The organism is Billgrantia hypersalina, assembly GCF_052584175.1.
Map to the genome: position 1 here is coordinate 693,411 of NZ_JBMIQI010000018.1, position 56,034 is coordinate 749,444.

The 56,034-nt window shown below is 65.1% G+C and carries 52 protein-coding genes, 1 tRNA gene and 1 riboswitch (2 of these 54 running past the window's edge); of the genes, 11 read left to right on the plus strand and 42 right to left on the minus strand.

Going from position 1 to position 56,034, the window contains the following annotated elements; all coding sequences use genetic code 11:
• The 4 genes from ACOJCM_RS17735 to ACOJCM_RS17750 form a co-directional block, all read right to left on the minus strand.
• Positions 1–536, minus strand: partial view of an SLC13 family permease gene (locus tag ACOJCM_RS17735; protein WP_445213382.1) — the start only. Its footprint begins 1,366 nt before the window's first position; the window shows 536 of its 1,902 coding nt (coding positions 1–536); its start codon is at positions 534–536; its stop codon lies beyond the left edge, outside the window.
• Between the two features lie 137 nt (positions 537–673).
• Entirely contained in the window at positions 674–1,492 is an 819-nt protein-coding gene (locus tag ACOJCM_RS17740; protein WP_445213383.1) for an enoyl-CoA hydratase-related protein, read from the minus strand.
• A complete protein-coding gene (locus ACOJCM_RS17745; protein ID WP_445213384.1) occupies positions 1,489–3,687 on the minus strand; it encodes an acetate--CoA ligase family protein in 2,199 nt (732 codons plus the stop codon). Before ACOJCM_RS17745 ends, ACOJCM_RS17740 begins: the two co-directional genes overlap by 4 nt.
• Before the next feature lie 20 nt (positions 3,688–3,707).
• On the minus strand, positions 3,708–4,502 hold the full coding sequence (locus ACOJCM_RS17750; RefSeq protein WP_445213385.1) for an enoyl-CoA hydratase/isomerase family protein: 795 nt from the start codon (positions 4,500–4,502) through the stop codon (positions 3,708–3,710).
• Positions 4,503–4,773: 271 nt separating this feature from the next.
• Here ACOJCM_RS17750 and ACOJCM_RS17755 point away from each other — a divergent pair, with 271 nt between their 5' ends.
• Positions 4,774–5,700, plus strand: a complete 927-nt coding sequence (locus tag ACOJCM_RS17755) for a MurR/RpiR family transcriptional regulator (protein WP_445213386.1) — start codon at positions 4,774–4,776, stop codon at positions 5,698–5,700.
• Positions 5,701–5,767: 67 nt separating this feature from the next.
• On the opposite strand, the gene ACOJCM_RS17760 is transcribed toward ACOJCM_RS17755, so the two are convergent.
• A complete protein-coding gene (locus ACOJCM_RS17760; RefSeq protein ID WP_445213387.1) occupies positions 5,768–6,745 on the minus strand; it encodes an NADPH:quinone reductase in 978 nt (325 codons plus the stop codon).
• 89 nt (positions 6,746–6,834) lie between these two features.
• Positions 6,835–7,395, minus strand: a complete 561-nt coding sequence (locus ACOJCM_RS17765; protein ID WP_445213388.1) for a hypothetical protein — start codon at positions 7,393–7,395, stop codon at positions 6,835–6,837.
• Positions 7,396–7,516: 121 nt separating this feature from the next.
• Between ACOJCM_RS17765 and ACOJCM_RS17770 the strand changes: the two genes are divergently transcribed.
• Complete coding sequence (locus ACOJCM_RS17770) at positions 7,517–8,290, plus strand: glycerophosphodiester phosphodiesterase family protein (RefSeq protein WP_445213389.1); 774 nt, start codon at positions 7,517–7,519, stop codon at positions 8,288–8,290.
• 130 nt (positions 8,291–8,420) lie between these two features.
• The gene (gene nadE, locus ACOJCM_RS17775; RefSeq protein ID WP_445213390.1) at positions 8,421–9,764 is read left to right on the plus strand and encodes an ammonia-dependent NAD(+) synthetase; all 1,344 of its coding nucleotides are present in this window, start codon (positions 8,421–8,423) and stop codon (positions 9,762–9,764) included.
• A gap of 61 nt (positions 9,765–9,825) precedes the next feature.
• On the opposite strand, the gene ACOJCM_RS17780 is transcribed toward nadE, so the two are convergent.
• Complete coding sequence (locus tag ACOJCM_RS17780; protein WP_445213391.1) at positions 9,826–11,277, minus strand: cobyric acid synthase; 1,452 nt, start codon at positions 11,275–11,277, stop codon at positions 9,826–9,828.
• 147 nt (positions 11,278–11,424) lie between these two features.
• On the opposite strand from ACOJCM_RS17780, the gene ACOJCM_RS17785 reads away from it, so the two are divergent.
• Positions 11,425–11,643 carry a hypothetical protein gene (locus ACOJCM_RS17785; RefSeq protein ID WP_445213392.1) on the plus strand — a complete coding sequence of 73 codons (219 nt, stop codon included), beginning with the start codon at positions 11,425–11,427 and terminating at the stop codon, positions 11,641–11,643.
• 18 nt (positions 11,644–11,661) lie between these two features.
• Here the strand turns inward: ACOJCM_RS17785 and cobO are convergent, their stop codons facing one another.
• The 18 genes from cobO to ACOJCM_RS17875 form a co-directional block, all read right to left on the minus strand.
• Complete coding sequence (gene cobO / locus ACOJCM_RS17790; RefSeq protein WP_445213393.1) at positions 11,662–12,273, minus strand: cob(I)yrinic acid a,c-diamide adenosyltransferase; 612 nt, start codon at positions 12,271–12,273, stop codon at positions 11,662–11,664.
• Between the two features lie 23 nt (positions 12,274–12,296).
• On the minus strand, positions 12,297–13,157 hold the full coding sequence (locus tag ACOJCM_RS17795) for an MBL fold metallo-hydrolase (protein WP_445213394.1): 861 nt from the start codon (positions 13,155–13,157) through the stop codon (positions 12,297–12,299).
• Positions 13,158–13,278: 121 nt separating this feature from the next.
• Complete coding sequence (locus ACOJCM_RS17800; protein WP_445213395.1) at positions 13,279–14,589, minus strand: cobyrinate a,c-diamide synthase; 1,311 nt, start codon at positions 14,587–14,589, stop codon at positions 13,279–13,281.
• Position 14,590: 1 nt separating this feature from the next.
• Positions 14,591–15,358: an ABC transporter ATP-binding protein gene (locus tag ACOJCM_RS17805; RefSeq protein ID WP_445213396.1), complete on the minus strand. Its 768-nt coding sequence runs from the start codon at positions 15,356–15,358 to the stop codon at positions 14,591–14,593.
• Positions 15,358–16,341, minus strand: coding sequence for a FecCD family ABC transporter permease (locus ACOJCM_RS17810; protein ID WP_445213397.1), 984 nt, complete (start codon positions 16,339–16,341; stop codon positions 15,358–15,360). The genes ACOJCM_RS17805 and ACOJCM_RS17810 overlap by 1 nt, the downstream gene beginning before the upstream one ends.
• 4 nt (positions 16,342–16,345) lie before the next feature.
• The gene (locus tag ACOJCM_RS17815) at positions 16,346–17,209 is read right to left on the minus strand and encodes a cobalamin-binding protein (protein WP_445213505.1); all 864 of its coding nucleotides are present in this window, start codon (positions 17,207–17,209) and stop codon (positions 16,346–16,348) included.
• A gap of 60 nt (positions 17,210–17,269) precedes the next feature.
• Positions 17,270–17,572: a DUF2149 domain-containing protein gene (locus ACOJCM_RS17820; protein WP_445213398.1), complete on the minus strand. Its 303-nt coding sequence runs from the start codon at positions 17,570–17,572 to the stop codon at positions 17,270–17,272.
• Positions 17,569–18,021: a MotA/TolQ/ExbB proton channel family protein gene (locus ACOJCM_RS17825; protein WP_445213399.1), complete on the minus strand. Its 453-nt coding sequence runs from the start codon at positions 18,019–18,021 to the stop codon at positions 17,569–17,571. Before ACOJCM_RS17825 ends, ACOJCM_RS17820 begins: the two co-directional genes overlap by 4 nt.
• Positions 18,018–22,427 (minus strand): cobaltochelatase subunit CobN, encoded by a 4,410-nt coding sequence (locus ACOJCM_RS17830; protein ID WP_445213400.1) that lies wholly within the window; start codon positions 22,425–22,427, stop codon positions 18,018–18,020. The genes ACOJCM_RS17825 and ACOJCM_RS17830 overlap by 4 nt, the downstream gene beginning before the upstream one ends.
• Positions 22,427–24,277, minus strand: a complete 1,851-nt coding sequence (locus tag ACOJCM_RS17835; protein WP_445213401.1) for a TonB-dependent receptor domain-containing protein — start codon at positions 24,275–24,277, stop codon at positions 22,427–22,429. The genes ACOJCM_RS17830 and ACOJCM_RS17835 overlap by 1 nt, the downstream gene beginning before the upstream one ends.
• Before the next feature lie 202 nt (positions 24,278–24,479).
• A riboswitch (cobalamin riboswitch) is annotated at positions 24,480–24,714 on the minus strand.
• A gap of 52 nt (positions 24,715–24,766) precedes the next feature.
• On the minus strand, positions 24,767–25,198 hold the full coding sequence (locus ACOJCM_RS17840; RefSeq protein ID WP_445213402.1) for a bifunctional adenosylcobinamide kinase/adenosylcobinamide-phosphate guanylyltransferase: 432 nt from the start codon (positions 25,196–25,198) through the stop codon (positions 24,767–24,769).
• Positions 25,150–25,794 (minus strand): histidine phosphatase family protein, encoded by a 645-nt coding sequence (locus ACOJCM_RS17845; protein ID WP_445213403.1) that lies wholly within the window; start codon positions 25,792–25,794, stop codon positions 25,150–25,152. The genes ACOJCM_RS17840 and ACOJCM_RS17845 overlap by 49 nt, the downstream gene beginning before the upstream one ends.
• The gene (gene cobS, locus ACOJCM_RS17850) at positions 25,746–26,504 is read right to left on the minus strand and encodes an adenosylcobinamide-GDP ribazoletransferase (RefSeq protein WP_445213404.1); all 759 of its coding nucleotides are present in this window, start codon (positions 26,502–26,504) and stop codon (positions 25,746–25,748) included. Before cobS ends, ACOJCM_RS17845 begins: the two co-directional genes overlap by 49 nt.
• On the minus strand, positions 26,501–27,037 hold the full coding sequence (locus ACOJCM_RS17855; protein WP_445213405.1) for a bifunctional adenosylcobinamide kinase/adenosylcobinamide-phosphate guanylyltransferase: 537 nt from the start codon (positions 27,035–27,037) through the stop codon (positions 26,501–26,503). Before ACOJCM_RS17855 ends, cobS begins: the two co-directional genes overlap by 4 nt.
• A complete protein-coding gene (gene cobD, locus ACOJCM_RS17860) occupies positions 27,034–28,140 on the minus strand; it encodes a threonine-phosphate decarboxylase CobD (protein WP_445213406.1) in 1,107 nt (368 codons plus the stop codon). The genes ACOJCM_RS17855 and cobD overlap by 4 nt, the downstream gene beginning before the upstream one ends.
• The gene (cbiB, locus tag ACOJCM_RS17865) at positions 28,137–29,117 is read right to left on the minus strand and encodes an adenosylcobinamide-phosphate synthase CbiB (RefSeq protein ID WP_445213407.1); all 981 of its coding nucleotides are present in this window, start codon (positions 29,115–29,117) and stop codon (positions 28,137–28,139) included. Before cbiB ends, cobD begins: the two co-directional genes overlap by 4 nt.
• Positions 29,117–30,169, minus strand: coding sequence for a nicotinate-nucleotide--dimethylbenzimidazole phosphoribosyltransferase (gene cobT, locus ACOJCM_RS17870; RefSeq protein ID WP_445213408.1), 1,053 nt, complete (start codon positions 30,167–30,169; stop codon positions 29,117–29,119). Before cobT ends, cbiB begins: the two co-directional genes overlap by 1 nt.
• A 56-nt stretch (positions 30,170–30,225) precedes the next feature.
• On the minus strand, positions 30,226–32,466 hold the full coding sequence (locus ACOJCM_RS17875) for a heavy metal translocating P-type ATPase (RefSeq protein ID WP_445213409.1): 2,241 nt from the start codon (positions 32,464–32,466) through the stop codon (positions 30,226–30,228).
• 96 nt (positions 32,467–32,562) lie between these two features.
• Between ACOJCM_RS17875 and ACOJCM_RS17880 the strand changes: the two genes are divergently transcribed.
• Positions 32,563–33,645 (plus strand): PA0069 family radical SAM protein, encoded by a 1,083-nt coding sequence (locus ACOJCM_RS17880; protein ID WP_445213410.1) that lies wholly within the window; start codon positions 32,563–32,565, stop codon positions 33,643–33,645.
• Between the two features lie 38 nt (positions 33,646–33,683).
• Here ACOJCM_RS17880 and ACOJCM_RS17885 read toward each other — a convergent pair whose 3' ends face one another.
• The 16 genes from ACOJCM_RS17885 to ACOJCM_RS17960 all read right to left on the minus strand — a co-directional run bounded on the left by ACOJCM_RS17885 (position 33,684) and on the right by ACOJCM_RS17960 (position 48,592).
• Complete coding sequence (locus tag ACOJCM_RS17885) at positions 33,684–34,370, minus strand: glutathione S-transferase family protein (RefSeq protein ID WP_445213411.1); 687 nt, start codon at positions 34,368–34,370, stop codon at positions 33,684–33,686.
• Between the two features lie 35 nt (positions 34,371–34,405).
• Complete coding sequence (locus ACOJCM_RS17890) at positions 34,406–35,269, minus strand: DUF2797 domain-containing protein (protein WP_445213412.1); 864 nt, start codon at positions 35,267–35,269, stop codon at positions 34,406–34,408.
• Positions 35,253–35,537 carry a YeaC family protein gene (locus ACOJCM_RS17895; RefSeq protein ID WP_445213413.1) on the minus strand — a complete coding sequence of 95 codons (285 nt, stop codon included), beginning with the start codon at positions 35,535–35,537 and terminating at the stop codon, positions 35,253–35,255. Before ACOJCM_RS17895 ends, ACOJCM_RS17890 begins: the two co-directional genes overlap by 17 nt.
• Before the next feature lie 24 nt (positions 35,538–35,561).
• Entirely contained in the window at positions 35,562–36,410 is an 849-nt protein-coding gene (locus tag ACOJCM_RS17900) for a rhomboid family intramembrane serine protease (RefSeq protein WP_445213414.1), read from the minus strand.
• A 216-nt stretch (positions 36,411–36,626) separates the two neighbouring features.
• Positions 36,627–37,628, minus strand: coding sequence for a metallophosphoesterase (locus tag ACOJCM_RS17905; RefSeq protein WP_445213415.1), 1,002 nt, complete (start codon positions 37,626–37,628; stop codon positions 36,627–36,629).
• A gap of 1 nt (position 37,629) precedes the next feature.
• Positions 37,630–38,523 carry an NAD(+) kinase gene (locus ACOJCM_RS17910; RefSeq protein WP_445213416.1) on the minus strand — a complete coding sequence of 298 codons (894 nt, stop codon included), beginning with the start codon at positions 38,521–38,523 and terminating at the stop codon, positions 37,630–37,632.
• A 64-nt stretch (positions 38,524–38,587) separates the two neighbouring features.
• Positions 38,588–39,457 (minus strand): carboxylate/amino acid/amine transporter, encoded by an 870-nt coding sequence (locus tag ACOJCM_RS17915; protein ID WP_445213417.1) that lies wholly within the window; start codon positions 39,455–39,457, stop codon positions 38,588–38,590.
• A gap of 83 nt (positions 39,458–39,540) precedes the next feature.
• Positions 39,541–41,223 carry a glycerol-3-phosphate dehydrogenase/oxidase gene (locus tag ACOJCM_RS17920; RefSeq protein WP_445213418.1) on the minus strand — a complete coding sequence of 561 codons (1,683 nt, stop codon included), beginning with the start codon at positions 41,221–41,223 and terminating at the stop codon, positions 39,541–39,543.
• Positions 41,224–41,382: 159 nt separating this feature from the next.
• A complete protein-coding gene (locus ACOJCM_RS17925) occupies positions 41,383–43,122 on the minus strand; it encodes an ABC transporter substrate-binding protein (protein ID WP_445213419.1) in 1,740 nt (579 codons plus the stop codon).
• A gap of 63 nt (positions 43,123–43,185) precedes the next feature.
• On the minus strand, positions 43,186–43,458 hold the full coding sequence (locus tag ACOJCM_RS17930; protein WP_445213420.1) for a DUF2160 domain-containing protein: 273 nt from the start codon (positions 43,456–43,458) through the stop codon (positions 43,186–43,188).
• 16 nt (positions 43,459–43,474) lie between these two features.
• Entirely contained in the window at positions 43,475–44,368 is an 894-nt protein-coding gene (locus ACOJCM_RS17935; protein WP_445213421.1) for a carbohydrate ABC transporter permease, read from the minus strand.
• Position 44,369: 1 nt separating this feature from the next.
• Complete coding sequence (locus tag ACOJCM_RS17940; protein WP_445213422.1) at positions 44,370–45,251, minus strand: carbohydrate ABC transporter permease; 882 nt, start codon at positions 45,249–45,251, stop codon at positions 44,370–44,372.
• Positions 45,248–46,345, minus strand: a complete 1,098-nt coding sequence (locus ACOJCM_RS17945; RefSeq protein ID WP_445213423.1) for an ABC transporter ATP-binding protein — start codon at positions 46,343–46,345, stop codon at positions 45,248–45,250. Before ACOJCM_RS17945 ends, ACOJCM_RS17940 begins: the two co-directional genes overlap by 4 nt.
• A complete protein-coding gene (locus tag ACOJCM_RS17950) occupies positions 46,345–47,433 on the minus strand; it encodes an ABC transporter ATP-binding protein (RefSeq protein WP_445213424.1) in 1,089 nt (362 codons plus the stop codon). Before ACOJCM_RS17950 ends, ACOJCM_RS17945 begins: the two co-directional genes overlap by 1 nt.
• Before the next feature lie 19 nt (positions 47,434–47,452).
• Positions 47,453–47,752 carry a hypothetical protein gene (locus tag ACOJCM_RS17955; RefSeq protein WP_445213425.1) on the minus strand — a complete coding sequence of 100 codons (300 nt, stop codon included), beginning with the start codon at positions 47,750–47,752 and terminating at the stop codon, positions 47,453–47,455.
• A gap of 303 nt (positions 47,753–48,055) precedes the next feature.
• Positions 48,056–48,592, minus strand: coding sequence for a YqaE/Pmp3 family membrane protein (locus ACOJCM_RS17960; protein ID WP_445213426.1), 537 nt, complete (start codon positions 48,590–48,592; stop codon positions 48,056–48,058).
• Positions 48,593–48,826: 234 nt separating this feature from the next.
• On the opposite strand from ACOJCM_RS17960, the gene ACOJCM_RS17965 reads away from it, so the two are divergent.
• From ACOJCM_RS17965 to putP, 6 genes are all read left to right on the plus strand, one after another.
• Positions 48,827–49,234, plus strand: coding sequence for a CBS domain-containing protein (locus tag ACOJCM_RS17965; RefSeq protein WP_445213427.1), 408 nt, complete (start codon positions 48,827–48,829; stop codon positions 49,232–49,234).
• 413 nt (positions 49,235–49,647) lie between these two features.
• Positions 49,648–49,721 (plus strand) — tRNA-Gly (locus ACOJCM_RS17970).
• Positions 49,722–49,791: 70 nt separating this feature from the next.
• Positions 49,792–50,166, plus strand: a complete 375-nt coding sequence (locus ACOJCM_RS17975; protein ID WP_445213428.1) for a hypothetical protein — start codon at positions 49,792–49,794, stop codon at positions 50,164–50,166.
• A 60-nt stretch (positions 50,167–50,226) separates the two neighbouring features.
• Positions 50,227–51,039, plus strand: coding sequence for an AraC family transcriptional regulator (locus ACOJCM_RS17980; RefSeq protein ID WP_445213429.1), 813 nt, complete (start codon positions 50,227–50,229; stop codon positions 51,037–51,039).
• Positions 51,040–51,217: 178 nt separating this feature from the next.
• Positions 51,218–54,409, plus strand: coding sequence for a bifunctional proline dehydrogenase/L-glutamate gamma-semialdehyde dehydrogenase PutA (gene putA, locus ACOJCM_RS17985; RefSeq protein WP_445213430.1), 3,192 nt, complete (start codon positions 51,218–51,220; stop codon positions 54,407–54,409).
• A gap of 42 nt (positions 54,410–54,451) precedes the next feature.
• Complete coding sequence (gene putP, locus ACOJCM_RS17990; RefSeq protein ID WP_445213431.1) at positions 54,452–55,930, plus strand: sodium/proline symporter PutP; 1,479 nt, start codon at positions 54,452–54,454, stop codon at positions 55,928–55,930.
• 69 nt (positions 55,931–55,999) lie between these two features.
• Here putP and ACOJCM_RS17995 read toward each other — a convergent pair whose 3' ends face one another.
• Positions 56,000–56,034, minus strand: the 3' portion of a protein-coding gene (locus tag ACOJCM_RS17995; protein WP_445213432.1) for a hypothetical protein. The gene runs 262 nt beyond the window's last position; 35 of the gene's 297 nt are visible here — the last part of the coding sequence; the start codon falls outside the window, past its right edge; its stop codon occupies positions 56,000–56,002.

The window sequence follows — 56,034 nt, forward strand, 5'->3', positions numbered from 1 at the left end:
ACGGGAAAGAACGCGAACATGCCGAACGTTTCGCCGGTCACCGAGCCGCGATAGCTGGCGATAATGATGTTGGGCGGCGTGCCGATCAGCGTCATCAGCCCGCCAAGCAACGAACCGAAGGCCAGCGGCATCAACAGTAGCGAGGGGGAGGTATCGTGCTCGCGGGCAAGGCGCATGGCCACCGGCAAAAGCAACGCCAGGGCACCGACGTTGTTCATGAACCCCGAAAGCAACAAGACCGTGCTGGTCAACGCCACCAGCTGCAGGAACAGCCTGTCGCCTACCTTGAGCACCTGCTCGGCGATGAAGTCGACCACACCGGAGCGCTCGAAGCCGCGGCTGAGAACCAGCACCGCGGCGACAGTGATCACCGCAGGATGGCCGAAGCCGTAGAACGCCTCGTCGGCCGGCACCAGCCCCAGCAGGACCGAGACGAGCAGCGCCGAAAGCGCCACCAGATCGTAGCGAAAGCGCCCCCAGACAAAGGCGGCCAGCGTCAGGCCGAGGACGATCAGAACCAGCGTGTGGTCGGACATTCCATCACTCCGTTTGATGGCTTCAGTCTCAGCACAACAGCCGGTCGGCCAAAGGTCCAGTCCTTTCTATCGCTTATCGCGCATACAGGTGTCCAGGCCCCGACCTGGACCGAACAGATCTTGAAAGGGAATAAAGGCTACTTCGTCATCTTCTCGAGCATGGCGTTCACCGCCTCGAGATGCTCCGGCTCGTTATGGCACATGCCCTGAAAGACTGCACAGACGTCGAGGAAATCCTTGAGTTCGGTGCGCTGGGCCATCTTCATCAAGCGCTTGGTCAGTCGCGTCGCCTTGGGTGGCTGGGCAGCGATGCGCGCCGTCAGCTCGTTCACTCGCTGCATGAGCGATTCCGGATCGGTCACTTCGAGCACGATGCCGACTTCCTTGGCCTCATCGGCATCGATCACCCGGCCCGAGAGCGTCAGTTCGAAGGCACGCTGGTAGCCGATCAGGCGCTGCATGAACCAGGCACCGCCGTCACCGGGGATGATGCCCAGGTTGAGGAAGGTCTCGCCAAACTTTGCCTTGCGCGAGGCGATACGGATATCGGCCATGTTGGCGAGATCGAAGCCCGCGCCGATGGCCGGCCCGTTGACGGCAGCGATCACTGGTACCTCCACCGCCTGCAAGGCCAGCGGAATGCGCTGGATCCCGCGACGATAGCGCCCCGCCACCTCGGCCACGTTGCCGGCGAAGTCGCCGCCGCGATTGGCCATGTCCTTGACGTTGCCGCCAGCCGAGAACGCCGAGCCTGCGCCGGTAATGACCAGTACCGAGACGTCATCGCAGCGGTTGACCCACTCCGCCGTGTCGACGATGTCGTCGGCCAGGGCGGTGCCGGTCAGGGCATTGCGCACGTCGTGGCGATCGAGGGTCAGGGTCGCCACGTGCCCCTCCAGGGTGAGCAGCGAATCCTGCAGGACGGGCTGTGGGGGCTGGGCCTTGCTCTCGCTCATGCGGTTGACTCCTTTGCGTTGGCAGTGGCGGCGGTATCGCGCTCCACGATAACGCGTGCGTCCACCACGGCATAGCCGTCCGCATTGGCGATCACCGGGTTGAGATCGAGCTCGGCCAGCTCCGGGTAGGCATCGGCGATGCGCGAAACCGTCAGCAGCAGTTCGACCAGTGCCTCCTTGTCCACCGCCGGCTCCCCGCGGGCACCCTCGAGGACCTTGCGTGCCTTGATCTGTGCCACCATGCTGCAAGCGTCATGGCGCGACAGGGGAATCGAGCGGAAGGCGACGTCCTCGAGAATCTCGACGAAGATGCCGCCCAGGCCGAACATCAACACCGGCCCGAAGATGGGGTCGCGGATTACGCCGACGATCACTTCGACGCCCTTCCTGGCCATCGGCGCGACCAGCATTCCTTCGATGTCGGCTTGCGCATCGTAAGCGCGGCAGGAGGCGAGAATCTCCTCCCGCGCGCGGCGCAGCGCCGCCTCGCCGACCAGGTTCAACTTGACCCCACCGGCGTCCGACTTGTGCAGGATATCCTTCGATATGACTTTCATCGCCAGCGGCGTGTCGCCGAAGCTGGCGGCGACCTCCCCCAGCTCCGCGTCGCTGCGCACGACGGCATCCCGGGGCACCTCGATGCCGTGCTCGCGAAGCAGTTGCTTGGCCTCATACTCGAGCAGGTCGCGCCCTTCGGCCTGGGCATGCTGGAACATGTCGCTGAGTTCCTGCCTGGGAGCAAGCGCCGGTTCGGAGGGATATTTTTCACGTAGTGCCAGGTAGTCCCCCCGCTCGCCCAGTGCCCGCAGCACGCGTACCGACTGCTCGATGGAGGCGTATATCGGCAAGCCCGCCTCGTGCAGGCGACGCAGGGGCGGCGGCTTGATCGGTGTGTAGAGGCTGTAGATCACGAGCGGCTTGTCGGTGGCTTTCGACAGGTCGACCATCGCCTCGGCCCCACGCATTTCGTCGCCCAGCAGCGATTCGGCGAAGCGGATGCTGTACCCACCGAACATGCCGACAAGAAAGACGCTATCGACGTTGTCGTCGGCGGCGACGATCTCCATGCAAGTGGCCAGCAATGAAGGGTTGGCATCGGTGGAGCCGGCAACGTCCACCGGGTTGACCGTCGAGGCCTGGGGAAAGAGCACGTCGCGCAGTTTTTGGCGCGTCTCGTCGGACAGTTCGGCCAGTTCGAGCCCGGCCTCGGCCAGGCGGTCGGAGGCGATGGTCGCCTGGCCACCGCCGTCCGAGACGACCGCCACCCGCTTGCCGCGCGCCTTCTGCAGCAGCCCGAGCCCCTCGGCCACCGGCAGGATCTCGTCGGAACGATGCACCACGCTGACCCCGGCCTGGCGCAGCAGGTCCACGGTCATGGCGTAGCTGCCGGCCAGCGCCCCGGTATGGGAGCTGGCCGCCTTCTGGCCGGCCTCGGTGGAGCCCGACTTGTAGACCACCACCGGCTTCATGGCGCTGACGTCGCGCGCCACCTCGAGAAAGCGGCGCCCGTCGCGAAAGCCCTCCACGTAGAGGGTGGCCACTCGGGTGTGCTCGTCCTCGCCGAGGTAGCGAAGGTAGTCGTTGAAGCCGATGTCGCTCTGGTTGCCCGGCCCCACATACGTGGAGAAGCCGACCTGGCCGTTGTACTGGGCCTCGAGTGCCAGCGACAGCAGCATGTTGCCTGACTGCGAGACGATGCCAACGTCACCCGGCTTGACGTTGTCCAGCGCCAGCAGGTTGAGCCGGTGATGCAGGTTGAACACCCCCGAGGTGTTGGGGCCGATGACGCGTACGCCATGCGCTTCGGCCTGGCGCATCATCTCGTGCTCGAGATCGGCGCCCTCCTCGCTCATCTCGGCGAAGCCGCTGGCGAGGATTACCGCGCCCTTGATGCCATGCCGGCCACATTCCGCGATCAGCCCTGGCACGCTGGGCGCCGGCGTGCAGATCAGCGCCAGCTCCGGATGACCGGAAATGTCGGCGATCGACGGCCAGGCCTTGATACCCAGGATCATGTCGGCCTTGGGATTGACCGGATAGATGTCGCCACGAAAGCCATCCTTGATCAGGCCGACCATGGCCTTGTAGCCACGCTTGGTCGGGTCGCTGGAGGCGCCGATCACGGCGATGCCGGCAGGCGCCAGGATGTCATGCAGCGGGCTGCGTGTCGGGAGGTGTCCTTCGATCGGGTTCATGTCTCGCATCCTTGAGTCTTTCAGTGGCCCTGGAATCGGGGGGAGCGCTTCTCGGCAAAGGCATCGACCCCCTCCTGCCAGTCATCCGTGGTCGAGCAGGTGAAAACCGCGTCGAGTTCCTGCTGCAACTGGCTCTCCAGCCCGGTATCGCTGCCCTGGTTGACCAGCCGCTTGAGCATGGCGATCGATACCGGTGCCTGAGCGGACAGGACCTCGGCCAGTTGCCGAGCCTCCTCGAGCAACGCCTCCCCGGGATGGTGGGAAGTGGCCAGGCCGATGCGCACTGCCTCGTGGCCGTCGATGCGCCGCCCCGTGTAGAGCAATTGGCGCGCCATGCTCAGCCCCACCAGCTGCGGCAGTAACTTGGAAACGCCGCCGCCGACACAGGTGCCGATGCTGGTCTCGGGGAAGCCGATCTGGGCATCTTCCGCCATCACGATGAAATCGCAGGCCACCGCCATTTCGGCTCCGGCCCCCAGGGCGTAGCCATTGACGGCGGCAATGATCGGTTTGGGATGGCGCAGGATCGCCTCGCAGACGTCGTTGCCGAGCTGCAGGTACTGGCGGCGCTGGAAAGGCGTGCGCTGGGCTCCGCCGTGCTCCTTCATGTCGGCACCGACACAGAAGGCGCGACCCTCTCCCGTGAGGATTACACTTCGCACGTCAGGGTCGGCCTCGGCGACGGTCAGCGCCGAAAGCAGTTCAGTGTAGAAAGCCTCTACCACCGCGTTGAGACGATGCGGCCGGTTGAAGCGGATCTCCATGACCGCGCCCTGGCGGTCGATGATGAGAGTTTCGATGCTGGCTGGATCCATGAGGTGGCGGGTGCTCTCGTCGTTGCGTGGCTTGGCATAACGTTCGGTGCAGAAACACCGGAACGAAACAAACGTGCCGTTATCTATTCATAACAGGCACAGCTGTTTTATCCGGCATCCTAGCCAAGGTCACTGAGAACGTCAATACGCACGTGTCACCTGTAAAATAAAATAGAAACATTTGTTTCGTTCGTTCACCATTGCCATGCGTTACAATGGCTTCGCCCTGCCCTGACACATCGCCGGACCCTGATCCATCGAGGAGAGTGCTGTGCTGGAACAAGAGATGCAGACTGCCGAGCTTCCTGAGGGAGAGCACGCCCCGCCGGCGGGCCTCGATGCCGTCAACCAGCAGCTGGCCGCCGCCTATCCCGAGCTCAGCCCGCAGTTGAAGCTCGCCGCCGGCTATGTGCTGGAACACCCGGTCGAGATAGCCTTCCAGTCGATCCGCAAGTCGGCCGGCGCCGCCCGCGTCACCGCCTCGACCCTGGTGCGCCTGGCCAAGCGACTCGGCTTCGATAGCTACGAGCAGTTTCGTGAGGTATTTCAATCGGCCGTACAGGCCGGCCCGGTGGAACTCTCGGGACGAGCCAACGAATTGCGTACCCTGGCCAGCCAGACCGACGACCAGGTTTTCCTCGACGTGGGCGATGCCGCCTTCGACAACATCGGTCGCCTGTTCACCGCCGACAATCAGGCGCGTGTGCGTGATGCCGCCAGGCTGCTGCTCGGGGCCGAGAAGATCGCCGTGGTGGGCTTCCGCGATACCTTCGCCTGCGCCTACCATTTCGCCTATGTGGGGCGCATCGCCATGCCCAACATCCAGCTGATCCGCGGCCAGGAGGGCGGGTTGCTCACGGAGCTGGCCCCCTTCGACGAGAGCGACGTGGTGGTCGCCTTCGGCTTCGAGCCCTACTGCGCCGAGACCATGCGCGCCCTGGACATCGCGCGTGCCAACGGGGTCAGGGCCATCGTGGTTACCGACACCCTGCGCTCGCCGCTGGTGCCCGGTGCGGCAATGACTTTCACCGTGGCCAATGCCACCCCACACTTCTTTCCTTCGATCCTCTCCGCCATCACGCTGATCGAAGTCCTGCTGGCCGAATGCGTCGCCTACGGCCCCGACGGCCTGGTCGACAACGTGGCGCGCTTTGAATCGCGCATGCGTGCCATGGGCGCCTACGTCAGCAACGAATAGTCGGTGCCAAAACGCCGACGCCCGCCTCGAAGAGGCGGGCGTCGCGTGAGCGAGTCCTCGCTTGCGCTTACGGCAGCAGGATGGTCGAGCCGGTGGTCTTGCGGCCGGCCAGGTCGTCCTGGGCCTTGCCGGCATCGGCCAAGGCGTAGCGTTGACCGATATCGACCTTCACCCGGCCACTGCCCAGCATGTCGAACAAATCGCGGCACATCATTTCCAGCCGCTCGCGGGTGTCGGCATAACCGTTGAGACTGGGGCGCGTGACGAAAAGCGAACCCTTCTGGTTGAGGATGCCGAGATTGACACCTTCGACCGGTCCGGAGGCGTTGCCGAAACTGACCATGAGCGAACGCGGCTTGAGACAGTCCAGCGAAGTGACCCAGGTGTCCTTTCCCACCGAGTCGTAGACCACGTCGCACATTTCACCGTTGGTGAGCTCCCGGACCCGCTCGACCACGTTCTCGCGCGTGTAGTCGATCGTCTCCCAGGCGCCGTTGGCCTTCGCCAGCTTCGCCTTCTCGTCGGAACTGACGGTTCCGATCAGCTTCACGCCCAATGCCTTGGCCCACTGGCAGGCAATGGAGCCCACGCCGCCGGCAGCCGCGTGCCACAGGATCGTCTCGCCACCCTCGAGCGGGCAGGTCTGGCGCAGCAGGTACTGTACGGTCAGGCCCTTGAGCATGCTGGCGGCGGCGGTTTCCGTGGCGATGGCGTCGGGCAGGACCACTACCTTGTCCGCCGGCAGCACATGGTATTCGCCATAGGCACCCAGCGGCCCCTGGGCATAGGCGACCCGATCGCCCTCCTTCAGATGGGTGACGCCCCCGCCCACGGCGTCGACGACGCCCGCACCCTCGGTGCCCAGCCCGGACGGCAGGCCGGGGGCGGGATAGAGGCCGGTGCGGAAATAGATGTCGATGAAATTGAGCCCGATGGCCTCGTTGCGGACCCGGACCTCGCCGGGTGCCGGGTCGGCCGGGGTGACGTCGACGAGCTCCAGCACCTCGGAACCGCCGGTGCGTGCAAACTGGATGCGCTTGGCCATTTCACTTTCCTTCGTTCGCTAACGTGAGTCCTGCTTCATCCAACCGCTGTCGCTGCGTTCGGTCAAGTCCTGGGCCCCTGGTGCGGCACTCAACCGGGAAATGCCGCCAGCCTCTCGACAAAACGGCCTTTCTCCTGCTCGAAGAAGCGGGGGTCATGCTTGAAACGACGCAATATGGCGTCGTCATCGAAGCCCAGCGCCGGCTCCAGATCATCTACGCCACGCGCCGGATGATGGGGCGAGAGGCCGATTCGCCTGCCGCCAGAGGCGGCAAACCAGCGGTTGATGCCGCAACGACGGTAGAAAGCCTCTTCATCCTGGTCCGCCGCATCGACCCTTAGCGGTGCCTTCTGGGCCAGCTCGCGAATCATACGACGCAGGCTCTCCCGGTCGCCCCCGGGCGAGGCATGGTGCCACAGAATCATGCCCGTACCGGCGGTATCGAGAACCAGCAAAGCCAAGGCCCCGGGCCGTCCCTCGGCATCCGCCAGGGCCCACAGCCTGGCCGCCTCCTGGGCAAACAGGACTTGCCGGGTACCGGTGAAGATCACCAACGGCGACAGCCCCGCTTCCCTACCATAAACGTCGGCACATAGCCGAGCGAGCCAGGCGTCGCGCTGGTCGTCACGTTCGGGGGTCATCACCTTCATGCCTTGCCTCGTTGCATCGTCAAAGCCTGCAAGCCTAGCATAATCGCGGCCGATTCCGATGCGGTCGCTATGCTGTCATCAATAGCCTATAGCCTGCCGAGATCCCCAACGGAGCCCTTCCATGCCATCGCACCCCGACGTTGTCCTACCCCGATTGATTGCCCATCGCGGGCTGTCCGCCCATGCCCCCGAAAACACCCTCGCCGCGGTGCGCGCCGCGCACGATGCCGGCTATCAGTGGGTGGAACTGGACGTGCAACTGCTCAGGGACGGCACGCCGGTCATCTGGCACGATGCCACCCTGAAGCGCTGCTCCGACGGCCAGGGCAGGCTCGCCGCGCAGGATCTCGCCACGGTGCGCAAGCTCGATGTCGGCGGCTGGTTCGGCGATGGCTTTCGCGGCGAACGCATGGCGACCCTGAGCGACATGCTGGACCTGCTGGTGGAATTGAACATGGGCGTCAACATGGAGCTCAAGGTGGCCGACCGGCGCAGCGGCACCGAGCTGGCCGAGGTCGCCATTCCCCGGCTGCTCGAGGCGCTACCGCCGGAGCGGTTGATCGTCTCCTCCTTCGACCAGCCCGCCTTGCATCGCGCCCGTTCGCTGGCCGACGCTACTCAATTGCCCATCGGCGTGCTGACCGAGAGCGTGCCCGAACGCTGGCGTTCGCGCTGCGAGTCGCTCGATGCCTATAGCATCCATACCGACTGGACGCGACTCACCTCCCGCCGTGCCCGCGAGATCAAGGCCGCAGGGTATCGCCTGCTGTGCTATACGGCCAACGACCCGGCCGCCTTCGCCAATCGTTGGGCCTGGGGCGTCGACTGCGCCATCAGCGACGACCCGCCTCTGTTCGACAATATCGCCCCGCCCCCCGCTGCCACTCGGGACTGAGCCGCAGCAGGGGAAGCGGCCGATGAACTCGTCACGGCGGCGCAACGCCGACTAGACTGAAGCGGGTAACACGACAGGATTCACTGCCGATGGCGTTTGACGAGTCGGCTACCAGGAGGAGACGCAAGCAATGGAACTGCTCGACAGGGTCACAAACTATCTGATCGACAACGAACTCAAACTCGCCACCGCCGAGTCGTGCACCGCCGGACTGATCGTTTCCGAATTGGCCCGGGTTCCCGGTAGCGGACAAAGTATCGACTGCGGGCTCGCGGTCTATTCGCCCCAGTCGAAGAATCGCTACCTCGGCGTCAGCTTCGACACCATCGAAGCGTACGGCCTCACCAGCGAAGCCGTCGCTTGCGAAATGGCCAGCGGGGCACTGAACAACAACGATGCGCACGTGGCGCTGGCCAACACCGGCATTGCCGGCCCCAGTCCCGGCGATGACGAGACCCCCATCGGCACCGTCTGCTTCGCCTGGGCATTTCGCCACCACGGCCACCATTACCACTTCAGCGAGACCCGTCGCTTCGACGGCGAGCGCAACGAAGTGCGCCTGGCCGCCGCCCACTATGCCCTGGAGCGGCTGCCCCATTACCACCGGCTGTGCACCGATGCTGATTCGGCAGGGGCCGAGACGGAGCGGCCATCTCGCCGGGCAGAACAACGCTCCATCGGCGTGCAGCTGCAGGCAAAGGCGGATATCGACGCCCGGTATGAGTCCGAACGGCGTCGTGATTTCCTGTGCCAGGTCATGCGCGATAGCGGGCAGAAGACGCTGGTATTGGGGATCAGCGGCGGGGTCGACTCCACCGTGGCGGGCCGTATAGCGCAGCTCGCCGTGGAGCGGCTGCGGGAACAGGGGGAGCAGGCCAGGTTCGTCGCCATGCGACTCCCCTACGGCGTGCAGCAGGATGCCGACGATGCCGACAGGGCATTGGCCTTCATCCAGCCTGACGAAACGCTCGATGTGAATATCCAGGGCGGCAGCGATGCCCTGCTGGAAGCGCTGGAGAGCGCCGGGCTGTCATTCCAGGACGCCGCGCAGCGGGACTTCGTGCTGGGTAACATCAAGGCCCGCCAGCGCATGGTGGCCCAATACGCCGTGGCCGGGACTCGCGGCGGGCTGGTCATCGGCACCGACCAGGCCGCCGAGGCGTTGATGGGCTTCTTCACCAAGTACGGCGACGGTGCCTGCGACGTCGCCCCCCTCACCGGCTTGACCAAGGGGCAGGTACGCCTGGTCGGCCAGCACCTCGGCGCCCCCGATGCGCTGGTCAACAAGGCGCCCACCGCCGACCTGGAATCGCTCGCACCGCAGAAGCTCGACGAGGAGGCGCTGGGGGTGACCTACGAGGAGATCGACGCGTTCCTGGAGAACCGGGAGGTGTCCGAGCGCGCCTTCGACACCATCGTGGGCACCTACCGGCGTACTGCGCACAAGCGACAGCTGCCCATCGCACCGGATTGAACCGGCCGCTCTTCCATAGACAACGGGCCGACACTTGCGGTGTCGGCCCGCCTGGGATCGCTCAGACAGCAAGCAACCGATCGATGACAGCCATGTCCAGATGCGCCTCCAGCGTATCGGCAAGCCGGTCGAGTTCGTACTGACGATGCGACATGTAATCCACCGCTTCCCCGCCTGCCTTCAGCCCGCAGCGAGCCAGCAGCGCCTCGCACGCCTCGGGTCGTTCAAACAGGCCATGAAGATAGGTGCCCATGACCTGGCCGTCGTCATCGACGGCGCCATCGGGGCCACCCTCCAAAAGGCAGAGCGGCCGCTCCAACGCTCGCCCCGTGCTGACGCCGTTATGGATCTCATAGCCTGTGATCGACACCTCTTCGGGAAGCAAGCGCCCACTCACGTTGCGCAGCTGCTTGCCCGCGACCATGCGCGTCTCGAATTCGAGCAGCCCCAGGCCGGGAGTCGAACCCGCCGGCCCCTCGAGCCCATCCGGGTCGTGCACCGCGCGACCCAGCATCTGGAAACCGCCGCAAATGCCCAGCACACGGCCGCCGTAGCGCAGATGTCGCCGGATGGCGGTTTCCCAGCCCTGGGCACGCAGCCACGCGAGGTCGCTGCAGGTGCTCTTGCTGCCGGGCAGGATGATGAGATCGGTGGCAGGTATCGCCTGCCCCGGCCCGACGAAGCTGAGTTCGACCCGCGGATGCAGGCGCAGTGGATCGAAGTCGTTGTGGTTGCTGATGCGGGGCAGCCGCGGCACCGCCACCTTGAGCGTTTCCCCTTGCCCCACACGGCCGCCTCGTCCGATGCTGTCCTCGGCGTCGAGCAGGAAGCCCTGCAGATAGGGCAGCGTGCCCAATACCGGTTTGCCGGTACGCTGGGCCAACCACTCGAGCCCCGGCTCGAGCAGGGCGATGTCGCCCCGAAAGCGGTTCACGATGAAGCCACGGGTGCGTGAGCGCTCGCTATCGCTCAGCAGTTCCAGGGTGCCCACCAGCTGGGCGAAAACGCCGCCGCGGTCGATGTCGCCGACCAGGACGACGGGGCAGTCGATCATCTCGGCGAAGCCCATGTTGGCGATGTCGTTGTGGCGCAGGTTGATCTCCGCCGGGCTGCCGGCACCCTCGGCAATGATCACGTCGAAGCGAGACGACAGCGCCTGCCATGCCGCCAGCACGCTCTCTCGCGCGGTGCGCTTGTAGGCGTGGTAGCCAAGTGCATCCATATGACCGTGCACCCGACCGCGCAGGATCACCTGGGCGCCGCGGTCGCTCTCCGGCTTGAGCAGCACCGGATTCATGTCGCTATGGGGCTCGACGCCCGCCGCCAGCGCTTGCAGCGCCGTGGAACGGCCGATCTCGCCGCCATCCACCGTGACCGCGCTGTTGAGCGCCATGTTCTGCGGCTTGAACGGCGCCACCGACACCCCGCGCCGCGCCAGCACCCGGCACAATCCCGCCACCACCGTACTCTTGCCTGCATCCGAGGTGGTGCCCTGAATCATCAGTGTCGTCATGTCAGATGCCTGTCTATCCTTCATCAACGCGGGCCCGTACCAGGGGCTCGCCGTGCGTCATGCGGCTCCACGGCTCATGCAGTCCGAAGTGGAACCTGGACCCAACCGGGGCGGATACCTGCCCCTGCATGCCGACAGGGACGGTCAATGAAACATCACACCAGGGTAAGCATCTTGCTGGGTCTGGTCGCGCTGCTGCTGGCATCCTGCACCACGCGCGGCGTTTACGAGGGCATCAAGCAGAGTCATCTCAACGAGTGCAACCAGTTGCCCGGGGGGGAGCGGCAGGAATGTCTCGAGCACCTGCCTCCCGATTACGAGACATATCGAAGGCAGCACGAGGAGATAACCCGCGATCCGCCATGACGCTACATGCTCCGGACATCAAAGTTCGATGCCCTTCTGGGCCTTGATGCCCTGCTCCTTGAAGGCGTGCTTGACGACCTTCATTTCGGTGACGGTATCGGCCAGTTCGATCAGCGGCTCGGGTGCGTAGCGGCCGGTCACCACGGCATGCTGCATGGCCGGCCGCGCTTGGAGATCGTCTAGCACCCGGTCGAGGTCGAGGTATTCGTAGCGCAAGGCGATGTTGAGTTCGTCGAGCAACACCAGATCGTAGCTGGCATCGGCAAGCATGCCGCGGGCCACCTCCCAGGCGGCCTCGGCCGCCTGGATATCGCGTTCGCGATCCTGGGTGTCCCAGGTGAAGCCCTCCCCCATCACGTGGTACGCCACCCCCGGCTGACGGCGGAAGAAGGCCTCCTCGCCGGTCTCCCGCCGGCCCTTGATGAACTGCACCACGCCGACCGTCATGCCGTGGCCCAGGGCACGGGCGAGCATGCCGAACCCGGAGCTGCTCTTGCCCTTGCCGGGGCCGGTAAGCACCAGCAGCAGCCCCTGCTCCTTCTGGGCGCCGGCAATGCGCTCCTGCATGATCTTCTGCTTGGCGGCCATACGCTGGGCATGGCGTTGGGGGTCCTTGGCATTCTCTCGCATCGGCATGCTCTCCTCGGTTCAGTTCATGGGCCCGTGTCGGGCCCCTGGTCGACGCTCCTGCCGTAGGCCGGTCGCGCCACGCGATCGAAATCGGCGGCCAGGGCGTTGAGGTCGCGGCGCATCGCCTCCCCCTTCATGGGAATGCCGTGACCGGTCATGGCGGTCTCGGGTTCGAGTTCGGCCAGGCGCCTCACGGATTCCCGCGCGGTATCCCAATCGGGGGTGAAGTAACGCGGCGGGCCGCTGAGTTCCTGGCGCTGGGTCAGCACCTGGTAGAGTTCATCCTGACGCACGGTGACAAAAGCATCGCCGACGATCAGGGCCCGGTCCGCATCGCGGAAGAAGGACACATGGCCCGGGCTATGCCCGGGCGTCGGCACCCAGCGCCAGCCCGGCATGGCGGGCACGCTGCGGTCCTCGGGCAGCATTTCGATACGCGGGTTCAGATCGATCGGCCGGGTGGGAAAGAAGCGCGACAGGCTCGCCACCATGCCGCCTTCCACTTGACTGTCGGGTTCGGGATAGTGCGCCTCACCGGTCAGGTAGGGTATCTCGAGGGGATGCGCGTAGACGGGCACGTCCCAGTGCTCGGCCAGTTCCACCGCCGAGCCGACATGATCGAAGTGGCCATGGGTGAGCAGGATCGCCCTGGGGCGCGCGCCCTGGCCGAAGCGACGCACAGCCGCTTCGAGAATGGTGTTCTTCTCGTGCGGTAGACCGGCATCGACGAGCACCCAGTCCTCGTTGCTCCCGGGATCGCCGACGAAATAGACGTTGACGATCTTGACGGTCAGCCCCATGACGTCCGGAAGGATGTCGTAGAGCGTGCCGCTCTTGGTGGACGTCATCGGTACGTGTACGTGGCTCATGGTATCGCGGGTCATGGCAACCTCCCTGGCGTTGGCTTCCATTCAGGCAGGCCACCGCATGGCACGATGCCACAGGCATACCGCCTGCCTGTCAGGCAGTCTAGACGTCTCGGTGCCAGGCTTGGGTATCCGCATGTCAAAGGGGCTCGCCCCGGAAGAGTCCCGCCACCAGCGGCGGCGCCGAGGGAAAGTAGCCGTGGAAGTAGCCGGCCGTCAGGGCGCCCTGACGATAGACAGGCTCGGCCGGGCTGCCGGCCAGTCGCCGGGCACGGGCGATGGGCTCGAGGGGCGTCTCCAGTAGCGAATGATGGTAGGTGTGGCCGCGCAGCTCCCCTTTCGGCGTGGTCAGACTCTGCAGGCCGAGAGCGCTGAGCTTGCCGGCCATGCGTGCGGTACCGGGCAACAGCCCCAGCATCGCATGCGCGCGGCCGTCACCGTCCACCAGCCCCTCCATGCACGCCATCAGCCCGCCGCACTCGGCGAGGATAGCCTTGCCGGCATCGTGATGCGTACGAATCGCGTCCAGCAGTGGCGCATTGGCGGCGAACCTCGCCGCATGCAGTTCCGGGTAGCCACCGGGGAGCCACAAGGCATCGCACCCGGGCAGCTCGCTGTCGGCCAGCGGCGAGAAGAAGGCAAGCTTTGCTCCCATGGCCTCGAGCAGGTCAAGATTGGCGCGGTAAAGGAAGGCGAAGGCGGCATCGCGCGCCACGCCGATGCGCACGCCCTCGAGCAGGCGCGGCGGCGGCTCGGGGGCCTGGGCTTCCAGCGTTATCCGCGCCGGCAGCCGGTCGAGGCCCGCTTCCTCGAGCACTGAGGCGGCGGCATCGAGCTGGGCGTCGAGTCCCTCAAGCTCTCCCGCCTGGACCAGACCCAGGTGACGGTCGGGAACGCTCAACGCTTCATGACGCGGCACGGCGCCCAGCAATGCGATGCCGGGCGGCAAGCTGTCGCGCAGCATGTCGCCATGGCGCGCGCTGCCCACGCGGTTGGCGATCACTTCATGAATGGCAAGTTGGGGGTGATAGCGTGACAGCCCCAGCGCCACGGCACCGAAGGTCTGGGCCATGCCACGGGCGTCGATCACCGGCAGCGCGGGCAACCCGGCGAGTATCGCCAGGTCGGCGCTGGAGGGGTCGCCGTCGAACAAGCCCATGGATCCCTCGACCAGGATCAGGTCGGCGTCCCGGGCCGCCTCGGCCAGGCGCCAGCGGCACTCGTCTTCACCGGTCATCCAGGGGTGGAGCTGATAAACCGGCTGGCCTGAGGCGACCTCCTGCACCATGGGATCGAGGTAGTCGGGGCCATGCTTGAACACCCGTACGCGGCGCCCGGCGTTGCGGTGCAGCCTCGCCAGCGCTGCGGTGACCATGGACTTGCCCTGGCCGGAGCCGGGAGCGGAGATCAGGGCGGCATGAGCCTCGCCGCGAATCGTCGAAGTCGTCATATCACCTCACGGGAACGAAAACGGGGGCACCGTCGATCTCGGCGGTCGCCAGGCGCTGGCCGTAGAGCCGCTCGAGCGCGTGGGGGACCAGCATCCTGCCGGCCGGGCCCCAGCACGCTTCGCCATCGGGGTAGAGCAGCAGCAGGTGGTCGCACCAGCGTGCCGCCAGGTTGAGGTCGTGCAGGCACATCATCACCGCCCTGCCCCGAGCGGCCTGCTCGGTCAGCAGTGCCATCACGGCGGTCTGATGGTGCAGGTCGAGATGGTTGGTCGGCTCGTCGGCAAGCCAGATGCCCGGTGCCTGGGTCAGCACCGTGGCGATCGCCAGGCGCTGCCGCTCGCCCCCCGAAAGCGTGCTGACCAGGCGCTCGGCCAAGTGAACGACATCGAGTCGCTCCAATGCCGCCTCGGCCTGGCGCAAGTCCTCCGCTCCCTCCATCTGCCACGGCGAGAGCCAGGGATGGCGGCCGATCAGTGCCGTCTCGCGCACCGTGGCGGGGAAGCCGTCGTGACGCTCCTGGAACACCAGCCCCAGGGTGCGTGCCACCTGCCGTCGCCCCAGCGCCGCCAAAGGGCGGTCGTCGACGAGCACCTGGCCGCTGCGCGGCGCGCGCAACCCGGCCAGGGTATGCAGCAGCGTGGTCTTGCCGGCGCCGTTGGGACCCAGCACCCCCCAGACCTGCCCCGGCTCGACGCTGAGCGTCAGCGGCCGACCCTCGCGCCGGCCCGGCACGTCGATCACCAGCTCGCGGGTCTCGAGTCGGTTCATCAGCGGCTCCGATAGAGCAGGTAAAGGAAGGTCGGCACGCCAAGCAGCGCGGTGATCACGCCCACCGGCAGCTGCTCCGGGGCGATCAGGGTGCGCGCCAGGGTATCCGCCAGGACCAGTAGCGTGCCGCCAGCCAGGGCACAGGCGGGCAGAATCAGGCGCTGGTCGTTGCCCAGCACCAGGCGCAGCATGTGCGGCACCACCAGGCCGACGAAGCCGATGCTGCCCGCGGTGGTCACGGCTGAAGCCGTCAGCACGCTGGCGGCCAGGTAGATCGTCCACTCCAGCGGGCGTACGTTGACGCCCAGCGCCGCCGCCTGCAGCGGGCCACGGGCCATCACGTTGAGGCTGCGTCCGAGCGGCGCCAGCAACAAGCAGGTCAGCAGCAAGAGTGCCAGCGGCGGCCACGGCGAGCGCGAGTAGGAGAGATCCCCCATCAGCCAGTAGAGCATGCCGGGCAGGCGCTCGGCGGGGCTGATCGCCAGCATCAGGGTGATCACCGCGCCCCAGCCGGCCGCGACCACGACACCGGTGAGCAGCAACCGCGACGGTGTCCAGCTGCCGGTACCATGGGCCAGGCCGAACACCAGCAGCGTCGAGAGGAAGGCCCCGGCAAAAGCCGAGCCGGTTATCACCGCCCCGCCCAGTCCGGCAAGCATCGCGGCCAGTGCCCCCACCGAGGCGCCGCCGGAGAGTCCCAGCACATAGGGGTCGGCCAGGGGGTTGCGCAGCAAGACCTGCATCAGGGCGCCGGCCACGGCGAGCAGGCCGCCCACGGCAAAGGCGGAAAGCGAGCGCGGTATGCGCAGCTCGAGGATCAAGGTGCGCGCCAGCGGGCTGCCCTCGCCCAGCAGAACCGCCCCGACATCGCCAAGCGTCAGCGCGGCACTGCCCAGCGTGACCGACAGCACCAGCGCCGCCAGCCCCAGCAGGGCCAGCACACCCAGCGGCAGCCACAGCGAGCGGCGGCGAGGGAGTGTCATTGCCTCAACGCTTGTCGCGGACATGGTCGAGCTTCTCGCAGAACAGGCGGCTCCCCTCCAGCAGCCTAGGCGTGGGCCGCTGGATCAGCGATGGCGGCACGAAGTAGAGGTTGTCGCGTTCGACTGCGGTCAGGTTCGGGTACTGCTCCCAGTGGGTCAGCCAGTCGCGGTTCTCCTCCCCCATGCCGCCGGCCAGAATCGCCTCGGGGTCGGCGGCGAGCACCGATTCATCGTCGATGCGCGGCACCAGTCGCGCCAGTTCGCCGAAGACGTTGTCACCGCCGCACAGGGTCAGCACCTTGCCGATCAGGTGCTCGTCGTTGACGGTCATCAGCGGTTCGTCCCACACCTGGTAGAACACCGAGACCGGCTCGGCCTCGGCGTAGCGCTCGGCCAGCGCCGCCATGCCGTGGCGAAACTCGGCTGCGGCCCGGTCACCCTTTTCCCGGGTGTCGGCAAGCCGCGCCAGCCGCTCGATGGTACGGGAGACACCCTCGAAATCCCGCGGCTCGATGTAGAACACCGGCAGGCCCAGCGCCTCGAGGGTCTCGAGCTGCTCGGGCGGGTTACCGGTGACCCAGCCGATCACCAGGTCGGGGCGCAGGGAGACGAGGGTTTCCAGGTCCATGCGGGTGTGACTGCCCACCGATGGCACTTCCTTTGCCTCGGGCGGGTAGTCGCTGTAGGCCACCACCGCGACAACCTTCTCTCCCGCTCCAGCGGCGTAGACCAGCTCCGTCGCGCCCGGCGAGAGCGCGGCGATGCGGCTGGCCGGTGCATCGAGGCAGACCTCGCGGTCGCGGTCGTCGATGGCGCAGATCTCGGCCCGTGCCGATGGCGCCTGCGTCAGCAAGAACAGGACGAACATGCCGAGCAGGATACTTGCGATCGTCTGATGCGAATGGATCACCTGTGGCTCCTCATAGGTTCAGTTGTCGTCGATCAGAATCAGTCGCCCACTCTCCGGGTCGCGGTAGACCCGCCCGACGCTCTCGAAACCGCTGCCTGCCTCGCCCATGCCGGCCGGCAGCTCGGGCATCTCGCGCCCGGCTTCGACACGGGTGCCTCCCTGCGGTTCGGCGCCTTCCGGCTTCACCTCGTTGGCCGCGGCCAGTGCCACCATCAGCCCCACGGCGAATACCAGCATGATGTCCGCCAGGTTGGCCAGCGGCCCCATCGGCTCCTCGTCGGCCGCGTCGAAACGGCTGCGCCGGTACTCGGGCACGCTCATGGGGCCTGCTCCAGCCGCGCCATGGCGGCATCGTACCAGCGTCGCCGCAGGCGACCGAGCAAGTAGCCGAGTATGCCGATGAACAGTCCCAGTACGGTGGTATTGAAGGCCACCGTTACCGCCTGGGCCAGGACATCGAGATGGCCGTTGGCCAGCGCGGCGAGCCCGGGCCCGAGCGGAATCAGCGTACCCATCAGTCCCAGCATGGGACCGATGCGCGCCAGCAGGTCGGCGCGGTCGATGGCACGACGTGCTCGACGGGCCACGACCTCGCCGCACCCCGCTTCGACCATCCGGCGAATGCCGCCGCTGCGCTCGCCAATGGCGAGCCCCAGCTCCCAGACCGACAGCGCCGCCAGCACCAGCAGCGCCAGCATCACCGGTGCCAGCAGCCAGCCGACCACGGTATCCATCACCTCCAGCATGGCTGTGGTCAATTCACGATTCATCGCATGCGTCTCCCATGGAAATAGCCGCCCAGCAGGAGCAGTAGCGTGATCAGGGCAAGCAGCCAGGGTAGCAGCAGCGTGCCACCCTCGGCGGTGGCTTCATCTTCGGTGGCCGCCTCGGCTTCATCGGCCTCCTGGCCCTGTGCCGCCGCGCTGCCTGCCTCCCGCTCCGTCGCTTCCGCCTGGGGCTCAGGTTGTGCCTGCTGCGGCCGGGACGGCGGTGGCTGCAGTTCGCGGATGCTCGTCGGGGCGGCCTGCACTTCGTCGCGCTCGAGGCGGGCACGCTCGATCACCGCCTCGAAGGCCTCGCGCAGTTCGTCGTCGAGCCGCTGGCCAATCCACGGCAGCAGCGGATGGTCCGGATGGGCGTGGCCGCTGCCGGGCAGGCCGTTGGCCACCACCAGTTCGGCGAACTCTCGCCCCAGGCGCTCCAGCGTCGCCGCGTCGGTGTTCCAGAAGTCGCGCTGGGCGGCGAGCAGGGCGATGGCCAGCATGTGCGCCTTGACATGGGCGTTGTGCGAGTCGGCCAGGAAGTCGTCGAGGCCGAGGGCGTGGCTGTCCTGGAAGTAGACGGCATCGACTTCGTCCCATACCCAGGAGCGTACCACCTGGGGGCTGGTGACCTGCCAGCCCCACAGGTTGTCGAGGAAGTCACTGGCCATGGTACGCGCCCCGGCGTAGCCGTGGTCCATTAGCGGGCGGATCCACTGCGGGTTGAGGTTACGCGCGCGCAGTTCCCCGAGCAGCGCCCGCTCCAGGCTCTCGACTCGGGGGTTATCGAGGTCGGCGTGCTGCAGCACGCGGTTGTCCGGTGCCTCGCCGCGCAACTGCTCGACGGCGTTGGAGAGCCCGCCCTGGAAGTCGAAGCCATCGTCGTTGTCGAGCAAGCCGTAGAGATGGCTGGCCCGGCCCAGGTAGGTGCGCTCGATCCGCGCCAGGTTGACGTCGAAGGCGGCATGGGCCGGCTCGCCGCCCTGGCGGCTGCCGTAGGCATGGCCCATGCGCCGGCGATAGGCGCGGCCGAGCTCGTCGCGCCCCTCCCAGGCGCTGGAGCGCGAGGCCAGGCGGTTGATACCCGCCCCGTAGGCACCGGGTGCGGTGCCGAACACGCGCAGCGCCGCCTGCTCGCCGGCGCGCTGCTCCGCCATGCCGCCTTCCAGCAGCGCACGGGTGTCGGCCACCCAGCGTGCGGCGATGCGGTTCTCGGCCAGGCTCTCGCTGCCCGGGTCGCGCAAGTCGTGGGGCAGTGGCTCGAGTGCCGCCTCGAGTGACGCGACAAGCTGCGGATGCTCGGCGCGAATCGTTTCGCTGGCGCCTTCCAGTGCCAGGCGCACGGCCAGGTCGAGCCAGGCGAGCTGATCCTCATAGAGGTCGCGGAACAGCCCCGACGTCGTGAAGAGCGTGTCGCGGCGGTTCGAGCGTGTCTCGTCGAGCGGCAGGCGTTCGAGACCCTGGACGATGCCGCGCGAGTTCCACTTGGGTCGCACGCCCAGCATGTCGAGGCCGAAGGCGATCATCACGCCCTCGTCGCGCACGGTATCGGAGGCCCACAGTACCACCGCCTCGCTCCCCTCATCCCCGGCCTCGGCATCTGGGTCGCTGGCGCGTGCGGTGGCGGCCAGCTCGCTGCCCAGCGACCAGGCCACCCGGGTAGGAATCAGGTCGCTGGAGAGCGCGTGGAAGTTGCGCCCGGTAGGCAGCACCTCGGGGGTCCGCAGCGGGTCGTTGCCGGGCCCGGGGGCAACGAAGCGCCCCTCCAGCGCGGCCAGCAGGGCGTCGCGCTCGCGGCCCGGCGAGGCTTCGAGCCCCTCACGCCACTGGGCCGCGTCGCCATCGCCGCCCATCGACGCGAGCAGGGTCTCGACGGCCTCGTCGCTCCAGTCGCGGCCGAACACGTGCAGGCCGAGCGGCATGAAGCGCTCCTGCATGTCGGTTACATAGTGGCCGGCTTCGTGAACCAGCAGCTCCTCCGAGACCTCGGCCAGTGTCACCTCGTCGGCGTTGAGGCCCAGGTCGCCGGCGATCTCGCGCTCGAATTCCTCGACCAGCTCCAGATTCTCGATACGTTCGCGCAGCATTTCCACCGCACGGCGTCGCGTCGGGCTGTCCGGCGAGACCGCTGACTCGAAGGTTTCCACCAGCTGTCGCAGTTCGAGCAGGTCGTCGTAGAGTTCGGTGGCGGCGAGTGGCGGCGTCAGATGACTGATCATCACACCCAGGGCGCGACGCTTGGCCTGGATGCCCTCGCCCACGCCGTCGACGATATAGGGATAGATGAGCGGCAGGTCGCCACCCAAAAGGTCGGGATAGTCGTCATCCGCCAGCCCGGCGCGGCGCCGTGGCAGGAACTCCCGCGTCGAATGGCGACCGAGGTAGACCAGGGCGTCTGCCTCGAAGTGATCTCGCAGCCAGTGGTAGAAGCCCATGTACTGATGGGTCGGCGGAAAGGTCGTGTTGGCGTGCAGCAGCTCCTCGTCGATCTCCCAGCCGCGCGGCGGCTGGGGGCCGATGTAGACGTTGCCGAAGCGCAGTCCGGGGAACAGCATGCGCCCCTCGTGCACCATGGAACGCCCCGGCGCCTCGCCCCAGCCCGAGAGGCCGGGAATGCCGGTAGCTACCAGGGCGTCACGCAAGGCCTCGAGCTCGCCCGGCGCTTTTTCACTCGCCTGGCCCTCGTGCTCGAGCTGCCGCCGCCAGCCCTCGACGTACTGGTCGAGCAGGTCCTGCGCCCGCTCCCGAGCAGGATGCTCGTGCTGCTCAAGCAGATGTCGCAGGTCTTCGGCGCTGCGCTCGAGCAGCTCGCGTACCAGGTCGGGTTCGCCCATGCCATCGGCCTCGCGCAGGCGGGCATGCATGTAGCCCAGCGGACCTTGCTCCAGTTCGGCGCGAACCGTCGACGGCAGGCTGTCGAAATAGGCGCGATACGCGTCACTGCCCAGCGTCGCGACATGTTCGGCCATCTCGTCCAGCGCCCCACGATCCTCCGGCAGGTTGACGCCGCGCTGCTGGATCAGCTCGTGCAGCGCCTCGGGGCTTTCGGGCAGTTCGCCAGTATCGTAACCGGCCGCCTCAAGGCGACGGAGCATCTCGAACAGCGAGGCCGGGACGTCGAGGTTGTCGGCACCGACGTTCTGCCGCCCCGGCGGGTGATTGTAATAAATCAATGCGACCTTCTTGTCGGCGTTGTCGAGCTCGCGCAGACGCTGCCAGCGCGCCAGGCGCTCCGCCACGGCGGAGACCCGCTCGGGCAACGGCTCACTCAGGCGCAAGGCCACGCCGGTTCGCGCATCGATGCGTGTGGGTGTCGCCGCGGCCAGGATCATCGGCTGGCTGGCACCCTGCAGCTCGGGCATGGCCAGCTGATAGTGAACGGCGTCGCGCGGCAGGCCGTCACTCGAGAGGCGCCACTGGGCCTCGCTGCGATCGGCCAGCCTTATGCCCTTGAGCACCGGCACGTCGAGCGCTTCGAGCGCTGCGGTCACGTCGCGCCTGCCCTCGCCGCCGCCGAGGGTGAAATCCTGCAGGGAGAGAATCGCCGTGAGTTGCGCTTCGCCCAGTGTCTCGGGCAGCGCCTCGACGGCAGCAAGCGTCGCCCCGCCCCAGCGCGAGAGCACTGCCGCGCACTGAATCCCCTTGCGTTCCAATGCTTCGCAGGTCGTCTCGATCAACACACGGTCGCCCGGCCGGTCGCCGCTGTCGAGGTCCAGCAGCACCACGGCCGGCCCGTTCTCCAGCCGTAGGTCCGCCGGCTCGGCGCTCGCCTCGTCCATGCGTTCGGGACGCAGGTAGCGGATGGCCTCCCGCGGCGCAGGTTCGGGCACCTCGAGCTCGTGGCCGGCCTCTGCCAGCAGCCAGCGCATCAGACCATCGAGATGCGCCGGGCTGCGTCCCTGGTAGTAGGCGCGGCCGGTCAGCCAATGGCGCTGCCCGGCGAAGCGTTCACGCAGGGCAGCGTAGTGCTCATGTGCCGTCTGGCCGGGCTCGGGACCCGCCGTCAGTTCGCCCAGCGCTTCCTCGCTCAGCCCGGCCAGCGGTCGCTCGCCGTCCAGGCGCGACAGCCGGGTCAGGCGGCGATCGCCGTTGATCGCCAGCACCGGCACCTGAGGCGCCACGGCTTGCTCGATCTGCGCCGCGATACGCCCCACCTGATCGCCGAAAACCGCCGCGAGCAGCACGGCATCGGCCTGGCCGAACAGCGTGGCAAGTTCGCTGTCACCGGCGCTCGCCAACTGCTCCGGCGTGCGCAGGATCACCTCGTGATCAGGATGGGCATCCAGAAAGCGATGCGCCCCGGCGGCGAGTTCGGCTGCCGAACGCTCGGAGACGACGCCCACCACAGTAGCTGCCGACGCCAGCGTCGGCAGCAGGTTGAGAAGAAGCACAAGCCCGGTGAAAACCCGACGCATCACTGCGCCCCGAAGTTAACGCTCAGCATGAGGCTACGCCCGGCGTTGAGGTAGTCTTCACCGTTGAAGAATCTTGCCGTGGCGTACTCCTTGTCGAGCACATTATCTACCGTTAGCCGGGCCGACCACATCGGCGCAAACTGCCAGCCGGCGCGCAGGTTGAGCAAACCATAGCCCGACAGGCGCTGCTCGTTGTCAGCGTCATTGTAACGATGGTTCTGAGCAATCCATGAGCCACCCAGCAACCAGTCGCCCAGCTCACGATCGGCGTCGAGTCGCAGGCTCTGGCTGGCACGATTCTGCAGTTGATTGCCGGTGAGCCGGTTTTCGGGGTCGGTATAGGTGAGCGCTGCAGCTAATGTCCAGTCGTGGATATCCACACCGCTGGAGAGCTCGACGCCGCGAATCCGCGATGTAGGAATATTGGTTCTCAAGTCCTGTCCGGCAATCAAGTTATCAATATCGGTCTGATACAGGGCGGCATCCCAGAACCAGTTTGCATATTGACCACGTATGCCTAACTCCATTGTTTCGGAGGTTTCGGCTTCCAGATCAGGATTGCCAGCGTAATAGCCAACATCGGGATAATAGAGCTCATTGAAGGTAGGCGCTCTAAATGCCGTACCGTAGCTGGCTCGAAGGGTATGGTCTTTATCCAAACCGAAGCCCAACGCTATGTTCCCAGTGAGTTCTTCACCGAAAGCTTCATTATTATCGTGACGAAGGCTTGCCTGAGCTGTGACCGGAGAGAAATCTAACAAGCCTTGCGCGAACAGGGCCACATTATCCCGACTCTCTTCGTCATAACTATCAAAACTTCCGAAAGGAGATGAATCCCTTCCATTCACTCTATCTGCACTGTATTCGGCCCCAGCGATAAGCTCATGCGCGCCGATTTGGATCGTATTTTCCCATCGTGCGGTTTGGGTGCGTGTATCGAATGTAGAGTCACTGCTTTCGTAAAAGTTGTCACTCTCATCTCTCGATTCACTGAGAGTCAAACGGCTATGCCAGATATCGGTAATTGGTATTTCCCCATAGACGCCCGTTACCTGCTGTACGAAATCGGTCTCGCCGCTATCGATCTCGGTGTTGCCCCGCGCACGCAGGGCTAAGACGCCAATTTCGGAACCATTGTCGAAGATATGAGAGAGACGCACCAGCGCACTGGTGTTGTCGTAGCCCTTGTCCTCTCCGCCGCGGCGGATGGGTATACCTTCGGTGGCGAAGTGACTGCCGGCGAAGCTGTAGCGGGTGCCGCCGCTGCTACCGGAAAGCCCGGCACTGTAGCGCTGGGTATCGAAGGAGCCTGTTCCTGCCGAAATAAATGGCTGTGGCGCGCCCTCCTCAGCCTCGTGAGTAAAGAGCTGCACAACGCCCCCCACAGCATCGGCGCCGTAGAGGCTGCCCTTGGGACCCCGCACGATCTCGGCGCGCTGAAACATGCGTGGATCGAGGTACTGCCAAGAAGCACCACCAGTAGTAGCCGAGCGCAACCGAATCCCATCAATCAACAAAACATTCTGATTATTGCTGGTGCCGCGGATATAAACGCTACTGTTCTTACCGTAGGAACCGTTTGTATTTACATCCACCCCCGGCTGGCCGCGAAACAGCTCTTGCAGGCTAGTGGGGTCCTGCCGACGCAGGGTGGCTTCATCGAGCACGGTGACGGAGGAAAGCGTCTCGTCGGCGGTACGCGGCGCCAGGGTGGCGGTGACCACCAGCGGATTGAGCGCGACGCTGTCGGGACTTTCGGTGGCTGTCGTTTGCGCTTGAATAGCCAGAGGGAGAGCTGCCAGGCCGAAGGCGGCCAGGCCCTGCGCGGCCAGGTGATGCTTGGTTTTCATTCTGTTTCCCTTGCTCGCCGTGCCTACCCGCACGGTCTTCTCGCGGAACCGGAGCAGTAAGGAGGGATACGAGGAGAGGGAGAGGTGAATGGCGGTGCCTGCCCTGCCTCGGAGTCGCCCACCGCAACCCGGCATGAAGGAAGCACCGCGCGTTCGGCCGGGCGAGACGCTGCGTTGCGCCATTCGCTCGTCGATTCGTTCGATACTTCTGTTCTCTCGGGCCGGTCTCCGGGCTGACGAGCGAAGCGGCGTCCGACTGGACACGCTTCGGGACCATCGCCTTCCCATGCGAAGCACAGTGGCGTGATGATGGACCCAGACTCGATCACCGTTGCGGGGGCAGCGTCGGAATGTTTTTCTCCACGCAGGAGAGAAAGGTCACCGACTTCCCGTTTAACCTCGAACAGCAATGAGGCACCTGAGAGTGCGCGTAACCTAACAACACGGTCGCTGTGCGTCAACGTATCGCTTCACCTGGTTTGAGCGAGATCAATAAGTTAGCGGTCTAGCCAGACCATTCCAGACATACCAGACCCGCTCGCAGCGGGCCGCGGCGTCCTGGGCGAGCCAACCGTTGAGATCGCGCAGGCGCCGCTTTGCGGGGTCTAGCGGCACGATGCCTCGGCCCATCTCAAGCATGATCAGCACGGCCTCGGCGCCCTTCCGGGCTTCCCACTCACGCAGCGCATCGAGCTCGCCAGCCATGGCGTCGCGCAACCTGTCGTCATCAGGCTGATCGGCCAGGCGTTCCGCCAGCCAGCACTCCCACCCTTCCAGCACCAGGCCGCGAGCCAAGGCGGCGGTTGCCGGCCACGCTTCCAGCCGGCAGCCCATATGGGCGGAATGCCAGCCGGGAGAGTCGAAGCGTTGCCTTACGATGCCGCGCTTGCCGGCGTGGGTACCGCCGATGAAGAGCTGCATTGCCAGCGTTCCCGGTCGTCGAAGGTAAAAGTGAACCGCCGCCCCTCGGCCTGGCTCACACCGCCATCCCAGAAGCCGATGCCCTCGAAGCGCCGACGCAGCTCGCGAATCACACCGCCGTGGGTCACCGTGAGGATGCGTTGCTCCCGGCCAGGCTCACAGCTGGCGATCAGCTCCGCGAACCAGGCCTCGAGCCGCCTGCGCAGCTCGGCGGTGGACTCACCTCCGGGCGGAGGCTGTGCGCCGACGCTGTCGATCCAGGCGCGATAGGCGGGCAGCGATTCGAGCTCGTCGTAGGTGCGCCCCTCGTAGTCGCCAAAGTCGAGTTCGCGCAGACGCGCGTCGAAGCATGTCGGCCACCCACCGGCTCGCCCTTCCGTCACGTGCGCCAGGGTCTGGCGGCAGCGGGTCAGGTCGCTGCAGTGCACGGCATCAAACTCCTGCGTTTCAAGCGCCTCGCGCAACCGATCGAGCCCCGGCACGGCCTCGGGCAGCAGCAACGGGATGTTACGCTGTCCCTGATAGCGGCGTTCGCGGTTCCACTGCGTCAAGCCGTGGCGAACGACCACCAGCTCCAGGCGGCCAGCAGCAGCCATAGCTCTCCTCCCTCGATGACGGTTCCGACGATATCGCCGTTGATTCCCTTGAATGCCCGCAACATGCCCCAGGCGTAGAGCGCCAGGAACGGCGCCAGCGCCAGGCACAGCCACCCTCCGCCTGGAGCCAGCACGACCAGCGGCAGCAAGGGTACTATCGCGAATGAAAGATCGCGCGCCACGAGATCGCGCTTCCAGCTGGCCGCCATCCCTGCCGCGTGGGCTGCCGGCGCCAGCACCAGCAAAGCGGCCCCCGCCAGGCGACCCAGGGCCGGGATGATGACCAGCAGGGCCAGGCTCGCCCCCGAATCGAGCAGCATGAACAGCAGCGTCACCTTCCACAGCAGCAGGAACACCAGCGCCAGGATGCCGAAGCTACCCACATGGGGATCCTTCATGATGACCCAGCGCTTCTCCAGCGGCGCGTTGCTGCCCAGGGCGTCGGCCACGTCCATCAGGCCATCCAGGTGCAGCCCGCCGGTCAGCGCCACCCACAACGTGAGCAGCACCAGCGCCAGCAGCGGCGTAGGCAGGATGCCTTCGAGCAGCCACGTGGCAGCGGCCAGCAAGCTGCCGATGAGCATGCCCACCAAGGGGTAGCAGCGCACCGCCCAGCGACGCGTCTCCGCGCTCCAGGGGCAGGCGAGTGGAAGCGGCAGGCGTGTCAGGAACTGCACGGCCAATACCAGCCCGTAAGTCGCGTTTCTCATGTCTCGCCCCCTTTCCAGACCTGGGGCAGGCCGGCGACGATCTGCACCACCATGTCCGCCTCTTGGGCGACCAGACAATGGACCCGCTGCAGAAAGGCCAGGTAGCGCCACACCTCGTCGCTTTCCGGCGGCATGCCCTCGTTGATGTCGTTGGAGACGATTACCAGCGCGACGTCGCGGCACCTGGCCTCGGCCAGTGTCTGCTCCATCATGCCGATGCCCTGGGCCTCGTTGTACGGGCTCGCATACAATAGCTGGCTGGCCCACAGCGTCAGGCAGTCGAGCAGCAACGTGCTGCCCGACGCTACCTGAGCGAGCGCGGCTGGCAGATCGACCGGCTCCTCGAGGTTGACCCAGCCCTCGCCGCGAACGCGCCGATGACGCTCGATGCGAGCTCGCATCTCCTCGTCGCCTTCGCTCGCCGTCGCCAGGTAGTAGCGTGCCCCGCCCCGCCGTGCCTGCCACCGGCGAGCCAGGGCTTCGGCATGGGCACTCTTGCCGGAACGCGCCCCGCCACTGACGAAGGCAATCATGACGGCCTCCAGCGCGAAATGGCGGCCAGCAGGCGCTCGTTCTCCTCACGAGAACGCACCGCGACACGCAGCCAGGCCCCATCCAGGCCGACGAAGTTATGGGTATGGCGCACCAGGATGCCGCAGCGAGCCAGATGTTCCAGCAGCGCCGACATAGGCCGCGAGCCGGCATCCTGAAGCAGCAGGAAATTGGCCCTCGAAGGCATCACCCTCAGTCCCAGCACCTCCAGCTCACGCTGCAGTCTCGGCCGCTCGGCGTCGAGCCAGGCCAGGGTCCGCTGGAGGTGGTCACGGTCCGCCAGCAGCGGCTCGACCAGCGCCGCCGCCGGAGCGTTGACGCTCCAGGGCAGCTGCAACCCGGCGATGCGGGCAATCGTGGCTTCATCGCCCAGCAGATACCCCAGCCGCAGCCCGGGGATGGCATGCAGCTTGGTCATGGAGCGCAGCAAGAGCAGATTGTCGTAGCGCTTCAGCAGGGGCGTAAGCCGCTCGTCGGGCGTCACGAAATCGATGAAGGCCTCGTCTACCACCAGTGTGGTGTCGCAGCGCTTCCCCGCTGCCAGCATGCGCTCGATCAAAGCTCGCTCGACCAGCGTGCCGGTGGGGTTGTTGGGCCGGCACAGGAACACCGCATCGACGTCGCGCATGGCATGCAGCGCCTGCGACTCGTCCAGTTGAAAGTCGTCGGTGGCGAGCGCCAGGTGTCGTACCGCGATGCCATAGTGGCGGCAAGCGCGCGCGTACTCGCCGAAGGTCGGCTGCACAATGACGGCCTGGCGCTCAGCACGCTGGGCCATCAGCGCCGCGGTCAGGTATATCGCCTCCGCCCCACCATTGGTCAGTCGCACCTGGCCAGGCGCGAGCCCTTCGGCTCGGGCGATGGCTGCCCGGGCAGCGGTGTAGTCGGGGTCGGGATAGGCGTCGATGTCGGCCAGGCCGGCAGCGAGGCGCTCCGGCAGCCAGGCCGGTGGCCCCAGTGGGTTGAGGTTGGCACTGAAGTCGATCACTTGGCCATCGGCGGCGAGGCCAAAACGCGGCAGGACCTGTTCCGGGCGGCCACCATGGCTCGGCCAGTCGTTCATGCCCTCTCCCCGTTCGTTCATGCGAATGCTCTCCACGCCCAGGCCAAGCCTGCCATCAGCAGCGCAAAGGCAATCCAGGCCCCGTGCATATGACGCACGGCGAAGCCGATATGCGCGACTCGCAGCGACTCGAGCGGCTTCCCCAGCACGGCACGCTCGGACACGCGGCCGCCGTAGTGGTTGGTGCCACCCAGCTGCACGCCGAGCAGGTAGGCCATCATCGCCTCGGGCCATCCGGCATTGGGACTGGGATGGCGCGGCGCATCACGCCAGGTACCGGCCAGCGCGCCGCGGGTGCGCGCCGCCGGCAACGTCAAGGCGCCCAGCCACATGGCCAGCGCGGTGAGCCGGGCCGGCATCCAGTTGACCAGGTCGTCGAGCTTCGCCGAGGCAAAACCGAAATCGGTGTAACGTTCGCTGCGGTAACCCACCATGGAATCGAGGGTATTCACTGACTTGTAGGCCAGCGCCAATGGCGCGCCCCCGAGCAGCGCCCAGAACAGCGGCGCGGTGATGCCGTCGACGCTGTTCTCGGCCACGGTTTCCACCGTGGCGCGGGTAATGCCGGCCTCATCGAGACAAGCGGTGTCACGCCCCACAATCATCGACACGGCCCGGCGCGCCGCGTCGAGATCGCCTCGCGCCAGCGGCGTGGCCACCGCCAGGGCGGCATCACGCAGCCCCTTGATGGCAAGAGCGCTGGCCAGCAGCAGCAGCTCGGCCGCGAGCCCCAGCCAGGGGTGCAGCCAGGCAAGCCCGGCCAGCACGCTCCAACTCGACGCGTAGACGAGCACGACCACGCAGGCGGTCAACGCAAGCCCCTTGAGCCGACGCGCGCGTGGCGAGCCTCGGTTCCAACGCCGTTCCAGAAACGCGATCAGTCGCCCCATGGCGATCACCGGATGCGGCAGCCAGCGTGGATCGCCGATCGCCAGGTCCAGCAGGATGGCCCCGAGCAGCAGTCCTAGCAGCAGCGGACTCAAGGGCTCGGCGCTCATTACTCCCCGCCACCGGATGCCACCCCCGCCGAATCGAAGGTGGCCATCTCCGCCAGCATGCGGCAAGCGGCCTCCAGCAGCGGATAGGCCAGGGCAGCCCCGGTGCCCTCCCCCAGGCGCAGCTGCAGCTCGAGCAGCGGCTTGGCATCGAGCAGCTCGAGCGCCACGTCATGGCCAGGCTCACAGGAGCGATGAGCGAAAATCAGGTAGTCCCGAACGGCCGGCTGCAATCGGCAGGCCACCAGCGCCGCCACGGTGGCGATGAAGCCGTCGACCAGGATCGGCAGGCGTCGGGCTGCCGCGCCCAGATAGGCCCCGGCCATGGCGGCAATCTCCAGCCCGCCCAGCTTGGCCAGCAGCTCGAGCGGCTGCGACGGATCCGCACGCCGTGCGGCCAGCGCGCCTTCGATCACCTCGGCCTTGTGCCCCAGCCGCGCGGGCGCGATACCAGTGCCCTGGCCAACCAGGCTTCTCGCCGGCCGGCCGCTCAGCGCGGCCAGCAGGGCGCTGCTCGCGGTGGTATTGGCGATGCCCATTTCGCCTACGATCAAACAGCGGCAGCCGGCGTCATGGCTGCGTTCGGCGGCGCGAGCCCCCACCTCGATGGCCCGCTCGGCCTCGGCGCGGCTCATGGCATCCTCGCGGGCGAAGTTGGCCGTGCCGTGGCGCACCTTGGCGTGCACCACGCCTTCCCCTTCGACGCGCCCCTTGACGCCGACATCGACCACCTCGAGCCGCGCGCCAACCTGGCGGGCGAAAACATTGATGGCGGCACCGCCGGCAACGAAGTTGGCCACCATCTGCGTGGTGACCTCCTGGGGAAAGGCCGAGACGCCCTCTTCTGCCACGCCATGATCGGCAGCGAACACGATCACGCCGGGCGGCGTCACCGTCGGCATGACATCGCCACACATGCTGGCCAGCTCCCTGACCAGCGATTCGAGGCGCCCCAGGCTACCGGGCGGCTTGGTCAGGTTGTCCAGGCGCGCCTGGACGGCAGCGGCCGGTGTCTCATCGACAGGCGTGATAGAGGCCAGGATGTCGGCAAGCATGAGAGGGTCCTGATATGGCGAAGGCAGCCGCCATCTTAACAGGCTGACCCGTTGTGTCACGGTGCCGTGCCGAACGCCTCCGTCAGCGGACCCTCCGGCTGCTGTACCCCGGTCTCCTCGCCGCTCCAGGCCAGCCGTGCCGAGTTCGCTACCACACTGAGCGAGCTGGCTACCATGGCGAGCACTGCCACCAGCGGCGGTATCGGCATGGCGACCGCCAGACCCAGCGCCAGAAGATTGTAGACACCCGAAAGCAGCAGGTTCTGATGCATGACCCGGCGAGTGCGGCGTGCCAGTCGCCAGACGCTGTCGATACCGCCTACCCCTGGTCGGAGCAGCGCCACGCCGGCCCCCTCTTGCGCCGTCGAACTGGCCCCCAGCGGCGCCACGCCCACGCTGGCCGTCGCCAGACCCAGCACGTCGTTGAGGCCATCCCCCACGAAGAGCGAAGGCTGGGGCATGGCGGCGAGCAGCTGTGCCTTGGCCTCCGGGCTGCGCCCGGCGTAGCACTCCTCGGGGCGCAGCCCGACGGCAGCGCCGAGCCGACAAACGGCCTGAGCCCTGTCGCCGCTGATCAGGGCCAGTACGAGACCCTCGTGGCGCAGCCTGGCCAGTGTCGCGGCAGTGCCGGGCAAAGGCACCTCGCCCAGTTGGAAATGTCCGATCCAACGTTCATCGCAGGCCAGCAGCACTTCGCTAGTGCCCGGCTCCTCCAGGCCGCTGACCTCAATCCCCTGCTCGGCCAGCCAGGCGCGACTCCCCAACAGCAGCCGCTGTCCATCGGCCAGGCGTACGCACCGGCCACGACCACCGAACTCCTCGGCCGTGGCGATACTGTCGCCACCGGCCTGACCCGCGTCATGGGCGTACCGGCGCACGGCCCGCGCCAGCGGATGATCGCTGCCTTGCGCGGCGCACGCCGCCAACCTCAGGACATCCGCCTCGCGATAGCCAGGCGCCGGTCTCATGGCCCTTACCTCGGGCTCCCCCGGCGTCAGTGTCCCGGTCTTGTCGAATGCCGCACTGCGGATCGTCGCCAATACCTCGAAGACACTCGGATCGCGAACGATCACGCCTTGCTCCAGCGCCTGACCGCTGCCCGCCAGGCCGGCCAGGGGAATCGCCAGGCCGACGGCGCAGGGGCAGGCCACCACCAGTACCGACAGCGCTCTCACCCAGGCGTCCTCCGCGGGTACGCCGGCCAGCCAGGTTGCGGCGAGGGTCAGCACTGCCAGCACCACGGCCAAGGGGCTGAGCCAGCCCGCGAAGCGATCGGCCAGACGCTGCAACTCGCCCTTGCGGGCCTGCTGCCACCACATCTGCTCACGCAGCCGATCCAGACGACACTCACCGGCCGTGGCTGTGACCTCGATGACCAACGCGGCGCCGCGATTGCGACAGCCCGCGGCTACCGGCTCGCCCGGCAGGCACCGACGCGGGGCGCTCTCGCCGGTCAATGGGGAGAGGTCGAGCAAGGCCTCGTCATCGCACAGGACGCCATCGAGCGGTAGCGTTTCACCGGGCTCGACACGGACCCGATCACCCACCGCCACCGCTTCGAGAGTGCGGACCTGCCAGCCGTCCCGAACCCGGCACTGGACGTCGGCGGGAGGCTCGTGCAGCGCCTGCAGCGCGCGCAGGCCACGATGGCGACACAGCGTCTCGACCAGGCGCCCGACCAGCAGCAGCGTGACCAGCATCACCGCCGTATCGAAATAGACCTCCGGCGAGCCGCGCGAGAGCAGCCACAGCGAGACGCCGACTGCCGTCAGCGCACCCAGCGACACCAGGGCGTCCATGCCGGGTCGTCGCGCCCTGACGGTGCGCCATCCGGCCCGGTAGAACGGGAAGGCCACATAGGTCACGACGGGCAAGGCAAAGGCACCCGACACCCAAGCCATGACCAGCTCGAGGCGGGGGCTGGGCATGGCACCGGCATAGATCAGCAGCGAAGCGATCATGGTCCACATGCCGAAGGCGACTGCCGTCAGCAGGCGCAGGGTGAGATAGCGGCTCTCGGCCTCCAGCCGCGCTTGAGCGTCGCCCACCGCCTCGGGCGCTGCCAGACGATAGCCGAGCCGGCGCACGGCAGCAGCCAGCCTGGCCTCATCGAGGGCTTCCGGCCGCCCCTCCACCAGCAGGGTGGCGCTGGGATAGTGCACGCTCGCGGTCGTGATACCGGGAAGCCGCTTCAGTTGAGCCTCGACGGCCAGTGCACAGCTCGTGCACCACAGACCCTGGACCGAGAAGAGCGCCTCGGAAGCGTGCCGGGTTTCGTCTTGAATAATCGGTGTCATGCCATGAAGCGTAAACGCCAATGCTGTTTCAATCAGCATTGGCGTCGCTGGAATGTGGCCATATACTGTATATAAATACAGAAATGGATTCGCACCATGCCCCCGTTAGACCGCAAGCAGCTACGCAAGGGACGCGGCGCCACCTACAACCCGGACAACCGTTTCAACCCGACCCGCAGCGAAACGGAGGACGACGGCTGGTGGCAGGACGAGATGCCGGCGCGCCTGGCCACGGTCGTGAGCGAGGAGCGGGCACGCAGTGCGCTCTCCTGGAACGACTCCCCCGACCTCGCCTTCGACCGTTCGCTGAATCCTTACCGCGGCTGCGAACATGGCTGCATCTACTGCTACGCGCGGCCCAGCCACGCCTACTGGGACCTGTCGCCGGGCATCGACTTCGAGACCCGCCTGATCGCCCGTAGCGGTCTGGTCGATCGGCTGCGCGAGGAATTCTGTCAACGGAGCTACGCGTGCCGGCCCATCGCCCTCTCCGGCAATACCGACTGCTACCAGCCACTGGAGGCGGAGCGCGGTAGTACCCGCGAGATACTCGCTTTCCTGCTCGAGTGTCGCCACCCGGTCTCCATCATCACCAAGAGCTCGCTCATCCTGCGTGACCTGGATCTGCTCACCGAGCTGGCCCGGCATCGCCTGGCCAGGGTATCGATCAGCCTCACCAGCCTGGACACCGCCCTCAAGCGCAGCCTCGAGCCGCGCACGGCCTCGCCCGCCGCTCGCCTACGCACGATCGAGCGGTTGCATGAGGCCGGCATCCCGGTGGGTGTCATGGTCGCGCCGATCATTCCAGGCCTGACCGACCATGAACTGGAGCGCCTTCTCGAAGCGGCCCGCGACGCCGGAGCGGAGTCGGCCGGCTGGACGCTGCTGCGCCTGCCACGGGAAGTGGCGCCGCTGTTCGAAGAATGGTTGATGGCGAACTATCCGGAACGAGCCGGCAAGGTAATGAGCCTGGTGCGCCAGTGCCGCAGCGGAGCCGACTATGACAGCCGCTTCGGCAAGCGCATGCGCGGCGAGGGGATTTTCGCCGAACTCATCGCCCAGCGCTTCGACAAGGCCTGCCGGCGTCTGGGGCTCAACGATCCCGAAAGGCGTGAGGCGCGCCAGCTCGACACGACGGCCTTTCGGCCGCCCCGAAGCCAGGGCGACCTGTTCGATTGAGCCGGGAGCGCACCCAGCGAAAGGAAACCGAGCGCCAGTCAGGGTGTGCGCCGCCGGTCCTCGAGCACGGTGCCGTTCTCCTGTATCTCGGCCTCATGTCCGGCCTCGCGCCACGGTTCATCCAGCGCCGCCTCGTACCACTCCTGCATGGCCGGCAGCGCCAGCAGCCGCGAGACGTATTCCCTGGAGGGTGCCTCGAGCTCGAGCCCGAAACTCTGCACGCGGAACGCCACCGGAGCGAAGAAGGCATCCACCGCCGAGAAGGATTCTCCCGCCAAGAAGGGACCGCCGAAACGCGCAAGGCCCTGTTGCCAGAGTTCATCGATACGGGACAGGTTGCGCACGAGCGCGTCCGGCATGCGGTGCAGGCGTATTCTCACGCCGCAGTTCATTGAACATAGGGTGCGCAGCGCGGCAAAGCCCGCGTGCATCTCGCTGCTGGCACAACGCGCCCAGGCGCGCGCGCCATCGTCGTCAGGCCATACGCCGGCGTGGCGCTCAGCCAGGTATTCGACGATGCCCAGCGATTCCCATACCACACGCTCGCCGTCTTCCAGACAAGGCACTAGCCCCGAGGGAGAGAACGCGCGAAACGCGGTCCAGTTCGATTCGGGTTCGAAAGGCGTCAATCGCTCTTCGAACGGAATGGCCAGATGACGCATCAGCACCCAAGGGCGTAACGACCAGGAAGAGTAGTTCTTGTTGGCAATATGTAGGAGATACATACCTAGGTCCCGTCGAAGGAGAGGCGGATAGAGGCTCAGCTAACCTCGATGTCATAGCCGGTGAACTTGCGCAGGTTGATGACCCCCGTATCGAGGATCAGATACTGCCCCTTGAGGCCCAGCAGCGTACCGGCCACCTCGGGCTGCTTGTCGAAGTTGTGCGAGACGATCTTGCGAGGGAAATCCAGCACGGGGTAGGCGAAGGACCGAGGCACCTCGTCGAGTACGCGGATGGCATCCACGCCGCAGTGCTGGCGCAGGTTGCCAAGGCCACCTTCCAGTTGTGCCAGGAGGCGGTCGCGTTCGGCCAGGAGATCGAGCGGTTCGACCTCACCCCTGAGCATGGCGCGCCAATTGGTGCGGTCGGCGACCTGCTCCTTGAACAGCACCTCGACCAGGCCGGACTGCTGGCGTGTGTCGACCGCCAGGATCGGCAGCGCCTGAATCGCGCCTTGGTCGAGCCAGCGCGTCGGCACCTGGGTACCGCGGGTGATACCCACCTTGAGACCGGAGGAATTGGCCAGGTAGACCACATGGGGCTGGAAGCAATGGCGTTCCGCCCACGCCGGCTCACGGCAGGTGCCGGCATCGAAGTGGCAGGTCTCGGGCTTGACGATGCAGGTGTCGCACTGGGCCAGCTTCTTGAAGCAGGGATAACAGTAGCCCTGAGCGAAGCTCTTCCTGGTTGCCCGGCCGCAGTGGGTACAGGCGATCGCTCCCGTCCAGTGCAGCCGGATCGGCTGGCCAAGGCGCGCATTGAGATCGAGCCGATGTTCGCCGGCGCGCAGCGTATAGCGCACCGGGCCGCCCTGCTCGCTCGGTACAATCGCCATCTTGGTCAGGCAGCCCTGCACGGCGGGTGCCAGCTCAATGAGGTCCGCCTCAGTCACGTGACGCATCCCGGGCCAGTCCCGCCAGCTCCGGCGGCACGTCGGCACCGCTGCTGGCGCTGCCGCAGGTGCGTTGCTGAAGATAGCCGACCCGCAGTTCCTCGGGCACGTTGTTCTCGTTCTCGTAGCGCATCACCGCCTCGAGGCAGAGCTCGGTCTGCTCCTCGGTCAGCCGGCGACCGTCGGGCCACTTGCGCAGGGACACCGCCTGCTTGAGGCTCTCGTAGATGGCCGGCGTCATCTGCCGGATCATGCGCTCGAAGGTCATATCGCTCATGGAAAATTTTCTCGCAATAGCAGCTCAGGGAAGGCGCTGAGCACGGCTCGAATAATACCATCCCATAGCCAGTCCCACGACCAACCCGCCCAGGTGAGCCTCGTTGGCCACGTTGCCGAATCCGACCGCCGCAGCCATGTCGGTCATGGTGAATACCATCCAGCCGAGCATGAACACCACCAGCATCTGCGGCACGAAGAAACCGCTGCCCGGGACGCGGCGCGACATCAGCCAGACATAGCCGAGCAGGGCGAAATCGACACCCGACATACCACCGAACAGCGCGGTACCGCTCGTATACTGCGCCAGATTGGCGCCGATACCGGCCACCAACAGGATCGCGAGCATTCGCCTGCTACCTTGCAACGTCTCGACCTGACGGCCGAAATACCACAACCACATCATGTTGAAGATCAGGTGCATCCAGCCGAAGTGAAGAAACGCAGGCGATAGCAAGCGCCAAACCTGACCCGAGGCCAGCGCTTCGGTCAGGCTACCGAAGGCCAGCCCGCCGCCAACGACGGCGACCGGCACGATGGTCAGCATGGCCACCACGATGTCTCCGAGCAGGTACATCAGTGCAAAGATCAGCAGGGAAATGGCCACGGCCGTGGCCGTGACCGGCGCCAGGCGCAAGGCAGCCGCCAGGGAGGCGCCACCGGTCGAGCGCCGGCGGCGCTCCGGCATGATCCGCTCGCCGCGCTGCCAGCGAGTCAGCACTTGCATGAGAGCATCATGCTGGTCCGGGTCGGCAAGCCACAGCACTTGCCCTTCCGCCTCCTCGGTGAAGCGGTGTCCGATCCGGTGAGCCCACAACGCGCGACGAAGCTCGCTGGTATCCGTTGCATGGGGAAACAGCATGATGCGATACATGAATTCTTCCTGAACTAACCTTAGACGAGCATCTTGCGCCGCAGCGGCCCTTTTCTCAAATCGAGACGGACGCCCATAAAAAATCCGGCGGAAGGGGGGCCGCCGGACAAGAGCAAGGGATCATTCAAGGGAACACTTACTCTGATGGGCCAAACGAAGGGAAGTTCAGGGCGACGATAAAAAAAGTTGTAAAACTTTGTATCGCCGATCCGGCGCTCAATCGAAGTCGATCTCCCACGGCCGTGGCCTCGCCGCCTCCTCCTGCGGCACCCTCACCCAGACGAAGTGGTTGGCGTTCAGCCGCTGCTCTCCGCTCCAGCGATAGGCCACCAGCCGGCCGAATTTCACCGCGCTGTAGTCCAGGCAGGCAATGTTGGCCGTAGGCAGCGCCGGGATGCCCTCGCACCAATAATGGCCGATGAATAGCGGTGGCTGGTCGAGTCCGTAATGGGGGAGGCGCTCGCGCTCCGCCGTGCTCAGCTCGCGCGACTCCAGATCGTCGGGAAGATTGTCGGGCTGGAAGATGATGTCCCCCCAGGTACGCGGTTTGCGAGCCCAGAAGTGGGCCCTGAAGCTGCGCCGGGTGAAGCCATCGCCCGAGTGGATCTCCATGCCTTCCGGCAGGGGGAGGTGCACGCCGCGCGTCAGCCGGTCGAGGATCCGATAGGCCTGCGTGTCGGACGCTACGGACTGCTGCAGAAACGGCTCGTCGATGACGCCTCCCGGACACTCGCGCTCCAGCACATCGATCAGCGCCTGGTCCCAGCAGGCGTGCACCACCCGGAACTCACCGAAGTCCAGATAGAGCGGGATATCCATGAACCAGGTCAGGGTCTCGTCCCACTCTGCCGGATGGTCGCGGTACTGCTCGAGCGTCTCCTTGATGATGCGGTTGTGCCGCGGCGAATGCTCACGCAGCCACTCGCGCCCAAGGTGTCGAGGCGCGTGATGGCAGTAGGCCAGCGCATTGTATTCATGGTTGCCCATGACGATATGCGCCTCGCCCTCCTCCACCATGCGTCGGGCGATCGATACCGCCAAGCGGATGCGCGGGCCGCGGTCGATCAGGTCGCCGAGGAAGATTACCTTGCGCCTTGGGTGCCGGTAGACGCCACCACGCTGATGGTATCCCAGCTTCTCCAGCAGCACGGCCAGCGTGGCCCCGCATCCATGCACGTCACCGATGAGATCGTATCCTTCGACTGCCGCCTGCCTCACATCAATCTCCCAGCCGGTTGCTCCAGCCCAGCTTGCTGCGCAGGACCTCGTAAAAGTTGTGACCGAGGGGATGCACCAGATGCACCCGCTGCGGCTTGCGCTTCACCACCAGCACATCGTCAGGCTTGGCCACGGCACGTGTCTGGCCGTCACAACTGATGTGGGGATAGGTCTGGTTGGTCTCGCCAATGTGTACGTGGATTTCGCTACCGGCATCGATGACGATGGGACGACTGGACAGGGTATGGGGAAACATCGGCACCAGTTCGATCACATCGAGCTTGGGATGCATGATCGAGCCGCCGCCCGACAGCGCATAGGCGGTCGAGCCGGTGGGCGTGGCCATGATCAGGCCGTCGCTGCGCTGACTGCAGACGAACTGCTTGTCGATGAACAGCTCGAATTCGATCATGCGCACCGCCTTGCCCGGGTGCAGTACCACCTCGTTCAAGGCGTCCCCGCTGCCTACCAGGGTGCCGTCGCGATAGAGTTCAGCATCGAGAAGGAAGCGCTCCTCGACCTCGAACTGTCCGTCCAGCACATGCCCGACCCGCTCCTCGAGCTCTTCGGGGGAGATATCGGTGAGGAAGCCCAGCCGACCCCGATTGACGCCTAGCACGAGGGTGCCGCTGTGACACAGCGTTCGGGCAGCGCCAAGCAGGCTGCCGTCGCCGCCCACCACGATGACGAGATCGCACAGTTCCCCCAGGGTACGACGGCTGGCCTCGGGATGACCGTGATCGAGCAGCACGGTAGCGGTACGATCCTCGACGATGACGTGCAGGCCTCGCTGATCGAGGAAGCGCATCAGGCGTTTGAGGGTCTCGACCACCTTGGCGCTGCCCAGGCGGCCGATAAGACCGATGTTCTTGAACCCGTCGTGCTCTTTTCGCATGCCCTCGCCTCTCGGATCATGGCCGCTCATTATGGGCGCTGGGCGCATGACGGGCAAACGCGGCTCAGGCAGGGGCCGGGGCCCGGCGACGCAGCCACCATTCGTTGAGCAGCAGGGAGCCCACGATGATCGCCCCGCCCAGCGCCAGCCGCAGCAGGTCCGCGTCGCGATTCCAGATCAGCAGGTTGACGGCAAGACCCGCGGGAATCAGGGCATTGTTCATGATCGCCAGCGCTCCGGCATCCACGCGGGTTGCGCCCAGATTCCACAGGAAGTAGCCCAGCCCCGAGGCCACCAGCCCCAACCAGGCGAGAACACCCCACTGCAGACCGCTACTGGGCAGAGCGGAAGCATTGCCGAGCAGGGCGAAGGCCGGCAGCGCCACGATCATGGCACCGAGATAGAACCAGGCGAAGACGCTGTGCCGCGGCAGTGCTTCAGGCAGCGATGACGAGAGGCGACGATAGCCCACCTGGCCCAGCGCGAAACAAAAATTCGCCCCCTGCACCACCAGGAAGCCGAGCCAGAAGCCGCTATCGACGCCATCGTAGCGGATGACGGCCGCGCCCAGCACCGCCAGGGCGGCCGTGAGCAGATAGAACGGCGTAAAGCGGCCGAACATGGCATCGTCGAGCAACGTCACGTAGAGCGGCGTGAAGATGGTGAACAGCAGCACCTCAGGCACCGACAGCAGCAGGAAGGACTGGTAGAAGAAGATGTACATGACGCCGAGCTGCACGGCCCCCAACCCCATCAGGGCAAGCCGCTGTCGCCCCACCAGCCGTTTCGGTCGCAGAAACGGCAGAAAAACCAGAGCCGCCAGGCCGACACGCATCAGTACTGCGAAATAGCTGTCTACCTGGCCGGCCAGATAGACACCGATCAGCGAAAACGAGAAGGCCCAGAGCGCAGTCACGCCGATGAGATAACCCACGGTTAACCTCTTTCATAAAATAGAGTTGACGGAGGATTATAGCGCCATCCGGCCGCGCTTCAATCCACCGTGCGTCCGCAGGTTCACGTACCGGGCGCGGCCGATCGTGCCGGCTCGCTCACGGCACCGCCACTTGTTACTGCCTCCTCACCGCGCTCGCGCCGCGTGGTAGCGAAATACTCCTCCAGACGGGCGTCGGCATCGGCGCCGAACAGGATCGCACACGCCTCGCGCAGGCCAGGGGATTGGCGCATGGCCTCCTCGTGTACGACCAAGGCGATCTTGGAGCGACGCCTCAGAAAATCCTCCAAGCGAGTGATCATCTCGCGCCGCTTGGCGTAGTGCAGCTCGCAGCGTAGATACTCGGTGCCCTCGATCAGAACTTCTGCCTGGCGCGGATCCTCGCGAATCTCCTCGAGCATCTCCAGCGCGTGCGTACCGTAACGCCGCCAAAGCCGGGTCGAGAGCGGCTCGGAAGCGTCGCCGGCCGTGAGGTCGTCGAGTCGCATGAGTTTCGCCTGGTGCAGGAACTCACGGCGCATCTGATCGGGCGGCTCGCCGTACCAGCGATGCTTGGGGTAAGGCACCTCGATTCCCATCCTGCCGATCGCTTCGACGATTTCCTCACCCACGTTGAGACAGTCGGTGAGCTTGCCCCCGAAGATGCTCAGATGCGCATCCTCCCGATTGATCTCGATGGCGTGCTTGCGCGAAAGCTGCAGGAAGTCGCGACTGTTGCCTCCTTCGGCTCTGACGGCCAGGGGGCGTACGCCGCAGCGGATGGAGATGATGTCCTCCTTGCCCAACGGGGCATCGAGCTCCAGGCGCTTGTTGATGTTGTCGAGGACGAAGCGTATGTCCTCTTCGGTGGCCGTCACCTCGGGACGCTCGACCCGGGTGTCGGTAGTACCGATACAGGTCCGCGGCCCCATGGGAATCACGAAGAACAGCCGCCCATCGTCGGCGAAGAACGCCAGTACGCGACGGCTGTCGGTCAAGCGCGGCACGATGAGGTGGATGCCCTTTGAATAGACATGACGGTAGTCCGTGGCTTGTCCAGTGAGGCTGTTGTGCTCATCGACCCAGGGGCCGGCGGCGTTGATCAGGACCCTGGAACACACCTCGACCTCATGACCGGTCACGACATCGCGTGCTTTCGTCATCCAACGATTGCCCGCGCGACGGGCCCCCAGCGACTCCACATAGTTCACCGCCACCGCCCCATAGTTGAGCGCCCCGCGAACGAAGTTGAAGACGAAACGGGCATCGTTGTCGTGCAGGTAGGCATCGGAGTATTCGAAACCGCCAACCGCCTGGCGCGTGTCGATGATCGCTTCGCTTTCGCGAATCCGCTTGGGCGACAGGAAGCGTGGTATTCGCGTGAAGCCATTGCCAATCAGCCAGTAAAGCCAGGCGCCGGCCCACAGGTAGCGCGGGTGGTAGCGGAAGCCGCGAGTGATGGTGGTCAGGAAACGAATCTCCTGAACCGTGGCAGGATAGCTTCTGATCAGGTGATTACGGCTCATGCAGAGCTTTCTGACCAACGCGAAGTCACGGCTCTCCATGTACTTGATGCCGCCCCATACCAGGTTGGATGAATGCATGCTGGTACTGCCGGCGAAGTCGCCACGCTCGATCAGCGCGACTCGAACCCCTTTTCCGGCCAGGGCCGCCGCCGCGGATGCACCGTTGATGCCGGCGCCCACGATCAAAACGTCGAAGACCTCGCCGCCCAGCTTGTTGATGTTGTTGCTACGCAGTTCCATGTGCGGACCCTATGCAGACAAAAGCCCCGTTCGGCGAGCGCCGAACGGGGCCTGGGATGACCCGGACGCTACCGGAAACACGCAGGATTGTGGGGCCCGACATGCTGGTCGACATATCGGGCCGGAAGGCCGTACCAGGCCGCAGCCTGACGCAGGCCGTCAACGTGTACCGGCGGCCATCCACTCCTCCATCATCTCGTCGTAAGGCACGGTCACGCCCTGGGGCATCTCGTCATCCAGCTTGGCCTTGGGCGAGCCTTCCTGCGACAGCCACTCTTCCGGGTCGCGCTCCTCGTTGAGCATCGGCGGATAGGCTTCGAACACATTGGCCCGAGCCAAGCGCGCCATGATGTTGTCGAGCTCACTGGCTAGATCATCGAGCGCCTCCTGCGGGGAGACCTCGCCGCTGACGGCGGGTGCCAGGTTCTGCCACCACAGCGGTGCCATGCGCGGATAGTCCGGCACGTTGGTCGAGGAAGGCGTCCAGTTGGACTCGTTGGGACTACGATAGAATTCGACCAGTCCCCCCAGCTTGGGCGCCAGCTCGGTCATCTGGTCGGAGAAGATGTCGGACTCGCGAATCGGCGTGAGGCCGGCCATGAGCTTCTCCAGCGACACGCTCTTGGATACGGTGAACTGGGCAAACAGCCACGCCGCGGTACGACGGTCCTCGGGCGTGGAGTCGAAGAAGGTCCATGAACCCACGTCCTGGTAGCCAACCTTCATGCCCTCTTCCCAGTAAGGCCCGGTGGGCGACGGCGCCATGCGCCACTTGGGGTTGCCCTCTTCATCGGTGACAGGCAGTCCCGGATCGGTCATGTCGGCCGTGAACGCGGTATACCAGAAGATCTGCTGGGCAATGTTGCCCTGAGCGGGCACCGGCCCGGCTTCGCCGAAGGTCATGCCCTGCGCCTCGGGAGGAGCGTACTTGTCGAGCCACTCGACCATCTTGGTCACGGCGAACACCGAGGCCGGAGAATTGGTCGCCCCACCGCGGCTGACGCTCGCGCCCACCGGGCGGCTCTCCTCATCGACCCGGATGCCCCAGTCGTCCACCGGATTGCCGAACGGCACGCCGGGGCTCCCCATGCCGGCCATGGACAGCCAGGAGTCATGGAAGCGCCAGCCCAGCGACGGGTCGCGCCGCCCGTAGTCCATATGGCCGTAAACCTGTTCGCCGTCGATCTCCCCGACGTGTTCAGTGAAGAACTCGGCGATGTCCTCGTAGGCCGTCCAGTTGGTGGGTACGCCCAGGTCGTAGCCATAGATCTCGCGGAACTGCTCCTGGAAATCCTCGCGCTGGAACCAGTCGTAGCGGAACCAGTAGAGGTTGGCGAACTGCTGGTCGGGCAACTGGTAGAGATTGCCGTCCGGCCCGGTGCCATACTGCAGACCGATGAAGTCGTCGAGATCGAGGGTCGGCAGCGTATAGTCAGCCCACTCGTTCTCCATCGCCTCCGTCAGGTTGATGGTGGTGCCGTAGCGGATGTGAGTGCCGATGGCATCGGAGTCGTTGACATAACCGTCGTAGATGTTGCGCCCCGTCTGCATCTGGGTTTGCATGTTGTCCACTACATCGCCTTCGCCGATGATGTTGTGGGTCACCTCGATGCCGGTGAGCTCCTCGAAGGCCGGTGCCAGCACGTCGCGTTCCCACACGTGCGTGGTCAGGCCCTCGGCGACGGTATTGATCTCCATGCCGCGAAACGACTCGGCGGCCTGGGCGAACCACAGCAGCTCTTCGATCTGTTCCTCACGAGAGAGCGTCGAGTTCTGGAAGTGCTCATCGACGAGCCGCTCGGCTATCGCGCGGGCATCGTCGGACTGGGCGTGCACGCCGGCCGAGGCAAGCAGCAGGCTGCCCGCGATAGCCGTCATTGGGATCCTTTTGTTCTTCATGTTGACCTCTTTCTGCGTGTGGTGAGTCATCCTTGACGCGGGTATCGTCCGTACTGCCTTGGTTCAGCCCCAGCGCATCAGCACCAGCAACCAGAGGACAGAAGCCCCCAGGGCAAACCAAATCGAAAGCTCGGTGAAGCCGACCACGGCCAGGTGGATATAGGCGGCGGAAAGCAAGCCGATGAAGAGCCGGTCGCCGCGAGTGGTGGCGATCGGCAGGAAACCGCGCCGCTCCACCGTGGGGGAGGCGAGCTCCCAGGCCGTCATGCCGAGTAGAATGGCGGCGATGACGGAGAAGAAAATCGCCGTGGGGAGCGTCCAGACCATCCAATCCATCGTGAATTCCTCCCCTTCAGGTCCGACCCAGGGCGAAGCCCTTGGCGATGTGGTTACGAACGAAGTAGACCACCACGATGCCCGGCAGGATGGTCAATACCCCGGCGGCAGCCAAGGTCCCCCAGTCGATGCCCGAGGCGGTCGAGGTGCGTGTCATGATCGAGGCGATGGGCTGCGCACCTGTCGAGGTGAGGGTGCGCGAGAGCAGCAGCTCCACCCAGGAGAACATGAACAGGAAAAATAGTGTCACGCCAATTCCCGAGCGGATCATGGGCAGGAAGATCGTGACGAAGAAGCGCGGGAAGGTGTAGCCATCGATGTAAGCGGTCTCGTCGACCTCCTTGGGCACGCTGCTCATGAACCCCTCGAGGATCCATACCGCCAGCGGGATGTTGAACAGGCAATGGGCCAGCGCCACGGCGATATGGGTATCGAACAAGCCCACCGAATAATAGAGCTGGAAATAGGGCAGCAGGAACACCGCCGGCGGTGCCATGAGGTTGGTCAACAGCCAGAAGAACAGGTGCTTGTCGCCGATGAACCTGAAGCGACTAAAGGCGTAGGCGGCGGGCAGCGCTACCGAGATGCTGATCAGCATGTTCATGAGTACGTAGGCCAGCGAGTTGACGTAGCCCATGTACCAGTTCGAATCCGTGAAGATGCCGATGTAGTTGCCCAGAGTGAAGTTCTGCGGCCAGAACGAAAAGCTGCCGAGAATCTCGCTGTTGGACTGGAATGACAGGTTGAGCAGCCAATAGATGGGCAGCATCACGAAGACGAGGTAGATACCCAGCAGCGCACGCCGCCGCCAGCGCGTGCTCGCCGGACGGGCCCTTTTGCGACGCCTGGCGGCACTCTCGGCAGCCTGCCGATGGACGCTCTCGGGGGTGGTCGGTATGGAGCGGGTCATGTCAGGCTCCTCCCTGAGGGGTATCTTTCTGGCTGTTCATGATCGCGGTGTAGAAGATCCAGCACACGAGCAAGATGATGAGGAAGTAGATCAGCGAGAATGCCGCCGACGGCCCCAGGTCCTGCTGGGCGATGGCCATGGTGGTCAGCGACTGGCTGAGGAAAGTGGTGGAGCTGCCTGGCCCGCCACCGGTGAGCACGAACGGCTCGGCGTAGATCATGAAGGAGTGCATGAAACGCAGCAGCACGCCTATCACCAGGACGTTGGTGAGCTTGGGCAACTGGATGTAGCGAAACACCGCCCACTTCGATGCCCGGTCGATACGCGCCGCCTGGTAGTAGGCATCCGGGATCGAACGCAGGCCGCTGTAGCACAGCAGGGCGATCAACGGCGTCCAGTGCCACACGTCCATCAGGATGATGGTGGCCCAGGCATCGGCAGGATTGCGAGTAATGTTGTAGGCGTAGCCCATCTCCCGGATACCCACGCCCATCAGACCGATGTCACCGCGGGTGAAGAGCTGCCAGATGCTGCCCACGACGTTCCAGGGAATCAGCAACGGCAGCGTGATCAGGATCAGTACCGCAGAAGCCTGCCAGCCGCGCTTGGGCATCAGCAGGGCGATGCCGATGCCAAGCGGCACCTCGATCGCCAGGATGGTGAAGGAGAAGGCGAACTGGCGCAGCAGAGCGGCCTGCAGCGAGCGATCGTTGAGAGTGGCCTCGAACCACTCGGTGCCGGTGAAGAAACGCGTATGGGCGTCGAACACGTCCTGTACGGAATAGTTGACCACCGTCATCAGCGGGATAATGGCGGAGAACGCCACCAGCAGTAGCATGGGCAGGATCAGAAACCATGCCCGGTTGTTCTGGACCTTGTTCATCGCTCCACCTCCACGCGGAACTCATCGACATACAGGTGCAACCGCGCCTCGGGGAAGCGAATGTGGGCGATGCGTCCCGGCAGCGGCTGGTCTTCTTCCAGGCGAGCACGGAAGGTCTCGCCGGCGAAGGCGAACGACACGATCCGGTAGGTCCCGAGATCCTGGGTCGTGGCGATCTCCACCTCGTAGGTGTCCTGTCCCGGTTCGCTCGTCACCTCGACGAACTCCGGGCGGATTCCCAGCTTGATATGGCGCGACCGGGCCTGGTGGATGGCGTCGCGCAGGGCGGGCGGGAGCAAAAGATCAACCGTGCCGGCGCGAGCGCCGCTGTCCGTACGGGCCACCTCGACGAAATTCATCCCGGGGCTGCCGATGAAATAGCCGACGAAAGTGTGCGCCGGCGACTCGAACAATTCGCGTGGGGTACCGAACTGAACCACTTGTCCCTCGTACATGACCGCTATCTTGTCGGCGAAGGTCGATGCCTCGAGCTGATCGTGGGTCACGTAGATCATGGTGATGTTGAAGCGCTCGTGAATCTCCTTGAGCTTGCGCCTGAGCTTCCACTTGAGCTGAGGATCGATCACTGTGAGCGGCTCGTCGAAGAGAATCGCCGAGACATCGTCGCGCACCAGACCGCGCCCCATGGAGACTTTCTGCTTCTCGTCGGCGGTGAGGTTGCGCGCCCTGCGCTTGAGCAGCGAAGTGAGATCGAGCACATCGGCCACCTCTGCCACGCGCTCGCGCACCTTGGCCTCGGGTGTACCCACGTTGCGCAGCGGGAAGGCCAGGTTGTCGTAGACGGTCATGGTGTCGTAGACCACCGGGAACTGGAACACCTGGGCGATGTTGCGCTCCTCGGGCGGCAGCTCGTTCATTACCTGCTCGTCGAACAGCACCTGCCCGGCCGAAGGGGTCAACAGGCCGGAAATGATATTGAGCAGTGTCGACTTGCCGCAGCCTGACGGCCCTAGCAGGGCATAGGCCCCGCCCTGCTGCCAGACGTGCTCCATCTCGCGGATGGCATAGTCCTCTGGACCCGCGGGGTTCGGCGAATAGCTGTGCGCCAGCGACTTGAGCGTGATCTGTGCCATCAGTGCGCTCCTGGCCGTGCGGGAACATGCACGACGTCGCCATGGCGGTCGAAGGCATAGATCTTGTGCGTGGGGAAGTAGACCTTGAGCGGCTGGTCGACGGCGAACTCATGCACGCCGCCCAGGTGAAGCACCAGTTGGAAGAGGTCGTTGCGCACGTGCAGGAAGGTCTCGGAGCCGCTGATCTCGGCCAGATCGACCGTGACCTCCAGCTCGAGGTCGTCTTCCGCCTGTCGCTCGAGCCCGATTTGCGAAGGCCGCACCCCGAACTGATACTGGCCCGGCGCCAGTCCGGCGAGGTCCCGGTTGAGCGGAAAATGCACGCTGCGGTCGAAGGTCACTTCGGCGCCGGACACCATGGCCGGCACCACATTGATGGGCGGTTCGGAGAACATTTCGGCAGTCAACACGTCCCGGGGGCGGTGATAGACGTCCTCGGTGGGCCCATACTGGAGCAGGCGCCCTTCGTGAAGTACCGCCGTGTGGCCGCCCAGCGCCAGCGCCTCGTTGGGTTCGGTGGTGGCGTAGACGGCAATACAGTTACGCGCCTTGAAAAGCTCGCGCAGCTCTTCGCGAAATTCCTCGCGCAGCTTGTAGTCGAGGTTGACCAGCGGTTCGTCGAAGAGAATCAGATCAGCGTCCTTTACCAGCGCTCGACCCATGGCGGTGCGCTGCTGCTGGCCGCCGGAGAGCTCTGCCGGGTAGCGGTCCAGCAGATGCTCGATGTGCAGCATGCTGGCCGTCTCGTGGACACGACGGCGTATCTCCTCCCGCGGCACCCGCGCCAGCTTGAGCGGCGAGGCGATGTTGTCGAATACGGTGAGCCCCGGGTAGTTGATGAACTGCTGATAGACCATCGAAACGTTGCGCTTGCGCACCGACCGGCGCGTCACGTCCTCCCCGTGCATCCATACCCTGCCGCGCGTGGGGGACTCCAGCCCGGCCATGATCCGCATCAACGTCGTCTTGCCGGCCAGGGTTCGCCCCAGCAGGACGTTGAAGGAGCCGGGCGCCAGCTCGAGGCTGACGTCTTCGATATGCGTGGCTCCATTGACCACGTGATCGATGTTTTCAAGTATCAGAGACATGCTGAACTCTTTGTCATCGTTATGGAGTCGTTGAAATACCGCGAAGCGGCCGGTGCCTTAGCCGGCTAGCGGCAAGGTGGCAGAGCCAAAGGATCGTGCTGCTGCGCGCGCGCTTGACTCGCTCTACCGCCACCTGCCAGCCGGCATTGAGCAACTCACGGGCCGAGGCGGTCGCGTCGGCATCGTGCCTGCCCCCTGCGTCACCGGGAAAGGACTGGGCTAGCTCCCGCTGAGCGACGGTCAGCGGCGGTAGAGAATGATCGAAGCGTATGGCGCGCAGGTTGGCCATGTCTTGGTCGATGGAGAATAGGTAGGACATCGCCTCGCCCTGTTGTTTTTATGGGTCGATGACCAGGTTCGATATGATCGGAACGAACGAAGAAACAATGAAAATGTTCGATTTCAATCAAAACGAACCTGAAAATGTTCGTTTACGATAGCGAGACTAGCCTAGAGGTAGGGTCAGGGCAACGCTCAAGCTCGATTTATTACCTAGACCTTAGTCGAAAGAACAGCTAAAACAGTCCTGATGTTGCTGCAACACACACGTTGCAGAAAAGCCGCGGTTATTTTCGTTTCTCGTCAAACTGTTCGTTTCCGAAGGTATTGCAAACAAGCGCTGTCACGCCAGCTGGCGCTTCAGCCACGACCAGGCATAGAGGCAGCCCGGAACCCAACCCAGTAGGGTAAGGAGCAAGCTGACCGCAACTCGCCGAGCTCCCCCCTGGGCGAGCCCGACCGCCAAGGGAGGCAGCAGGATGGCCAGTAGCTTGAAGGATAGACGCAAGGCCGCCGACGCTTGCCATGCCTGCTGCCCTGAAGGCATCGCAGCGTGATCGCTATGGCCGGATGACAGAGGGCTCTCCCTCACCGGCTCGAACTGCTGTACTGCCCCGCCTCCGTCGCCCCCTTCCTCTGCCAATGCGTGGGTCCGGCGATGAGCTTCTCGATCGATTTTCTGCTCTATGGTCTCGGCGCCTTCGGCCAACGCATCGTGATAACGTTCCCAGTCCTCCCAGTCATAAGGCGTGCCGGCATGCGGCTGGCGTCCACCTGACTGGCGGGCGCGCTCCCATGCCTTTTCCTCCAGGGTGTTGGGGCGGTCTTCGTCTCGGTTACCGTCGAGCCCCTTCTTTGCAAGGTATTCACGTGCGTCCATTGGTTTCTCCTCCTTCTGGCGGGCCAAGCTCGCCAGCTTCATCTCCCCAAGCTAGTCCTTTCCGCTCCATTTTGCCCTTCGAGCCAGACACGCCAGGCGTGTTCCGGCGCCTGACATTCTGACCGCTCAGTCGGGTAGAGCGTTGGCCAGGTGTTGAAGACATCAGCGCCGCTAAAGGCGACTCGGCTATGCTGAAAGTGTCCCGCCAAGAGCGCTCGAACAAGGAGATGCGCCATGCTCAACAGGGCTCCCACCATCGTTCGCGAGATCATGTCCCGGGATTGCTATCGGGTCACTGGCACCACTTCGATCACCACGCTGGCCAAGGGCCTGGCGCTGCACCGATTGCCCGGCGTGCCTGTGGTCGACGACCATGACTGCCTGATCGGCTTCATTTCAGAGCAGGACGTGATGGGCAAGCTGCTGCAGAGCGCCTACCTCAACGACGAGGCGCCCCTGGTCAGGGAACTGATGCGCAACGAGGTGTTATCGGTTCCACCGACAAAGAGCATCACCGACCTGGCGCAGGAAATGCTTGGCCAGAAGCCCAAGGTCTACCCCGTGACCGAGCAAGGCCGCCTGTGCGGCATCGTAACCCGCCGCGACGTGCTGACTGCCATCTTGCGCATGCGGCATCCCTGAGCCCCCTCAAAGGCGGGGTTGACAGCAGGCCCCCTACCTCTATCGCAACCAGCCCGGTTCTCCCGGGCTGGCTGCCCAGCGCATACGCCCGCCAGGCAATGCACAAAAAAAACCGCCCATGGGGTCATGGGCGGCAAGATCGAAACTGCGAGCCAGAGCAACAGTGTTAGCGACTGCCATCGCGCTGCTGCCTGTACCAGATATGACAGCAGCAAGCAAAAAAGTTCGCCACTGTTCGCTAATTTTTTTTCTGCTCGCGGTCAACTGGCTCGCCGGGGGATGAGCGTCGCTTGGGAAAGCCGCTCGAGGGCATGAGAAATGCACGGCAAAACAGAAGGTTATACAGCAAGGAGAGCCAAGGACATGTGCCGGCTTGCAAAGCTCAAGCCATTGGTTTTACTATCGAACGCCTTGCGGGTGTAGCTCAATGGTAGAGCAGAAGCTTCCCAAGCTTAAGACGAGGGTTCGATTCCCTTCACCCGCTCCAGCTCGTGCAGTAGAGCGTTTGGCCCGGCGCCGCTTCCGGCCTGCGCACTACCCTCCAGCGTGGCATTGACATGGCGCTCTTCCTGCTCATCTTCGCGGTCTGCCTGTTCGTCATTGGCGGAGTCGTCTCGATCCTGCTTCTCTCTCGCACGCCGCGTTACCGGACCGAGCCGGAGCACCTGCTGGACCTGTTCGATAAGGCCCTGACGAATCAGGTCGGGGAAACGGAGTGGAACATCGTGGTGAACTATCCCATTCGCCACGATGACTATCTCGACGGCGTAAGGCGAAGAGCCCAACGACTGATGCAGGAGCACGGGCGCCCCTGGCAGGTTGCCCAAGGCAAGCCGTTGCTCGACAAGGCCGGTCGCGCGGAACTGACCGCCTTGCGCGATCATCTCGCCTCTCACCACCGGCTGCGCGAGAGGCAGCGCCACCAGCCATAGCGTTGCCCGGGAACCGGGTGTGGTATGCTCTGGCCCGACAGCGACAGGCGGGAGAACTTCATGTCCAGCGTCATACGCCAGATTCCGCTTGATACCGCCACCCAGCATCACGCCCATGATTACCATCAGATCGTCATCGGCCTGCAGGGGCGAGCGGAGTTCGAGATCGAAGGTTTGGGGGGTGCAATTTCCGCCTTCTCCGGTTGCATCGTGCCTGCCAACCACGTGCACTATTACGTCGGCCAGGGCGAGAACCGTCAGCTCATACTCGATCTGCCGGCCGATGCCCCCTCGCTCACGGGTTACCATCACGAACTCTCACGATTGTTCGACGCCCCGCGCTTCTTCGCCCTGGACAAGCCCCTCAAGCATTACCTCGAGTTTCTGCTGCTCGAGCAGGAGGGCAACCAGGATGGCTTGAGCGCCGCCCAGAGCGACCGTTTGGCCGCCACCTTCCTGGGCTGCTTGCATGCCAGGCTCGGCGGCACTTCGTCCTCGGAAAAGACGCGCCGTCTGGATCTGGTCAAGCTGGACCGCTTCATCGACCGCCATCTGGCCGCCCCGATCTCCGTTGCCGACCTCGCCGGCCAGGCCTGTCTCAGCGAAGCGCACTTCAGCAGCTGCTTCCGTGAGCAGACCGGCCTCACCCCCTGGCAGTACGTGCGCCGCCGGCGCCTGGAAGCGGCTCGCCGGTTGCTCGAAGAGAGCCGCATGCCGCTGTCGCAGATCGCCATGAATACCGGCTTTGCCCACCAGAGCGCCTTGTCGCATGCATTTCGCAGCACGTTCGGCTGCCCGCCCAGCCACGTACGCCGCAGCGGGCTGGAACGTGCCACCATCAACACACCCAACCGTCTAGCACATGCGACTTAAGTCGTAATTTCAAGCCCGCCGATGCAAACTCCCGCGAAATCTGCAAATCCTCCCGGCTTTTTGGCAAGCAGTCTGCGCGCGTCCCCCCTACAGTCAAGGAAGACACACCCATGTTCGGGCAGACTGCCACGCACATGGCGTTTTGCCGTTTCAGGACGGGGACATCCGGGGGACTCCTATGCTCAACGCCGACACCATGCTGAACGCTGCTACCTGGCAGCAGGATCTCGATGCCCTCTTCGCGCGCATCAGTGAACATTACGTAGCGGACGAAGAAACCTTCGTCCAGCAACTGGTCGACGTGATCAGCGCCGACCCCGAGGACTTCAGGCGCATCGCGGGCAAGACCGCCGAGCTCGTCCGAGAGGTCCGCGAAATGGATACTGCGGTCGACACGATCGACGAACTGCTCCAGCAGTACAGCCTCGACACCCATGAAGGGCTAATGCTGATGTGCCTGGCCGAGGCCATGCTGCGCATTCCCGATACGGCAACGGCCGACGCCCTGATCGAGGACAAGCTGGGGCCGGCCGACTGGAAGGCACACATGGGCCAGAGTGAGTCCTGGCTGGTCAACGCCTCTACCTGGGGGCTGCTGATGACCGGCCGCGTGGTCACGCTCGACAAGCCCCGAGACGGCAAGCCGACCAGCTTCATCAATCGCATGGTCAATCGCATGGGCGAGCCAGTCATCCGCCGCGCCATGTACGAGGCGATGAAGATCATGGGCAAGCAGTTCGTGCTCGGCCGCGACATCGACGAGGCGCTGAAGCGCTCTCGCCCGCTATTCGACAAAGGCTACACCTATTCCTATGACATGCTTGGCGAGGCGGCGCGAACACGTGACGATGCCAAGCGTTACTTCGACGACTACGCGCGCGCCATCGAGCGGGTCGGCTTGACCAGCACCAAGCTCTCCGACCGCACGCCGGCGCCTTCCGTGTCGATCAAGCTCTCGGCGCTGCATCCGCGTTATGAATTCGGCCGCCGCGAACAGATCCTGCGCGAACTGGTCGACAGCGTGCGGGAGCTGGTCGCCATGGCACGCCAACGTGACGTGGCACTGACCATCGACGCCGAGGAGGTCGACCGCCTTGAGCTGTCGCTGGAAGTGTTCCGTGCCGTCTTTGAAAGCGATGCGTGCAAGGGCTGGGGGCACTTCGGGCTGGTGGTCCAGGCATACTCCAAGCGCGCCCTGCCGGTGCTGCACTACCTCAACCGCCTGGCCGACCGACAGGGAGACGAGATCCCCGTGCGCCTGGTAAAGGGCGCCTACTGGGACAGCGAGATCAAGGAGTCGCAGCAGCTCGGCGTCGAGGGTTATCCGGTCTTCACCCGCAAGGCCTGCACCGACGTGGCCTACCTGGTCTGTGCGCGTTTTCTGCTCTCCGATGAGACCCGCGCCCGTCTCTTCCCGCAATTCGCCACGCACAACGCCCATACCATCAGCACTATCCTCGAGATGGCCAACGAAGCCACACGCCCCTTCGAATTCCAGCGCCTGCACGGCATGGGCGAGGCACTCTACGAGGCAGCGCTCAAGCGCGCTCCCCAGGGTACCTACTGTCGTATCTATGCGCCGGTGGGGGCCCACAAGGACCTGCTGCCGTACCTGGTGCGCCGCCTGCTCGAGAACGGTGCCAACTCCTCCTTCGTGCATCAACTGGTCGACCCCAAGGTTCCGGTGGAATCGCTCTGCGTTCATCCGGTGGAAACGCTGAACCAGTACCGCACCTACGCCAACCCGCGAATCCCGCTCCCCCGCGATATCTATGGCGAGAAGCGCAAGAATTCCAAGGGGGTCAACCTCAACGTGCGCAGCCACTACGAACCGCTGATGAAGGCCATGTCGGGTTTCATGGAGCGCAGCTATGATGTCGGCCCGCTTCTTGCCTTCGAAGTCAGCCGCGACCCGGCCAGCGTGCATGAGGTCTTCAGTCCTTACGATCGCCGCCAGCGAGTCGGCAGCGTGCAGTGGACCAGCCGCGACCAGGCTGCTCGCGCAGTGGATGCCGCCTGGGCTGCCTTTCCGCGCTGGGAGGCCACGCCCGTGAACGAGCGCGCCGCCATCATTCGTCGCCTGGGCGATCTGATGGAGGAGAACCTCGCCGAACTGATGACGCTGTGTTCCCGTGAGGGCGGCAAGCTGCTGACCGACGGTGTCGACGAAATCCGCGAAGCCGTGGATTTCTGTCGCTACTATGCCATGCGCGCCGAAGAGCAGTTCGGTGAGCCGATCGAGTTGCCCGGCCCTACCGGCGAGTCGAACCGGCTGATGCTTGGTGGCAAGGGCGTGTTCGCCGCGATCAGCCCGTGGAACTTTCCGGTCGCGATCTTCTGCGGTCAGATGGTAGCTGCCGCCGTCGCCGGCAACAGCGTACTGGCCAAGCCCGCCGAGCAGACCTCCATCGTCGCCCACCGGGTGGTGGAACTTCTCTACGAGGCCGGCATGCCGCGCGACGTGGTGCAACTATTGCCGGGGGACGGCCCCACCGTGGGCAGCGTGCTCACCTCCGACCCACGCATCACCGGTGTTGCCTTCACGGGTGGGACCGATACCGCCCAGATCATCAACCGTGCCCTTGCCGCGCGCGAGAACGCCCCGCTGCCAGCGCTGGTGGCGGAAACCGGTGGCATGAACGCGCTGATCGTCGATTCCACCGCGCTGCCGGAGCAGGTGGTCGCCGACGTGGTCCAGTCCGCCTACCAGAGTGCCGGCCAACGCTGCAGTGCCCTGCGCGTCCTCTACTTGCAGGACGACGTAGCCGACCGGGTCATCGAGATCCTGCGCGGCGCCATGGAGGAGCTCCATGTTGGCGACCCGCGCGACCTGGGCACTGACGTGGGGCCGGTGATCGATGACGATGCACGCAGGAACCTGATGGCTCACATCGAGCGACTCAAGGGCGAGGGGCGCCTGCTGGCCGAAACCCGTCTGGATCCCTCCTACACCGCTAACGGTACCTTCGTGCCACCGGTCGCTTTCCGTATCGACGCCATCGACGCCCTGGAAAGCGAACAGTTCGGCCCGGTCCTACATGTGGTGCGCTACAAGGCCAGCGAGATCGAACAAGTGCTCGATTCCATCAATGCCAAGGGCTACGGGCTGACTTTCGGCGTTCATAGTCGCAATGAATCCTTTGCCCAGCTCGTGGCACAGAAAATTCGTGTTGGAAATGTTTACATAAACCGGAATATCATCGGCGCCGTCGTAGGCGTCCAACCCTTTGGCGGGCAGGGCCTTTCCGGTACCGGACCCAAGGCTGGCGGACCGCACTACCTGCTGCGTTTCGCCACGGAAAAAACCGTGACCGTCAATACCGCCGCGCTGGGCGGTAACGCGTCACTGCTTGCGCTGGGAGATGAGTGAACGCGCTCATCATTTACCACAAAAACACTGAAGGAACCCCTTATGGTTCAGAATAATATGGCAATCGGTTTCACCTTCGTGGTGTACCTCCTGCTGATGCTCGGCATCGGTATCGTGGCGTACAAGCGCACGACCAATCTCTCCGATTACATCCTGGGCGGGCGTTCGCTGGGGCCCTGGACATCGGCAATATCCGCCGGGGCATCGGACATGTCGGGCTGGCTGCTCCTCGGTCTGCCCGGTGCCGCCTACGTCAGCGGCATCTCGGCGAGCTGGATCGCCGTGGGCCTGCTGATCGGCACCTGGCTCAACTGGCTGATCGTGGCGCGGCGCCTGCGTCTTTACAGCTTCAAGGTGAGCGATGCCCTGACGCTGCCCGAGTACTTCGCCAACCGCTTCCGTGATACGTCGCAGCTGCTGCGGGTGATTTCGGCAGTGTTCATTCTGATGTTCTTTCTCTTCTACACCAGCTCCGGCCTGGTCGCTGGCGGCCGCCTGTTCGAGACGGTATTCGGCTACGACTACTCCGTGGCGGTCACCATCGGCACCATCGCGGTGATCTCCTATACCTTCTTCGGCGGCTTCCTGGCGGTCTCCTGGACCGACCTGATCCAGGGCCTGATGATGGCCGCGGCGCTCGCCATCGTGCCGATCATCGCCTTCGGCGAACTGGGCGGCACCAGCGGCGCCGGTGCCGCCCTCGCCGCCGAGAGCGACTATATGCTCTCCTGGTTCCGCGACGCTTCGACCGGCGAGGCGCTGACCTTCATCGGCATCGTCAGTTCGCTGGCCTGGGGCCTGGGGTACTTCGGCCAGCCGCACATCCTGGCGCGCTTCGCCGCCATCCGCAGCGATCGCGACATTCCCGCCGCCCGTCGCATCGCCGTGACCTGGACCGCGATCGCACTGGTCAGCTCGGTGGCCGTGGGCTTGCTTGGCGTGGGCTTCGTGCAACGCGATCTGGCTGATGGCGAAACGGTATTCATGGTCATGGTCAACCTGATCTTCCATCCGGTGATCGCCGGCATCCTGCTTGCCGCCATCCTGGCCGCGATCATGTCCACCGCCGATTCACAGCTGCTGGTTTCCTCCTCGGCGCTGACCGATGACTTCTACAAGGCGATCTTCCGCAAGGACGCCAGCCAGACCGAGCTCGTCTGGGTGGGTCGCCTGGCCGTCATCGCCATCGCCGTACTTGCCTATCTGCTGGCGCTCAACCCCGATGCTACGGTGCTCGACCTGGTGGCCTATGCCTGGGCAGGCTTCGGTGCCGCCTTCGGCCCGGCACTGATCATGTCGCTCTACTGGCGCCGCATGAACAAGTGGGGTGCGCTTGCCGGCATCGTGGTAGGTGGCGTGACCGTGGTGGTCTGGGCCGAGTTGTCCGGTGGCCTTTTCGACCTCTACGAGATCGTGCCGGGCGTGATCCTGGCGTATATCGCCATCGTGGTGGCGAGCCTGGCTACCGAAGAGCCGGACCTGCGTGTGACCGCTGACTTCGATACCTTCGAAGAAGCATGATGATCCGGCGCCACGGCGCCACGCAACAAAGAGAAAGCCGCCCACGGGCGGCTTTCTCTTGTCGCCTGCTCACGCCAGCCAGACGGCACGGACTATCACGATCA

Excerpts from the sequence above, each read along its gene's own strand:
- ACOJCM_RS17820 (WP_445213398.1), bottom strand. The coding sequence starts at position 17,572 with ATGAGCGTGCCCGAGTACCGGCGCAGCCGTTTCGACGCGGCCGACGAG.
- ACOJCM_RS17895 (WP_445213413.1), bottom strand. The coding sequence starts at position 35,537 with ATGAGCGATATGACCTTCGAGCGCATGATCCGGCAGATGACGCCGGCC.
- ACOJCM_RS17840 (WP_445213402.1), bottom strand. The coding sequence starts at position 25,198 with ATGCAGCTCTTCATCGGCGGTACCCACGCCGGCAAGCGCGGCATCGTA.
- ACOJCM_RS17935 (WP_445213421.1), bottom strand. The coding sequence starts at position 44,368 with ATGACCCGCTCCATACCGACCACCCCCGAGAGCGTCCATCGGCAGGCT.
- putP (WP_445213431.1), top strand. The coding sequence starts at position 54,452 with ATGGTTCAGAATAATATGGCAATCGGTTTCACCTTCGTGGTGTACCTC.
- ACOJCM_RS17770 (WP_445213389.1), top strand. The coding sequence starts at position 7,517 with ATGCCATCGCACCCCGACGTTGTCCTACCCCGATTGATTGCCCATCGC.
- ACOJCM_RS17975 (WP_445213428.1), top strand. The coding sequence starts at position 49,792 with ATGGCGCTCTTCCTGCTCATCTTCGCGGTCTGCCTGTTCGTCATTGGC.
- ACOJCM_RS17805 (WP_445213396.1), bottom strand. The coding sequence starts at position 15,358 with ATGAACCGACTCGAGACCCGCGAGCTGGTGATCGACGTGCCGGGCCGG.
- ACOJCM_RS17900 (WP_445213414.1), bottom strand. The coding sequence starts at position 36,410 with ATGTATCGCATCATGCTGTTTCCCCATGCAACGGATACCAGCGAGCTT.
- ACOJCM_RS17745 (WP_445213384.1), bottom strand. The coding sequence starts at position 3,687 with ATGAACCCGATCGAAGGACACCTCCCGACACGCAGCCCGCTGCATGAC.
- ACOJCM_RS17810 (WP_445213397.1), bottom strand. The coding sequence starts at position 16,341 with ATGACACTCCCTCGCCGCCGCTCGCTGTGGCTGCCGCTGGGTGTGCTG.
- ACOJCM_RS17785 (WP_445213392.1), top strand. The coding sequence starts at position 11,425 with ATGAAACATCACACCAGGGTAAGCATCTTGCTGGGTCTGGTCGCGCTG.
- ACOJCM_RS17910 (WP_445213416.1), bottom strand. The coding sequence starts at position 38,523 with ATGCGAAAAGAGCACGACGGGTTCAAGAACATCGGTCTTATCGGCCGC.
- ACOJCM_RS17845 (WP_445213403.1), bottom strand. The coding sequence starts at position 25,794 with ATGGCTGCTGCTGGCCGCCTGGAGCTGGTGGTCGTTCGCCACGGCTTG.
- cobD (WP_445213406.1), bottom strand. The coding sequence starts at position 28,140 with ATGAACGAACGGGGAGAGGGCATGAACGACTGGCCGAGCCATGGTGGC.
- ACOJCM_RS17855 (WP_445213405.1), bottom strand. The coding sequence starts at position 27,037 with ATGATTGCCTTCGTCAGTGGCGGGGCGCGTTCCGGCAAGAGTGCCCAT.
- ACOJCM_RS17800 (WP_445213395.1), bottom strand. The coding sequence starts at position 14,589 with ATGACGACTTCGACGATTCGCGGCGAGGCTCATGCCGCCCTGATCTCC.
- ACOJCM_RS17940 (WP_445213422.1), bottom strand. The coding sequence starts at position 45,251 with ATGAACAAGGTCCAGAACAACCGGGCATGGTTTCTGATCCTGCCCATG.
- ACOJCM_RS17950 (WP_445213424.1), bottom strand. The coding sequence starts at position 47,433 with ATGTCTCTGATACTTGAAAACATCGATCACGTGGTCAATGGAGCCACG.
- cobS (WP_445213404.1), bottom strand. The coding sequence starts at position 26,504 with ATGAGAAACGCGACTTACGGGCTGGTATTGGCCGTGCAGTTCCTGACA.
- cobT (WP_445213408.1), bottom strand. The coding sequence starts at position 30,169 with ATGCTTGCCGACATCCTGGCCTCTATCACGCCTGTCGATGAGACACCG.
- ACOJCM_RS17960 (WP_445213426.1), bottom strand. The coding sequence starts at position 48,592 with ATGGACGCACGTGAATACCTTGCAAAGAAGGGGCTCGACGGTAACCGA.
- ACOJCM_RS17945 (WP_445213423.1), bottom strand. The coding sequence starts at position 46,345 with ATGGCACAGATCACGCTCAAGTCGCTGGCGCACAGCTATTCGCCGAAC.
- cobO (WP_445213393.1), bottom strand. The coding sequence starts at position 12,273 with ATGCGAGAGAATGCCAAGGACCCCCAACGCCATGCCCAGCGTATGGCC.
- ACOJCM_RS17890 (WP_445213412.1), bottom strand. The coding sequence starts at position 35,269 with ATGCGTCACGTGACTGAGGCGGACCTCATTGAGCTGGCACCCGCCGTG.
- ACOJCM_RS17740 (WP_445213383.1), bottom strand. The coding sequence starts at position 1,492 with ATGAGCGAGAGCAAGGCCCAGCCCCCACAGCCCGTCCTGCAGGATTCG.
- ACOJCM_RS17780 (WP_445213391.1), bottom strand. The coding sequence starts at position 11,277 with ATGACGACACTGATGATTCAGGGCACCACCTCGGATGCAGGCAAGAGT.
- ACOJCM_RS17880 (WP_445213410.1), top strand. The coding sequence starts at position 32,563 with ATGCCCCCGTTAGACCGCAAGCAGCTACGCAAGGGACGCGGCGCCACC.
- ACOJCM_RS17765 (WP_445213388.1), bottom strand. The coding sequence starts at position 7,395 with ATGAAGGTGATGACCCCCGAACGTGACGACCAGCGCGACGCCTGGCTC.
- ACOJCM_RS17955 (WP_445213425.1), bottom strand. The coding sequence starts at position 47,752 with ATGTCCTACCTATTCTCCATCGACCAAGACATGGCCAACCTGCGCGCC.
- ACOJCM_RS17830 (WP_445213400.1), bottom strand. The coding sequence starts at position 22,427 with ATGCGTCGGGTTTTCACCGGGCTTGTGCTTCTTCTCAACCTGCTGCCG.
- putA (WP_445213430.1), top strand. The coding sequence starts at position 51,218 with ATGCTCAACGCCGACACCATGCTGAACGCTGCTACCTGGCAGCAGGAT.
- ACOJCM_RS17835 (WP_445213401.1), bottom strand. The coding sequence starts at position 24,277 with ATGAAAACCAAGCATCACCTGGCCGCGCAGGGCCTGGCCGCCTTCGGC.
- ACOJCM_RS17885 (WP_445213411.1), bottom strand. The coding sequence starts at position 34,370 with ATGTATCTCCTACATATTGCCAACAAGAACTACTCTTCCTGGTCGTTA.
- ACOJCM_RS17760 (WP_445213387.1), bottom strand. The coding sequence starts at position 6,745 with ATGGCCAAGCGCATCCAGTTTGCACGCACCGGCGGTTCCGAGGTGCTG.
- ACOJCM_RS17965 (WP_445213427.1), top strand. The coding sequence starts at position 48,827 with ATGCTCAACAGGGCTCCCACCATCGTTCGCGAGATCATGTCCCGGGAT.
- ACOJCM_RS17815 (WP_445213505.1), bottom strand. The coding sequence starts at position 17,209 with ATGTTCGTCCTGTTCTTGCTGACGCAGGCGCCATCGGCACGGGCCGAG.
- cbiB (WP_445213407.1), bottom strand. The coding sequence starts at position 29,117 with ATGAGCGCCGAGCCCTTGAGTCCGCTGCTGCTAGGACTGCTGCTCGGG.
- ACOJCM_RS17750 (WP_445213385.1), bottom strand. The coding sequence starts at position 4,502 with ATGGATCCAGCCAGCATCGAAACTCTCATCATCGACCGCCAGGGCGCG.
- ACOJCM_RS17920 (WP_445213418.1), bottom strand. The coding sequence starts at position 41,223 with ATGGAACTGCGTAGCAACAACATCAACAAGCTGGGCGGCGAGGTCTTC.
- ACOJCM_RS17875 (WP_445213409.1), bottom strand. The coding sequence starts at position 32,466 with ATGACACCGATTATTCAAGACGAAACCCGGCACGCTTCCGAGGCGCTC.
- ACOJCM_RS17825 (WP_445213399.1), bottom strand. The coding sequence starts at position 18,021 with ATGAATCGTGAATTGACCACAGCCATGCTGGAGGTGATGGATACCGTG.
- nadE (WP_445213390.1), top strand. The coding sequence starts at position 8,421 with ATGGAACTGCTCGACAGGGTCACAAACTATCTGATCGACAACGAACTC.
- ACOJCM_RS17930 (WP_445213420.1), bottom strand. The coding sequence starts at position 43,458 with ATGGATTGGATGGTCTGGACGCTCCCCACGGCGATTTTCTTCTCCGTC.
- ACOJCM_RS17795 (WP_445213394.1), bottom strand. The coding sequence starts at position 13,157 with ATGACCCGCGATACCATGAGCCACGTACACGTACCGATGACGTCCACC.
- ACOJCM_RS17980 (WP_445213429.1), top strand. The coding sequence starts at position 50,227 with ATGTCCAGCGTCATACGCCAGATTCCGCTTGATACCGCCACCCAGCAT.
- ACOJCM_RS17925 (WP_445213419.1), bottom strand. The coding sequence starts at position 43,122 with ATGAAGAACAAAAGGATCCCAATGACGGCTATCGCGGGCAGCCTGCTG.